The organism is Micromonospora sp. CNZ297, assembly GCF_007827625.1.
This window is the reverse complement of sequence record NZ_VISU01000014.1, coordinates 57,672-115,342: the sequence shown is the minus strand read 5'-3', so window position 1 is coordinate 115,342 and position 57,671 is coordinate 57,672. Positions and strand designations below refer to the sequence as shown.

Annotated in this window: 39 protein-coding genes (2 of these 39 cut by a window edge); 27 read left to right on the top strand and 12 right to left on the bottom strand. The window is 75.2% G+C overall.

Going from position 1 to position 57,671, the window contains the following annotated elements; translation table 11 throughout:
* A protein-coding gene (locus FB454_RS22995; protein WP_030268889.1) for a response regulator transcription factor crosses the window boundary here: on the top strand, positions 1-621 show its 3' portion. 78 nt of this gene lie to the left of the window's left edge; only the last 621 of its 699 coding nucleotides appear in the window; its start codon lies beyond the left edge, outside the window; the stop codon is at positions 619-621.
* An 8-nt stretch (positions 622-629) separates the two neighbouring features.
* Positions 630-1,646 carry a sensor histidine kinase gene (locus FB454_RS22990; protein WP_162881604.1) on the top strand — a complete coding sequence of 339 codons (1,017 nt, stop codon included), beginning with the start codon at positions 630-632 and terminating at the stop codon, positions 1,644-1,646.
* A 9-nt stretch (positions 1,647-1,655) separates the two neighbouring features.
* On the opposite strand, the gene FB454_RS22985 is transcribed toward FB454_RS22990, so the two are convergent.
* On the bottom strand, positions 1,656-3,293 hold the full coding sequence (locus FB454_RS22985) for an ABC-F family ATP-binding cassette domain-containing protein (RefSeq protein ID WP_030268892.1): 1,638 nt from the start codon (positions 3,291-3,293) through the stop codon (positions 1,656-1,658).
* Positions 3,294-3,411: 118 nt separating this feature from the next.
* A complete protein-coding gene (locus tag FB454_RS22980; protein ID WP_030268893.1) occupies positions 3,412-5,562 on the bottom strand; it encodes a hypothetical protein in 2,151 nt (716 codons plus the stop codon).
* A gap of 81 nt (positions 5,563-5,643) precedes the next feature.
* Between FB454_RS22980 and FB454_RS22975 the strand changes: the two genes are divergently transcribed.
* The 11 genes from FB454_RS22975 (at position 5,644) to FB454_RS22925 (ending at position 32,152) form a co-directional block, all read left to right on the top strand.
* Positions 5,644-6,408, top strand: a complete 765-nt coding sequence (locus tag FB454_RS22975) for a thioesterase II family protein (RefSeq protein WP_232236611.1) — start codon at positions 5,644-5,646, stop codon at positions 6,406-6,408.
* 161 nt (positions 6,409-6,569) lie between these two features.
* The gene (locus FB454_RS22970; RefSeq protein ID WP_013285799.1) at positions 6,570-7,583 is read left to right on the top strand and encodes a class I SAM-dependent methyltransferase; all 1,014 of its coding nucleotides are present in this window, start codon (positions 6,570-6,572) and stop codon (positions 7,581-7,583) included.
* Positions 7,580-10,207: an amino acid adenylation domain-containing protein gene (locus FB454_RS22965; RefSeq protein ID WP_013285800.1), complete on the top strand. Its 2,628-nt coding sequence runs from the start codon at positions 7,580-7,582 to the stop codon at positions 10,205-10,207. The genes FB454_RS22970 and FB454_RS22965 overlap by 4 nt, the downstream gene beginning before the upstream one ends.
* Positions 10,188-11,339, top strand: a complete 1,152-nt coding sequence (locus FB454_RS22960) for a hypothetical protein (protein WP_013285801.1) — start codon at positions 10,188-10,190, stop codon at positions 11,337-11,339. Before FB454_RS22965 ends, FB454_RS22960 begins: the two co-directional genes overlap by 20 nt.
* A complete protein-coding gene (locus FB454_RS22955; protein ID WP_145752322.1) occupies positions 11,336-12,691 on the top strand; it encodes a DUF6002 family protein in 1,356 nt (451 codons plus the stop codon). The genes FB454_RS22960 and FB454_RS22955 overlap by 4 nt, the downstream gene beginning before the upstream one ends.
* Positions 12,688-15,048 (top strand): non-ribosomal peptide synthetase, encoded by a 2,361-nt coding sequence (locus FB454_RS22950; protein ID WP_013285803.1) that lies wholly within the window; start codon positions 12,688-12,690, stop codon positions 15,046-15,048. Before FB454_RS22955 ends, FB454_RS22950 begins: the two co-directional genes overlap by 4 nt.
* Positions 15,045-16,694 (top strand): beta-ketoacyl synthase N-terminal-like domain-containing protein, encoded by a 1,650-nt coding sequence (locus FB454_RS22945; protein ID WP_013285804.1) that lies wholly within the window; start codon positions 15,045-15,047, stop codon positions 16,692-16,694. The genes FB454_RS22950 and FB454_RS22945 overlap by 4 nt, the downstream gene beginning before the upstream one ends.
* Positions 16,691-20,203 (top strand): non-ribosomal peptide synthetase, encoded by a 3,513-nt coding sequence (locus FB454_RS22940; protein ID WP_071095483.1) that lies wholly within the window; start codon positions 16,691-16,693, stop codon positions 20,201-20,203. The genes FB454_RS22945 and FB454_RS22940 overlap by 4 nt, the downstream gene beginning before the upstream one ends.
* On the top strand, positions 20,200-22,515 hold the full coding sequence (locus FB454_RS22935; RefSeq protein WP_145823454.1) for a lantibiotic dehydratase: 2,316 nt from the start codon (positions 20,200-20,202) through the stop codon (positions 22,513-22,515). The genes FB454_RS22940 and FB454_RS22935 overlap by 4 nt, the downstream gene beginning before the upstream one ends.
* Positions 22,512-26,849, top strand: coding sequence for a type I polyketide synthase (locus tag FB454_RS22930; protein ID WP_145823453.1), 4,338 nt, complete (start codon positions 22,512-22,514; stop codon positions 26,847-26,849). Before FB454_RS22935 ends, FB454_RS22930 begins: the two co-directional genes overlap by 4 nt.
* On the top strand, positions 26,846-32,152 hold the full coding sequence (locus tag FB454_RS22925; protein ID WP_145823452.1) for a non-ribosomal peptide synthetase/MFS transporter: 5,307 nt from the start codon (positions 26,846-26,848) through the stop codon (positions 32,150-32,152). The genes FB454_RS22930 and FB454_RS22925 overlap by 4 nt, the downstream gene beginning before the upstream one ends.
* Here the strand turns inward: FB454_RS22925 and FB454_RS22920 are convergent.
* Positions 32,120-34,435: a lantibiotic dehydratase gene (locus FB454_RS22920; protein WP_145823451.1), complete on the bottom strand. Its 2,316-nt coding sequence runs from the start codon at positions 34,433-34,435 to the stop codon at positions 32,120-32,122. The genes FB454_RS22925 and FB454_RS22920 overlap by 33 nt on opposite strands.
* 45 nt (positions 34,436-34,480) lie before the next feature.
* Between FB454_RS22920 and FB454_RS22915 the strand changes: the two genes are divergently transcribed.
* From FB454_RS22915 to FB454_RS22890, 6 genes are all read left to right on the top strand, one after another.
* On the top strand, positions 34,481-35,491 hold the full coding sequence (locus FB454_RS22915) for a 3-oxoacyl-[acyl-carrier-protein] synthase III C-terminal domain-containing protein (RefSeq protein ID WP_013285810.1): 1,011 nt from the start codon (positions 34,481-34,483) through the stop codon (positions 35,489-35,491).
* Positions 35,488-35,727 (top strand): acyl carrier protein, encoded by a 240-nt coding sequence (locus tag FB454_RS22910; RefSeq protein ID WP_018786864.1) that lies wholly within the window; start codon positions 35,488-35,490, stop codon positions 35,725-35,727. Before FB454_RS22915 ends, FB454_RS22910 begins: the two co-directional genes overlap by 4 nt.
* Positions 35,724-36,626 (top strand): thiamine pyrophosphate-dependent dehydrogenase E1 component subunit alpha, encoded by a 903-nt coding sequence (locus FB454_RS22905; protein WP_145823450.1) that lies wholly within the window; start codon positions 35,724-35,726, stop codon positions 36,624-36,626. The genes FB454_RS22910 and FB454_RS22905 overlap by 4 nt, the downstream gene beginning before the upstream one ends.
* A complete protein-coding gene (locus tag FB454_RS22900) occupies positions 36,623-38,659 on the top strand; it encodes a 2-oxo acid dehydrogenase subunit E2 (protein ID WP_145823449.1) in 2,037 nt (678 codons plus the stop codon). The genes FB454_RS22905 and FB454_RS22900 overlap by 4 nt, the downstream gene beginning before the upstream one ends.
* 176 nt (positions 38,660-38,835) lie before the next feature.
* A complete protein-coding gene (locus FB454_RS22895; protein ID WP_145823478.1) occupies positions 38,836-40,059 on the top strand; it encodes a multidrug effflux MFS transporter in 1,224 nt (407 codons plus the stop codon).
* Positions 40,060-40,108: 49 nt separating this feature from the next.
* The gene (locus FB454_RS22890) at positions 40,109-40,684 is read left to right on the top strand and encodes a P-loop NTPase family protein (protein ID WP_071095465.1); all 576 of its coding nucleotides are present in this window, start codon (positions 40,109-40,111) and stop codon (positions 40,682-40,684) included.
* On the opposite strand, the gene FB454_RS22885 is transcribed toward FB454_RS22890, so the two are convergent.
* The 3 genes from FB454_RS22885 to FB454_RS22875 are packed head-to-tail and all read right to left on the bottom strand — an operon-like array spanning position 40,685 to position 42,834.
* The gene (locus FB454_RS22885; RefSeq protein WP_123109794.1) at positions 40,685-41,632 is read right to left on the bottom strand and encodes an acyltransferase domain-containing protein; all 948 of its coding nucleotides are present in this window, start codon (positions 41,630-41,632) and stop codon (positions 40,685-40,687) included. It abuts the gene before it with no gap.
* A gap of 48 nt (positions 41,633-41,680) precedes the next feature.
* Positions 41,681-41,992, bottom strand: a complete 312-nt coding sequence (locus FB454_RS22880; RefSeq protein ID WP_013285817.1) for a TraR/DksA family transcriptional regulator — start codon at positions 41,990-41,992, stop codon at positions 41,681-41,683.
* Between the two features lie 2 nt (positions 41,993-41,994).
* Positions 41,995-42,834 (bottom strand): rod shape-determining protein, encoded by an 840-nt coding sequence (locus FB454_RS22875; protein WP_013285818.1) that lies wholly within the window; start codon positions 42,832-42,834, stop codon positions 41,995-41,997.
* A 451-nt stretch (positions 42,835-43,285) separates the two neighbouring features.
* Between FB454_RS22875 and FB454_RS22870 the strand changes: the two genes are divergently transcribed.
* A complete protein-coding gene (locus FB454_RS22870) occupies positions 43,286-43,516 on the top strand; it encodes a cation:proton antiporter regulatory subunit (protein WP_013285820.1) in 231 nt (76 codons plus the stop codon).
* Between the two features lie 42 nt (positions 43,517-43,558).
* Here the strand turns inward: FB454_RS22870 and FB454_RS22865 are convergent, their stop codons facing one another.
* Both FB454_RS22865 and FB454_RS22860 read right to left on the bottom strand, forming a co-directional pair.
* Complete coding sequence (locus tag FB454_RS22865) at positions 43,559-44,785, bottom strand: PucR family transcriptional regulator (protein WP_013285821.1); 1,227 nt, start codon at positions 44,783-44,785, stop codon at positions 43,559-43,561.
* Positions 44,786-44,865: 80 nt separating this feature from the next.
* Positions 44,866-45,816: a hypothetical protein gene (locus tag FB454_RS22860; protein ID WP_114921250.1), complete on the bottom strand. Its 951-nt coding sequence runs from the start codon at positions 45,814-45,816 to the stop codon at positions 44,866-44,868.
* Positions 45,817-46,007: 191 nt separating this feature from the next.
* Between FB454_RS22860 and FB454_RS22855 the strand changes: the two genes are divergently transcribed.
* The 7 genes from FB454_RS22855 to FB454_RS22825 are packed head-to-tail and all read left to right on the top strand — an operon-like array spanning position 46,008 to position 53,749.
* The gene (locus tag FB454_RS22855; RefSeq protein ID WP_013285823.1) at positions 46,008-48,842 is read left to right on the top strand and encodes a Na+/H+ antiporter subunit A; all 2,835 of its coding nucleotides are present in this window, start codon (positions 46,008-46,010) and stop codon (positions 48,840-48,842) included.
* A complete protein-coding gene (locus FB454_RS22850; protein WP_013285824.1) occupies positions 48,839-49,306 on the top strand; it encodes a Na(+)/H(+) antiporter subunit C in 468 nt (155 codons plus the stop codon). The genes FB454_RS22855 and FB454_RS22850 overlap by 4 nt, the downstream gene beginning before the upstream one ends.
* A complete protein-coding gene (locus tag FB454_RS22845) occupies positions 49,303-50,874 on the top strand; it encodes a Na+/H+ antiporter subunit D (protein ID WP_013477154.1) in 1,572 nt (523 codons plus the stop codon). The genes FB454_RS22850 and FB454_RS22845 overlap by 4 nt, the downstream gene beginning before the upstream one ends.
* On the top strand, positions 50,871-51,470 hold the full coding sequence (locus tag FB454_RS22840) for a Na+/H+ antiporter subunit E (protein ID WP_013285826.1): 600 nt from the start codon (positions 50,871-50,873) through the stop codon (positions 51,468-51,470). Before FB454_RS22845 ends, FB454_RS22840 begins: the two co-directional genes overlap by 4 nt.
* Positions 51,467-51,730, top strand: coding sequence for a monovalent cation/H+ antiporter complex subunit F (locus tag FB454_RS22835; RefSeq protein WP_013285827.1), 264 nt, complete (start codon positions 51,467-51,469; stop codon positions 51,728-51,730). The genes FB454_RS22840 and FB454_RS22835 overlap by 4 nt, the downstream gene beginning before the upstream one ends.
* Entirely contained in the window at positions 51,727-52,125 is a 399-nt protein-coding gene (mnhG, locus tag FB454_RS22830) for a monovalent cation/H(+) antiporter subunit G (protein WP_013477152.1), read from the top strand. The genes FB454_RS22835 and mnhG overlap by 4 nt, the downstream gene beginning before the upstream one ends.
* A gap of 31 nt (positions 52,126-52,156) precedes the next feature.
* Positions 52,157-53,749, top strand: coding sequence for an amidohydrolase (locus FB454_RS22825; protein WP_145823448.1), 1,593 nt, complete (start codon positions 52,157-52,159; stop codon positions 53,747-53,749).
* 43 nt (positions 53,750-53,792) lie between these two features.
* On the opposite strand, the gene FB454_RS22820 is transcribed toward FB454_RS22825, so the two are convergent.
* From FB454_RS22820 to FB454_RS22805, 4 genes are all read right to left on the bottom strand, one after another.
* A complete protein-coding gene (locus FB454_RS22820; RefSeq protein ID WP_186461638.1) occupies positions 53,793-55,547 on the bottom strand; it encodes an exo-alpha-sialidase in 1,755 nt (584 codons plus the stop codon).
* A gap of 139 nt (positions 55,548-55,686) precedes the next feature.
* Positions 55,687-56,685 (bottom strand): ArsR/SmtB family transcription factor, encoded by a 999-nt coding sequence (locus FB454_RS22815; protein ID WP_047891510.1) that lies wholly within the window; start codon positions 56,683-56,685, stop codon positions 55,687-55,689.
* A gap of 121 nt (positions 56,686-56,806) precedes the next feature.
* A complete protein-coding gene (locus FB454_RS22810) occupies positions 56,807-57,298 on the bottom strand; it encodes a hypothetical protein (protein WP_013285832.1) in 492 nt (163 codons plus the stop codon).
* Positions 57,299-57,357: 59 nt separating this feature from the next.
* A protein-coding gene (locus FB454_RS22805) for a hypothetical protein (protein ID WP_047891511.1) crosses the window boundary here: on the bottom strand, positions 57,358-57,671 show its 3' end. It continues 643 nt past the right edge of the window; only the last 314 of its 957 coding nucleotides appear in the window; its start codon lies beyond the right edge, outside the window; the stop codon is at positions 57,358-57,360.

Here is a 57,671-nt window from a genome sequence, read left to right as displayed (position 1 = left end):
TGCCGGGTCCGGTTGTCCTTCGACGGGCCGGACGCGCTCGCCGCGGCCGAGGAGGAGCCACCCGACCTGGTGGTCCTCGACCTGATGATGCCGGGTCTCGACGGCATCGAGGTGTGCCGGCGGCTGCGTCGCCGGCTGCCCGGCCTGCCCGTCGTCATGCTCACCGCGCTTGGGGACGAGGCCGACCGGGTCGCCGGGCTGGAGGTCGGCGCGGACGACTACGTGACCAAGCCGTTCTCGCCCCGTGAACTCGTGCTGCGCATCCGGTCGGTGCTGCGGCGCGCGGCCCCGCAGGACCGGGGACCGACAGGGGTGCTGCGCGACGGCGACCTCACCGCGGACACCGACCGGCGCGTCGCCGAGCGCGGCGGGCAGCCGCTGTCGCTGACCGTACGGGAGTTCGACCTGCTCGCGTTCCTGCTCGCGAACCCGGGACGCGCCTGGTCGCGGGCCGAGCTGCTGGACCGCGTGTGGGGCTGGCGGTTCGGCGACCAGTCCACAGTCACCGTCCACGTCCGGCGGCTGCGGGAGAAGATCGAGGACCACCCGGCGCAGCCGCGCCGCATCGTCACCGTGTGGGGCGTCGGTTACCGGTACGAGCCGTCGGAGGCGTCCCGGTGAACGAGCTGATGGTCATCGGGCTCTACGCCCTGCTCGCAGGCGCTGCGGTCGGCGCGCTCGGCGTCGGCGCGCTGCGGCTGGTGCGCCACCGGTCGATCCTCGCGCACATCGCGGTGCTGCTCGCGGTCACCATCGCCTCGGTGACGGCCGGCGTCACGGCCGTTGCCCAGGCCATGTTCCTGTCCGCGCACGACCTCCAGGTCGTCCTCGTCACGGTCGCCGCGTCCGCGGCGCTCAGCCTGGCCGTCGGGGTGGCGTTCGCCCGCCGCCTCGCCCAGGCGGCGGTCTGGGCCGACCAGGCCCGGCAGCGGGAACGGCAGCTGGAGGCGGGCCGCCGCGAGCTGGTCGCGTGGGTCTCCCACGACCTGCGTACGCCGCTGGCCGGGCTGCGGGCGATGGCGGAGGCGCTGGAGGACCGGGTGGTCGACGAGCCGGCGGCGGTGGCCGAGTACCACCGCCGGATCCGGGTCGAGACGGACCGGATGACGCGCCTGGTCGACGATCTGTTCGAGCTGTCCCGGATCACCGCCGGAGCGTTGCGGCCCGCGCTGTCCCCGGTGCCGCTCGGCGACGTGGTCTCCGACGCGATCGCCGCCACCGCGCCGCTGGCCGCCGACCGGCGGGTCCGGGTGCTCGCCCCGGAGACCGGCTGGCCGACCGTCCGGGCCGCCGAGGCCGAACTCGCCCGCGTCGTGACGAACCTGCTGGTCAACTCGGTGCGGTACACGCCACCGGACGGCACTGTCCGCATCGACGCCGGGCGGGACGACGCCGACGCGTGGCTCGCCGTCTCCGACACCTGCGGCGGCATTCCGGAGGCGGACCTGCCCCGGGTGTTCGACGTGGCGTTCCGGGGCACCCGGGCCCGTACTCCCGCACCGGCCGGCGCCGACGAGGCGGCACCGGCCGGCGGCGGGCTGGGTCTGGCGATCGTGCGCGGACTGGTCGAGGCGCACGGCGGGCGGGTGCACGCGCACAACGTGACCGGCGGGTGCCGGTTCGTGGTCCGCCTGCCGGCGGTCTGACCGGGCCGGTCAGCCGGCGTCCGGGGGACCGGTCTCCACCAGGCGTCCGTCCGCCAGGCGCAGCCAGCGGCCGACGTCGATCGCGGCGAGGAACCGCTCGTCGTGGCTGACCACCAGCAGCGCGCCCCGGTAGGCGTGCAGCGCGCTCTCCAACTGCCCGACGCTGACCAGGTCGAGGTTGTTCGTCGGCTCGTCGAGCAGCAGGAGCTGCGGGGCCGGTTCGGCGCCCAGCACGCACGCGAGCGTGGCGCGCAGCCGCTCCCCGCCGGAGAGCACCCCGACCGGAAGATGCGCGCGCGGGCCGCGGAACAGGAAGCGGGCGAGCAGGTTCATCCGCTGCGCATCAGGGGCCTGCGGCGCGAACGCGGCCAGGTTCTCCGCCACGGTACGGTCCAGGTCCAGCAGGTCCAGCCGCTGCGACAGGTACGCGATCCGGCCGTCCGCGCGGGTGATCCGGCCGCTCTCCGGCTCCAGATCGCCGTCGATCAGGCGCAGCAGCGTCGACTTGCCCGCGCCGTTGTCGCCGAGCAGGGCGATCCGCTCCGGACCGCGGATCGTCAGGTCGACACCGTCGGCGGCGAACAGCGACCGCTCACCGTGCCGGACCCGGACCCGTTCGGCGGTCAGCAGTGTGCGTCCGGCCGGGACGGTGGTGGCGGGCAGCTCCACCGTGATCGTCTTCTCGTTGCGCAGCGCCCGCTCGGCCTCGTCGAGCCGTGCCCGGGCGTCGTCGACCCGCCCGGAGTGCATCTCGTTCGCCTTGCCCGCTGCCACCTGCGCGTCCCGCTTCAAGCCGCCGGCGACGATCCTCGCCAGACCCGCGTTCTTCAGGTTCCGGGCGGCGTTGCCGGCTCGCCGGGCCGCCCGTTCGCGGGCCTCCTGCAACTCCCGCTTCTCCCGCTTGAGGTCCTGTTCGGCGCTGCGGACGTTCTTCTCCGCCACCTCCTGCGCGGCCCGCACGGCCGCCTCGTACGAGGTGAAGTCGCCGCCGTGGAAGCGCATCTCACCGCGGTCGAGTTCGGCGATGCGGTCCATCCGGTCCAGCAGAGCCCGGTCGTGACTGACCAGCAGCAGACAGCCGTGCCACTGTTCCAGCACGTCGTAGAGCCGGTGCCGGGCGCCCAGGTCGAGGTTGTTCGTCGGCTCGTCCAGCAGCAGCACGTCGGGCTGCTTGAGCAGTTGCGCCGCCAGGCCGAGGGAGACCACCTGCCCACCGCTGAGCGTGCCCAGGTGCCTGTCGAAGGCGAGGCCGCCGAGGCCGAGCCGGTCGAGTTGCGCGCGCGTGCGTTCCTCGATGTCCCAGTCGGCGCCGATGGTGGTGAAGTGCCTCTCGTCGGCGTCGCCGGCCTCGATGGCGTGCAGCGCCGCGATCAGCGGTGCGATCTCCAGGACCTCGGCCACGGTGAGGTCGGCGGCCAGCGGCAGGCTCTGCGGGAGGTAGCCCAGCACGCCGTCGACGGTCACCGACCCGGCGGCCGGGCGGTACTCGCCGGCGATCAGCTTGAGCAGCGTGCTCTTGCCGGCGCCGTTCGGCGCGACCAGTCCGGTCCGGCCGCCGCCGAGGGTGAAGGAGAGGTTCTGGAAGACCGGGGTGTCGTCCGGCCAGGAGAAGGTCAGGTTCGAGCAGACGACGAAGGAATCGGACATCAGGAAGACGACCTCGAAGATGAGGGCGGGCGGACCTCAGCCGCCCGGCGGGGGACACGGTCTCGGGGTACGACGGAACGACCACGGCGCTCGCCTGCGGTCGGTCACATGTCCGGTCTCACCCGGAGATGTCGTCGTCACCCGCCATGTCTGGTCTCCCTGCCTGCCTGATCGCCACTGGATCACTCCGGTCCACCGTAGCACCGGCGGTGGTCGCCAGGCGGTCCTGCAGACGGGCGTGCCGGAACTGGTAGACCGGCCCCACCGTGCGCAGCACCGACCGGCGGTGCGCGTCGTCGAGGAACCGGAGCAGCCGCAGCGGCGCCACCCCGGTACGGCGCAGCTCGACCATGACGAGCAGGGCGCGCCAGGTCTGCGAGGACGTCACGCCGAGCAGGAAGCCGCCGACGATGCCACAGGCGATGCCACCTTCCGCCGACCCGGCGAGCCGCCCCACCAGGCCACCCAGGACACCGAGCACGGACCCGAGCCAGAGGCCGCCGCCCACCGCGGACCACAGGTCCCGCCGCCAGGACAGCCGCGACGACACCGGGTCGTCCTCGTCCGCCGAGCCGGCCATCGCCAGGTACAGGCCCAGGGAGAGGCAACCGAGAAAACCGGTCGCGGTGAAGGCGAGGAAGACCGGGAAGGCCCGCCCGGACCCGATGCCTGTGACATCGGCGCACGCGGCGACGAGGAGCCCGAAGAAGCCCAGGAACAACGCACCGGTGAGCCCGGCGCCGAGCACGCTCTCCATCCGCTGACGGCTGACGACCCGGCTCCATCTGATCCGGCGGAGCCGCAGCGGACGCCGGCCGATCAGCACGTCCCGGGACAGCTTGGCGGTGAACGTGAGCACCAGCCCGAACGCCAGCCCGGCCAGGACGCCGAACGCCGGCCCGGCGAGCAACCCCGCGCTCAGTCCGGCGCCGAGACCGGTGACGAGCACCGTCGTGACCGCGTACAGGTCCCAGGAGGTGAACGACGCCAGGTGCCACCACACCAGATCGCGGCTGCCCGCCCGGTTCATCAGGTGGGCGAGGTGACCGAGCCAGCGCGCCGCCTGCGCAGCCGTGTAGCGCGGCTCCGGCACGCCGGGCTGGACGGCGTACGCCGCGGGAAGCACCCGGTCGAGCAGGGCGTCCTCCACCGCCTCCCGGCTGTGGTAGCTGTCGAGCAGCTCCGCGGCATCGTCGTCGGTGGTCACCGTGTCCCGGAACAGGCTCAGCATCAGCGGGCTGCGCAGCGCCTGCGCGACGGGACTCTCAGGCCGGTCGCGCACCTCGTCCACCAGCCGCTGCCACCCCGGCGGCAACGGCTGGGTCCGGCTCCGGGTGACGTACGAAGCGATGTCCGCGCCGGTCAGCGGTTCCAGCTCCAGGGCGGCGGCGCCGGAGAGGTGCCGGGCGACGGCCACCGCCTCCACCAGCTCGCGGCTGCGGGTCGTCACCACCAGCCGGAACGTGGTCTGGACGTCGAGCGCGCGCAGGGCGACCGGTCGCAGGTCCGGCGGCAGTTCGTCCAGCCCGTCCAGGAAGAGCGCCACGTGCCCGCCCGTGACGAGCCGGCGGGCCGGTTCGAGCCCGCCGAGGACATCGTGATCGGCGGCCAGCCGGGCGGCCAGCCAGTCGGCGACCGGTTGCCGGCGCGGATCCCAGCCGGACACGGTCAGCAGCACCGGCACGGGTACCCGTGCGCGTTCCTGCTCCGGCAGGCGCTGCCGGTGCTCCAGCGCGTCGATCAGCAGCAGGACGACCGCTGCCGACTTGCCCGCCCCGGGCCGGCCGAGCAGCAGCAGGCGGCCGGAGCCCAGGCCCGCGTACACCCGGAACAGGTCGTGCAGGTCGCCGTGGGCGAGGTCGGCCGCCCGCACCGGCGGGACGGCCGGCAGGGGCGGGAACCGGACCAGGTCGCCCTCGGTCGCGGCGGCGTCCACCGGCCCGGTGACCGGCCGGTCCGACCACCGCCAGTGGACCCGGATCGGAACCGGCGCCCACAGCCCGCGCTCGGTCGCCGCGCGGCTCCACTGCGCGAGGACGGCGGCGGCCAGCTCGTCGGCCGCCCGCTGCGCCTCGGGGCCGGGGCGGCGTGCGCCCCGGTGGTTGCGCCGCCACAGCCAGCCCAGGATCGGGCCGCCGGCCGCCAGGACGGCGAGGACCGACTGCAGCAGGGTGAGCTGCCGGTCGGTGGCGTTCGGCAGCCAGGCGACCGATGCGCCGAGCCCGGCCGCGACGAGCATCGCCAGCACCGACCAGACCCCCCGCCGCATCCCGGTAGTGTGCCAGGCGGCCGGCTGTCCACACAGGCCCGTCCGCCGAGCCGGGAGTGGTCCGGCCCTATGCTCCTGGCCATGCCCCAGGTGAGTGCGAGCCGCTGGTTCGGGCCGGCCGGTTCCCCGGCCGGCGACGCCCAGGTGTTCGTCTTCCCGTACGCCGGCGGCGTCGCCGGCTCCTTCGCGCAGTGGCAGGAACTGGCCGCGCCGGAGCTGTCGGTGCAGGTCGCGCTGATGCCGGGCCGGGGTGCCCGGCTGCACGAGCCACCCGTGGACGACCTCGCGGAGCTGGTGGACGCGCTGGCGACAGCCGTCGCCGAGCGGGCGTCCGGGCCGTTCCTGCTGTTCGGCCACAGCCTGGGGGCGCTGGTGGCGTTCGAGGTGACCCGGGAGCTGCGCCGCCGGGGCGCGCCCGCGCCGCTGGCGTTGCTGGTCGGCGGCGCGGAGGCGCCGCAGACCCGGCTGGTGCGGCGGCGCGTGCACGACCTCGACGACGCCGGTCTGATCGAGGCGTTGCGCGACTTCGGGGCCACGCCGGCCGCGCTGCTGGCCGACCGCGACCTGATGGAGCTGATCCTGCCCGGGGTACGCGCCGACTTCGCGCTGTCCGAGCGGTACGCCTACCGTCCGGAGCCGCCGCTGGAGGTGCCGGTGCACGTGCTGCTCGGCGACGGGGACGAGCACGTGGACCGGGACCGGGCCGCAGGGTGGGCCCGGGAATGTGTCACCGAGCCGCGATGGCACGTGTTTCCCGGCGGGCATTTCTTCCTTACCGACCATCTGCCGGAAATCATCGACCTAATGCGACACGTCGTCGCCAGTCACACCCCTGTGGCGGAATAGGCGACAAAGAACGGGTAAGGACTCGTACCCGTACCGAACCTTCCACAATGTCCGGTATTCGACCTGGTGAACGGCCGAGAAGCGGTGTTAAAGTTCGCCATCCGTTCGCCGAAGGGACGTCGCTGACGAGGCGGCATACTGTCGCGTGCGCCGAGGTGTTCATGAGCCGGCCGTACCTTCCGTCCCTGGTCCTGCGCGATTACCTGCACACCGTGGCGACCCTCCACCCGCAACTGCGCGAGCTGCTCGACTTTGGCCGCCCCGGCGCGGACGAGGCCCTCGCGGAACTGGCCGGCACGGTCAGCGAGTTCGACACCGACTCCACCGGCCGGGGCGATTCCTATCGCCGGGCGCAGCGGGACACGCTCGTCCGCTGGACCGGCATGCGGCGGCTGCTGGACCTCGCCACCCCGGACGCCGCCGCCCCGGTCACGCTCATCCTCGACGTGCTCGGCGGCGACGGCACAGTGGCCCGCGCCGCGAGCAGCCAGTCCGCCTGCTTCGAGTCCAAACTGGCGTTCATCACCGGCGACCTGTCCGGCCACATGGTCGACAAGGCGCTGGCCCACGGCCTGCCCGCCGTCCGCCAGGCCGCGCACTTCCTGTTCCTGCGCGACGCCGGCGTGGACGCGGTGCTGCTGGCGTACGGCACGCACCACATCCCGGCGGCCCGGCGGCCGCAGGCGGTCGCGGAGGCGGCCCGGGTGGTCCGCCCCGGCGGCCGGATCGTGCTGCACGACTTCGACGAGTCCAGCCCGATGGCCGGGTTCTTCGGCGAGGTGGTGCACCCGCACGCCGCCGGCGGCCACGACTACCGGCACTTCAGCCGCGCCGAGCTGACCGGCCTGTTCACCGGGGCCGGGCTGCCGGTACGCGTCGTCGACCTGTACGACCCGCTGATCGTGCGCGCCGACAGCGCCGAGTCCGCCTCCGCGGGCATGCGCGACTACGTCGGCGACATGTACGGCGTGCGCGACTACTTCGCGACGCTCACCGACGACGAGGTGTGGGGGCTGCTGACCCGCCACTTCGACCACACCGGCTACCTGGCCGGAATCGGCCGCGACGACGTGCCGGCCCGTCCGCTGGTCTACCGGGCCGACGGGCAGTTCGTGGCCGAGGTGCCCCGGATGGCGATCGTCGCGGTCGCGACGAGGACGCAGGTAGCGCCGTGACCGGCCCGCGCTACCTGACCGACCTGGTGCACCGGCCCGCCGGCGCCGGCGGCGACCGGCCCGCGATCGTCGGCCCGGACGGCGAGCTGAGCTACACCGCGTTGTGGGAGCGGGTCGGCGCGACGGCCGAGCTGCTGCGCCGCGCCCGCGTGCGGCCGGGTGACCTGGTGGGCCTGTACCTGCACCGGTCCGCCGACTACGTCACGTCGTTGCTGGCGACGCTCGCGGTGGGCGCGGTGGCGGTCCCGATCGACCCCGAGCTGCCCTCCGGCCGGGCCGAGCAGATGCTCGCGGCGGCCGCGCCCCGGCTCGTCCTGTACGCCGACCGTCCGCCCGCCGTCGCCGCGCCCGCGTCCACCGGGTGGCGGGACGTGCGTACCGCGCGGGCCGGGTCGCCGGCCGACCTGACCGATCGCACCGGCTGGCTGCCGCCGGGTGAGCACGCCGCGCTGGTGCTGTTCACCTCCGGCTCCACCGGCCGGCCGAAGGGTGTCGTGCTGCACCACGCCGGGCTGGTCAACCGGCTGGCCTGGGGCCACGACTGGTTCGGATTCACCGCCGACGACCGGGTGCTGCACAAGGCGTCGATCGGGTTCGACGCGTCGGTGCACGAGATCCTCTCGCCGCTGATCGCGGGCGGCGCCGTGGTCGTCGCCGGGCCGGGCCTGCAGTTCGACAGTCTCGGGCTGGTCCGGCTGATCCAGCGGGAGGCGGTCACCACCGCGCACTTCGTACCGACCATGTTGCGGCACGTGCTCGACGAGCCGGAGTTCGCCGGCTGCGTCACGCTGCGGCGGGTGCTGTGCGGCGGCGAGGCGCTGGACATGCGGCTGGTCCGGCGGCTGCGCGAGCTGCTGCCGTGCGGGCTGTTCAACGGGTACGGCCCGAGCGAGACCTCGATCAACGTGTCCTACTGGGACTGCGCCGAGCCGTACGCGGGCAGCATCGCCCCGATCGGCCGGATCATCGACGGCGTCACCGCCCACGTGCTCGACGACGACCTGCGCCCGGTGCCCGAGGGCGGGACCGGCGAGCTGTGGATCGGCGGGGTCGCGGTCGGGCTCGGCTACCTGCGCGACGACGAGCGGACGGCGGAGCGCTTCCGTCCCGATCCGGCGCGGCCGGGCGCGCGGCTCTACCGCACCGGTGACCTGGTGCGGGTCGCGCCGCAGGGCTTCCTGGAGTTCCGCGGCCGGGCCGACGACCAGGTCAAGATCCGGGGGGTCCGGGTGGAGCCGGGCGAGGTGGCAGCCGTACTGCGCGAGCATCCGGCCGTGCACGACGCGGTGGTGGTGACAGTCCCCGACGCCGAGGACGGCCCACGCCTGGTCGGCTACGTGGTGCCGCAGCCCCGGCAGGCCCCGGCGGCCGGCGGGTTGCCGCGGTTCCCGCTTCCGAACGGCATGGCGGTCACGGCGGCGTCGCCGGACGAGGCGGTCTTCCTCTACCGGCAGATCTTCGACCAGGCCGAGTACGCCCGTTTCGGCGTCCGCGTCGGCGACGGCGCCGTGGTCCTCGACGTCGGCGCCAACATCGGGCTGTTCTCGCTCTGGGCGTCCCGGCAGGCGCGCGACGTGCGGCTCGTAGCGGTCGAGCCGAACCCGGACACGCTGCCGTACCTGCGCGCCAACCTCGGCCTCTACGCCGGGTCCGCGTCGGTCGTCGAGGCCGCCGTGACCGACGCGGCGGGCACCGCCGAGCTGACCTCGTTCCCCGAGCTGAGCTACCTGTCCGGCCTCGGCGCCGACCGGGCCGGCGCCGCCTCCGACCTGGTCCGGTCGCACTACCGCCACGGCGGCGGCGACGCCGACGAGACCGAACAGGCAGCGCTCCTCGCGGACGCCCGCCGCCGCCTCGCCCCGGTGGCGCACGTGGTGCCGACTGTGACGCTGTCGGACCTGCTGGACCGCTTCGGGCTGGACCGCGTCGACTTGCTGAAGATCAACACCGAGGGCGCCGAGCTGAGCGTGCTGCGCGGGCTGCGCCCCGAGCACTGGCCCCGCATCCGCCAGGTCTGCCTGGAGGTCGAGCGCAGCAGCGTGACCACCCCGCGGGTGCGCGAGCTGCTGTGCGCTGCCGGGTTCGAGGTGCACGACATCGGCGACTGGAACGTCGGCGCGGACGCCGACGTCAGCTACGTCTACGCCGTACGGTCGCAGGACCCGCCGCCCGCGGCGACGCCCCGGGACGAGCCCGCCGACCACCTGCTGACCACCGGGCTGCTCCAGGGCTACCTGGCCTCGGCGCTGCCGCCCGCGATGCGCCCGGACCAGATCGTCCTGGTCGACCGGCTGCCCCGCCTGCCCAACGGCAAGGTCGCGCGGCTGGAGCTGCCACCGCCGCCGCCCCGGCCCACCGGGCCAGCGGCGGAACCCGGCGGCGGCGCCCTCACCGACCGGTTGCGCGAGGCGTGGCGGGCCACGCTCGGCGTCGACGCGGTGCACGACGACGACACGTTCGTCGCGCTCGGCGGGCACTCGCTGACCGCGCTGCGGATGGCGCTGCGGGTACGGGAGATGGCCGGGCTGGAGGTGTCCCCGGCGAGCTGCCTGCGCGCCGGGTCGTTCGCCGACTGGGTCGACCGGGTCACGGAGGCGGGACGCGATGTCAGCCCGGTCCGCTGACGCGCGGCACGTCGTCGTGGTGGGCGCCGGCCGGCTGGCCCGCTCGCTGTGCCACGCCCTGGCCGCGACGCCCACCCCGGCGCCGCTGCGCGTGACGGTCCTGGCCCGCGACCCGGACGCGGCCCACGCGCTCGCCCGCGCCGCGCGGGTGCGCGCCACAGTCGCCGGAACCCCCGTCGCCGTTACCGCCCGGCCGTTCACCGCCGAACCCGGCACCGACCCGGGGGAGGGGTACGCCGCCGACGCCGCCTCGATGGCCCGGCTCCGGCCCGACGTGCTGGTCTGCGCCGCGTCCGCGCAGTCGCCGTACGAGCGGGCGGCGGCGCCGTCGGCCTGGACGGACCTGATCGCCGCGGCCGGCTTCGGGGTGACGCTGGCGTTGCAGGCCGAACTGGTGTCCCGGCTGGCCGCCGCGCTGGCCGGCGGCGCGCCCGGCGCCACGCTCGTCAACGGCGCGTTCCCGGACGCGGTCAACCCGCTGCTCGCCGCGCTGGACCTGCCGGTGCGCTGCGGCATCGGCAACGTGGCGACGCTCGCCGCGTGCCTGGACGCCGCGCTCGGCCGTCCCGGCCAGCGCCGCCTGGCGGTGCTCGGCCACCACGCCCACCTCGCCGCGCCCGGCCCGGACGACGAGGACACCGCCGAGGTACGCGCCTGGCTGGACGGCCGGCCCGTCCCGGACGTCACCGGGCTGCTCGCCGGGTACCGCGCGCTTCCCCGGCCGGAGCTGAACGCGCTCGCCGGGCACGCCGGGGCCGCCCTGGTGGTTGCGCTCGCCGCCGGTGACGAGGTGACGGCGAGCCTGCCCGGCCCGCTGGGACTGCCGGGCGGCTATCCGGTCCGGCTCACCGGCGGCCGGACCGAGCTGCGGCTGCCGGCCGAGCTGCCGGTGGCGCAGGCGGTCGCCTGGAACACCGCCGCCGGGCGCCGCGACGGCGTCGAGGTCGGCGGCGGCCACGTCCGCTACCCGGAGCGCGCCCGGGCCGCGCTGGCGGCGTACCGGCCCGACCTGGCCGGCGGCTGGCACGCGAGCGAGCTGCCCGAGATCGCCTGCCGGTTCACCGCCCTGCGTGACCATCTGCGAACGGTGCCGCCGGCGCCGGCCCGGAGTGTGTTGGAGGAAGCCCGATGACCGTGACCACCCCGGCCACCCGCAACATGATCACCGACTACTACGACGTCATCGCGTCGGCGGTGCGCCGGTGCGGCGCGGTCCCCGGCGACGCGCCCGGCACGCCCGGCTTCGCGCCCGGCTTCGACCTGCCCGAGCTGACCCTCGCGGTACGCGAGTTCTACGCCGCCGCCACGGTCAACTGGTCCCCGCTGGGCCACTACGGCGGGCACGACCTGACGATGCTCGACCTGACCGCCAACCCGGGCACCCGGACCACGAAGACGTTCGCCTCGATGGTGATCGTCGCCCGCGCGGTGGAGCACATCCGGCGTACCGGCGAGCGGCTGTGCATCGTCACCCCGACCTCCGGCAACAAGGGCGTCGCGCTGCGCGACTCGGTGGCGCGCGCGTACGCGGCCGGGCTGGTGACCCCGGAGCAGCTGTCCATCGTGGTGCTGGCGCCGGCGGCGACCCGGCACAAGTTCCGCCACGACGCGCTCGCCGCCGATCCCGCGACCCGTGCGGTCAACCCGCTGCTGCGGTACACCGGCGCGGATCCGGAGGGCGTGAAGGCGCTCGGCCGCGCGTTCGTCGACGAGTACGCGGCCACCGCGTACGACAAGCACGGCGTCACCCTCTGGTACACCCTCGACCTGCGCAACTACCTGGTCGCCGACGCCGCCCGGGCCGCCTTCGAGGCCGACGTGTCGCCGGCCACCGGTTCCCGCTGGCACGCGCACGCAGTGTCCAGCGCGTTCGGCCTGCTCGGCTACAACCTGGGCCGCGACGTGCTGGAGGCGACCGGCGACGCCGACCCGGCCGACCGGCCCGGTTTCCTGCTCGTGCAGCATCTCGGCACGCCGGACATGGTGCTCAACCTGCGCCACGGCTCGTTCGAGCGGGACCACTGCCCGGCGTACACACTCGACGAGAACCGGGGCGTCTGGACGCAGGACGCCGACCTGCGCTTCCCGGCCGTCACCGACGACCCGGCCGAGGTGCTCGACCCGACGTTCTACACCCACCGCCCGGTGACCTCCCCGGCCATGAACGCGCTCGTGCGGCGGCACGGCGGCGACGGCATCGTGGTGTCGCGGCGCGAGTGCGTCCGGCGCTACCCGGTCGCCCGGCAGTGGCTCGCCGACGCCGGCCTGACGCTGCCCGAGGACCCGGCCCGGCTGCGGGAGTGGTCGATCCTGATGGCGCTGACCGGCGTCTGCAACGCCGTCGACCGGGGCCTGGTGCCGGCCGGGCACGAGATCGTGGTGCACGGCACCGGCAGCTACTGCGACGACTTCCGGATCGCCGAGCCCGACGCCGAGGTGTCCACGCTCGCCGACGTGGTCGCCGCCGTCCTGGACCAGCGGTGAGCCCGTCCCCGCAGCCGCTCGGCCCGCCGCCGCGGCTCGCCGCCCGGGCGCAGGCCGCGGGCGTCGACCCGGCCGCCGTCGTCCTCACCGCCACGGCCCTGGTGGTACGCCGGTACACCGGATCCCCTGTGGTGACGCTGCGGCACGGCGACGACCCGGTGACGCTCGACCTGACCGCCGACGCGCCGATCCGGGAGTTGTGCCGCTCGCTGTGCCCGGCGCCGCCGGACCAACCGGTCGACGCCACCGTCGAGGTGAGCGCCGACCTGGCCGGCGTCACCGTGTCCGGGCTGCCCGCCGCGTACGCCGACGACCTCCGCGCCGACCTGGCCGAGTTCCTGTCCACGCTGGACCCGGACGCCTCGTCGGCGGGGGTGCTGCCGTCGGCTCGGTACGAGCGGCGTCCGGCGCCGGACCTCTGGCGGCTGCACGGCGGTGACGGCACCGAGGCCGATCGGGTACGCGGCGACACCATCCCGGCCGCGTTCGCCGCGGCGGTGCGGGCGTACCCGGAACGGCCGGCGGTGCTCGCCGACGACGCGACTGTGACCTACCGGGAACTCGGCGCGGCAGTCGCCGCGACCGCCGAAGCGCTGGCCGGGCCGGGTGACGTCACGGCGCCGGTGGCGGTGCTGTGCCGCCACGGCGTCGCCACGATCACCGGCATCCTGGCGGCGCTGGCGTCGGGGTCGCCGTACGTGCCGCTGGACCCGGCGTACCCGGCGGCCCGCCTGGCCGCGATGCTGCGCGACGCAGGCGTCCGGGCGATCGTCGCGGACCCCGGCCACGAAGGGCGGGCCGCCGCGCTCGCGGCCGACGCCGGGCTGGAGCTGCCTGTCGTGTCGTTGCGCCGGGGCGAACCCGGCGTGCCGGTGCCGTCCGGGCCCGCGCGCCCGGACGACCCGGCGTACGTGCTCTACACCTCCGGGTCCACCGGGAAGCCGAAGGGCGTGGTGCAGAGCCACCGCAACGTGCTGTTCGGCGTCCGCAACCACGTGCGCAACTTCGCCGTCCGGCCGGACGACCGCACGAGCGTGCTCACCTCGTTCGGCTACGACATGGCCGTCACCGACACGTTCAGCGCGCTGCTGTCCGGCGCCGCCGCCGTCCCGGTCGACGTCCGCACGCACGGCCTCGGCCACCTCACCGGCGCGCTCGCCGACCGGGGCGTCACCGTCTACCACTCCACCCCGACCGTCTTCCGGTACGTGGTGGCGAGCCTCGGAGAGCACGGGCGGCTGCCGTCGGTCCGCGCGGTCGTCCTCGGCGGCGAGGAGGTCACCCGGCACGACGTGACGCTGGCCCGGCGGTCGTTCGCGCCGGGCGTGGTGTTCGTCAACGGGTACGGCACCACCGAGATCAGCTTCGCCGCGCAGCACCACCTGCCGCCGGACGCCGACCCGGGGCGCGCAGTCGTGCCGATCGGGCATCCGTTGCCGGGCGTCGAGGTGGTGCTGACCGACCCGGCCGGACGCCCGGCCTGCCTCACCGGCGAGGTGGTCGTGCGCACCCCGCACGTCGCGCTCGGATATCTGGGCCTGCCGGAGCTGACCGCGGCCCGGTTCACCGAGCAGGACGGGGTGCGCGCGTACCGGACCGGTGACATCGCGCGGCGGCTGCCCGACGGCATGCTCGTCTACCTGGGCCGCGGCGACCGGATGGTGAAGATCCGCGGCTACCGGGTGGAGCTGGGCGAGATCGAGGCCTGCCTGGCGGCGCTGCCGAGGGTGGCCCACGCGGCGGTGGTGGCGCGGCGGGGCGCGTCCGGCGCGGGCGAGCAGGAGATCGTCGCGTACGTGGTCGGCGCCGCCGGGACGGTCGTCGAGCCGGGAGCGCTGCGGGAACGGCTGGCCGCTGTGCTGCCGGACTTCATGGTGCCCCGGGCGGTGGTGGCGGTGCCGGAGTTGCCGATCGGCCCGACCGGCAAGCTCGACCAGGCCGCCCTGCCCGACCCGGACGCCGGCCGCCCGGACGTCGGAGGGCCGCACGCGGGGCAGCCGGCCGCCGGACGCCCGGCCGCCGGGGGACCGCCGGCCGGGCCGGTCGAGCAGACCATCGCCGCAGGCTGGTGCGCGGTGCTCGGACTGCCCGCAGTGGACCGCCTGGTGAACTTCTTCGAGGCGGGCGGGCACTCGCTCCAGCTCGCCCTGGTGCAGGGGTACCTGGAGGAACACCTCGGCCGCCGGGTGCCGCTGGCCCGGCTGGTGGAGTTCCCGACGGTGGCGGCGCTGGCCGCGTACCTGGAGAGGGCCGGGGACGCCGCGGGCGTACCGGAGGACGGCCGGCTGACCGCGGTCGGACGCCGGATGGCCCGCCGCGCCGCCGCGCGGGCCGCCGGCGGGGAGGGACGGGCGTGAGCGAGGACGACCGGATCGCGGTGGTGGGCCTGTCCTGCCGGGTACCCGGCGCGGACGACGCGCCGGCGCTGTGGCGCAACCTGCTGTCCGGGGTGGACTCGGTGCGCCGGACCCCGGCCGGCGAGGGCGTGCCGGGCGGACCGGACTGGGTACCGGCGTTCGGCCGGCTCGACGACCTGGAGGGTTTCGACGCGGACCTGTTCGGCTGTCCCGCCGCGGCGGCGGCGCTGCTCGACCCGCAGCACCGGCTGTTCCTGGAGGTCGCCTGGCACGCCCTGGAGGACGCCGGGATCGACCCGGACCGCGACCCGGCCCAGATCGGCGTGTTCGCCGGATGCGCACCCAACCGCTACCTGCACCACCACCTGCTGGGCAACCCCGCGCTGGCACCGGCGGCGGGCACGCTCGCCGAGGACTGGGACGACGCGCTGACCGGGTCCGGCTGCGACTACCTGCCGACGCGCACCGCGTTCGCGCTGGGGCTGTCCGGCCCGGCCGTGGCGGTCCAGACCGCCTGCTCGACCTCGCTCGTCGCGGTGTGCCAGGCCGGGCAGAGCCTGCTGGACTACCGCTGCGACGTGGCGATAGCGGGCGGCGCGGCGGTGGTGTCCACCCGGCAGGCCGGGTACCGGCTGCGGCCGGGCGGGCTGCTGGCCGCCGACGGGGTGTGCCGCCCGTACGACGCCGCCGCCACCGGGCAGGTGTTCGGCAACGGCGCCGGGGCGGTGGTGCTGAAGCGGCTCGCCGACGCCCGCGCCGACGGCGACCACGTGTACGCCGTGCTCGCCGGGTGGGCGGTGAACAACGACGGCGCCGACCGGCCCGGATTCACAGTGCCGGGCGTGTCCGGCCAGGCGGCGGTGATGGCGGAGGCGCTGGCGTCGGTCGGCTGGGACGCGGCCGACGTGGGCTACCTGGAGGGCCACGGCACCGGCACGCCGGTGGGCGACGCGATCGAGGTGGACGCGCTGGCCCGGGTACGCCGGAGCGCCCGCGCCCCGCTGCTGCTCGGCTCGGTGAAGGGCAACCTCGGCAACCTGGACGCCGCGGCGGGCGTGATCTCCCTGATCAAGGCCGTGTACGCGGTCCGCACCGGGCAGGTGCCGGGTACCGCGCACTTCACCGCCGCGCACGACGACATCGACCTGGCCGCCGCGGGCGCCGAGGTGGACGCGCAGACCCGGCCGTGGGCCGGGGAGCGGCGCGCAGGTGTCAGCTCGTTCGGTCTCGGCGGCACCAACGCGCACGTACTCGTCGAACCCGCGCCCGCGACGGACGAGCCGGACGCCGGGGCACCCGGCCCGGTGGTGCTGGGGCTGTCCGCAGGCAGCCCGGCGGCGCTGCGGGAACTGGCCCGTCGGCTGGCCGTCCGGCTGGCCGACGGCGACCTGGCGGTGGCCGACGTGGCGCACACGCTCGCGGTGGGACGGCGGCGGCTGGCGTACCGGGACGCGGTCGCCTGCGCCGACGCCGGGGAGGCGGTGGCCGGGCTGACCGCGCTCGCGGCCGGCGACCCGGTCGACGGCGACGAAGCAGTCCGCGCCTGGCGTGCCGGTGCCGACCTGCCCGTGCCGCCGGGGCGGCGGGTGCCGCTGCCCGGCTACCCGTTCCGGCGGACCCGGCACTGGATCGAGGCACGACGATGACCGGCCGCGACGATCAGCGCGACCAGCAGGTCGGCCCCGAGCTGCCCTACCCGCAGGTGTGCCTGCCCGACCTGGTCGCCGCGCACGCCCGGCGGCGTCCCGGCGCGCCGGCCGTGGTGCAGGGTGACCTGACGCTCAGCTACGCCGACCTGGCCGGCCGGGCCGCCGCGCTCGCCGCGTCGCTGCGGGACCACGGCATCGGCGCGGACGACCTCGTCGGCGTCTGCGTGGACCGCCGCCTGGACCTGGTGGTCGCGCTGCTCGGCGTGCAGGCCGCCGGCGCCGGGTACGTCCCGCTCGACCCGGCGCTGCCGCCCGGACGGTTGCGGGAGCTGGCCGCCGAGGCCCGGCTGCGCGTCGTCGTGGGTACGCCCGCCGCCGAGACGTTCACCGGCCGCACCGTGCTGGACGTCCCCGCCGCCACCGCGCCCTGGCAGCCGACCCCGGCGACGCTCGCCACCACGGCGTACGCGATGTTCACGTCCGGGTCGACCGGGCAGCCCAAGGGCGCGGTGATCGAGCACCGGGCGCTGACCGAGAAGGTCACCTCGATCGCCGAGTTCTCCGGGTTCGGCACGGCGACCCGGTGCCTGGCGTTCGCCTCGATCGGGTTCGACGCGTCGGTGGTCGACATGCTCGCCCCGCTCGCCGCCGGGGGCACAGTCGTGCTCGCCGGTGACGCCGAGCGGGCCGACCCGACCCGGCTCTACCGGATCTGCGCCGATCAGGCAGTCGACGTGGTGGTGCTGCCGCCGCCGATCCTGCCGCTGCTGGACCCGGACCGGCTTCCCGGCGTACGGCTGGTCATCACCGGCGGCGAGGCCACCGGCCCGGAACAGGTCGGCCGCTGGACCGCGGGTGGGCGCCGCTTCATCAGCGTGTACGGCCCGACCGAGGCGACGGTGCTGGTGACCTGGTTCGAGGGCAGCGGCGACTGGACGCGGCCCATCCCGATCGGCCGGCCCGCCGCCAACCACCGCATCCACCTGGTCGACGACGAGCTGCGCGAGGTCGGCCCGGGGGAGATCGGCGAGGTGCTCGCCGGTGGTCCGGGGCTCGGCCGCGGATACCTGTTCGACGCCGCCCGTACTGCGGAACGGTTCCTCCCGGACCCGTTCTCCGGCCGGCCGGGGGAGCGGCTCTACCGCACCGGTGACCTGGCCCGGTGGCTGCCGGACGGGAGCCTGGAGTTCCTCGGCCGGGCCGACCGGCAGGTGAAGATCCGCGGGCAGCGGATCGAACTGGGCGAGGTCGAGGCCGTGTTGCGCCGCCACCCGGACGTCGACCTGGCCAGCGTCCAGGTCCGCGCCGGCGTCGGCGGTCAGGAACTCGTCGCGTACGTGGCGACCGGCCTGGACGCTGCCGAGCTGCGCGACTACTGCGCCCGGCTGCTGCCGCCCGCCGCCGTACCGGCCCGGATGCACACGATGCCCGCGCTGCCCATCACCATCAACGGCAAGATCGACACCGAGCGGCTGGCCGAGCTCGACGTCGCCGGACCAGCTTCCGTGCCGTCCGGCGAGCCGCCCGCCACCGACACCGAACGCCTCGTCGCGCAGGCGTGGGCGGCGCTGCTGGACGTGTCCACTGTCGGCCGCGACGACGACTTCTTCCACCAGGGCGGGCACTCGATCACCGCGATGCGGCTGGTCGCGGACCTGCGCGAGCGGCTGGGCCGCGACCTCGCCATCGAGGACGTGCTGGTGGGGCGGACGCCACGCGGCATCGCCGCCCGCGCCGACGCCGCCGCCGGAACCGGCCCGGCCGACGCCGCCGTCAGGGGACGGCCACCGGCGCTGTCCCCGGCGCAGCAGCGGCTGTGGTTCCTCGACCGCTACTTCCCGGCCGCCGCGTCGGCGTACAACGTCGCGTTCGCCGAACGGATCACCGGCCCGCTCGACGTGGCGGCGCTCGCCACGGCACTCACCGCCGTCGCGGACCGTCAGCAGATCCTGCGCTGGCGCATCCCGGAGCGCGACGGCGTGCCGTACGCGGTCGCCGACCCGTCCACACCGGTGCCGCTGCCGGTACGTGACCTCGCCCCGGGCATGGACCTCGCCGGCCACCTCGCGGCGAGCGCCGCCACGCCGTTCGCGCTGGCGACCGACACGCTGTGGCGGGCCGAACTGATCCGCACCGGCGACGACGAGCACGTGCTGGCCGTCTACGCCCACCACGCCGTGTTCGACGGCTGGTCCCAGTCGCTGTTCTACGCCGACCTGGCCGCCGCCTACCGGGCCGCGCTCGGGGACGGGCCGCCGCTGCCGCCGCTGCCCGCCACGTACGGCGACTACGTGGCCTGGCGCGCCGACCGTGCCCGGCGCCGCGCCGCCGCCGACCTGGACTGGTGGCTGGACCACCTGACCGGGGCGCCTGTGGTGCTGCGACTCCCCGGGGGACGGGACCGGCCGGCCGAACAGACGTACACCAGCGCGACGGTGCGTACCCGGCTGGACCGGGCCGCCACCGCCGCGCTCACCGACCTCGCCGCCGGGCTCGGTGCGACCCCCGCCGCCGCCGTGCTCGCCGCGTTCGCGCTGGTGCTGGCCCGGCGCACCGGCCTACCCGACCTGGTGGTGGGCACCCCCACTGTGGACCGGCGCGCCGCCGACTTCGAGGCGATGGTCGGCTTCTTCATCGAGATCGCGCCGCTGCGGCTGCGGCAGACGCCCGGGGCCGGGTTCGCCGCGCACGTCCGCGCCGCCTGGGAGGAACTGCTCGCCGCGCTCGCCCACCCGGAGGCACCTGTCGAACGCATCGTCGGCGGCCTCGGGCTGGGCGGCCTGCTCGACCGCAGCCCACTGGTGCAGGTGCTGTTCAACATGTACACGTTCGACGAGCCCCGGCTGGACCTGGCCGGGCCGGCCGCCGAACCGGTGCCGGTGCCCGCGCCCGGCTCACCGTTCGACCTCACGCTCTACGGCATCACCCGGGACGGGCGGCTGCGCGTGGAGATCGTCTTCAACCCGGACGTCTACGGCGAGACGCTGATCAGCGACGTGCTCGCCGACGTCGAGCGGTTGCTGCGGGCCGGCGCCGCCGACCCGGAGCGGCCGGTGGCCGAGCTGCCCGCCTGGACGGCCGTCCCGGCCGGAACGGCCGACGGCGTGCCCCGGGCCGCCCGGGTGAACCGGACCGGAGGCCGCGCCGGGGTGCCCGCCGCCCGCCCGGCCACCGCCACCGAGCGGCGGATCGCCGCGGTCTGGTGCGACGTGCTCGGCGTACCGGAGGTGGCCGCGACTGACAGCTTCTTCGACGTCGGCGGCGGCTCGCTCGCGGTCGCGGTCGTGCAACGGCAGCTCAACCGGCTGCTCGGCACGAACCTGCGGGTCGTGGACCTGTTCCACCACCCGACCGTCCGCGCGCTCGCCGCGCACCTGGACAGCCTCGGTGCGGCGTCGTCCGGCGAGGACGCCGAGGACGAGGCGGTGGAACGGGCGGCACGCCGGGGCGCGCTGCGCCGCCAGCGGGTCCAGCGCCGCCCGGTGGTGGAGGAGGAGCCGCGGTGACGTACCTGGTCCCCCTCGGCGACACCGGCTGGTCGGTGTGGCGGGACGTGCTGCTGCGCAGCGCCGGGTTCCCCGCCGACGGACTGGACCGGTTCGCCGCGCCGGACTGCGCCGAGGCCGCCGACCGGCACCTGAACGGTGACCTGGATGAGACGGCGTTCACGGCCGCGTACGCCACCGCCGTCCGGGCGTCGTCGGCGGCGCTGTGCGGGATCGCCGCCGACCCGCTGTTCCGCGAGGCCGTCGCCTGGCAGAACCCGGAGGCGCTGGTGGCGCTGGACGGGCTGCTCCGCGACGGACCGGACGCACCCCGCAACGTCCGCCGCCGGGGCCGGGAGAACGTCGTCGCCGGGTACTGGCAGCGCTACGTCGCCAAGTGCGAGACCATCGGCTTCTTCGGGCCGGTGTGCTGGGGCGCCGTGGCACCGGGTGCGCCCGGTGTCACCGCCGTGCCCGGCCCCGGGCTGCTCCGTCACCGCGCCGTCCACCTCGAACACTGGGCGCTCGCCGCGTACGCGGACCGGCTGGCCGCCGACCCGCAGGTCCGGCAGTGGCTGGCACCGGTCCGGGCGCCGCACGTCCACCTGGAGGGCCGGGTCGTGCACCGGCCCGCCCAGCGCCCGGAACCGGTGTCGCTGAGCGAGTCGATCGCGCTGTGCCGGTGCGACGGCGCCCGCCCGGCCCGGGACGTCGTCGACGACCTCGTGCGTGACGGGCAGACCGGCGTACGCCGCGCCGAGGAGGGGTTCCTGCTGCTCGCGCAGCTCGTCGAGCGAGGGCTGCTGCGCTGGGACTTCGACCTGCCGCAGGGCTTCGCCGCGCAGGGCCACCTGCGGGAGCGGATCGCGGCGATCGGTGACCGGGAGTGCCGCACGCGGGCGCTGGACGGGCTGGACCGGCTGGCCGCCGCCCGGACCCGGGTCGCCGACGCCGCCGGTGACCCGGCCGCGCTCACCGGCGCGCTGTCCGCGCTGGACGCCGAGTTCACCGCGCTCACCGGGCTGCCGCCGCGCCGCCGGGCCGGGCAGAACTACGCCGGGCGGGCGCTGTGCCACGAGGAGACCGCACGCGACGTGGACCTCACGGTCGGCGGCGGCCTGCTCGACTCCCTGGCCCCGGCGCTGGACCTGCCGCTGCGGGCGGCACGCTGGCTCACCGCCGAACTGGCCACCGCGTACGGCGACGCGCTGCGCGACCTGTACGACGACCTCGGCGGCGACGGACCGGTCCGGCTCGGCGACCTGTGGTTCGTCGCGCAGGGGCCGCTGTTCGGGCCCGGCGACCGGCCCGTGGACCGGGTCGCGGCCGAGTTCGCCGCCCGCTGGGAACGGGTGCTCGGACTGGCCGGACTGCCCGAGGGAACGGCCCGGGTGGAGTTCGGCGCGGCCGAGCTGGCGCCCCTGGTGGCCGACCGCTTCCCGGCGACCCGCCCCGGCTGGAGCGCGGGCCGGGTACACAGCCCCGACCTGCAACTGTTCGCCGAGTCACCCGAGGCGCTGGCCGCCGGCGAGTTCGGGGCGGTGCTCGGCGAGCTGCACGCCGCGTACGCCACGTTCAACGCCGAGCTGTTCACCCACTGTCACCCCGACGTGGACCGGCTGCGGCGCGCGTACGCGGCCGACCTGGGCCCCGGACGGCTGCGTCCGCTCTACCCGGTCGACTTCCCCCGCGTGGGCGGACGGTTGTCCGCGTCCCTGCACGGGCCGGACGACCACCGGCTCGCGTTCGCCGACGCGCCCGGCGCGCCGCGCGACCGGCTCGTGCCGGCGAACGCGGCGATCGTGTCCGAGGTGGACGGGGTCCTGGTGGCGACCGGCCCGGACGGCACGCGCTGGCCGCTGGTCGAGGTGTTCTCCGACCTGATCGCGGTGCACGCCGGTGACGCGTTCAAGCTGATGACCGACCGCCCGCACAGCCCCCGGGTGACAGTCGACCGGCTGGTGCTGGCCCGGGAGACCTGGCGCACCACTGTCGGGGCGACCGGCCTGGCCGACGCCGTAGACCAGGCGCGGCGCTACCTCGCGGTACGCCGCTGGCGGGCCACGCTGGGCCTGCCGGAACGGGTCTTCGTCCGGGTGGCCACCGAACTCAAGCCCACCTACGTGGACCTGACCAGCCCGCTCTACGCCAACCGGCTCTGCCTGCTGCTGCGCGCCGCCCGGCGGGCCGGCGGCGACGACGTGGCGGTGACCGTGTCGGAGCTGCTGCCGGCGCTCGGGCAGGCGTGGCTGCCCGACCGCGCGGGCCGCCGCTACGTCAGCGAACTGCGCCTGCACATCAGCGATTCGGCCGAGCCGGAGGTCATGGCGTGAACGAGACAGTGGAGCCGATCGCGATCGTCGGGCTCAGCCTGCGCGTGCCGGGGGCGGCGTCGGCGGAGCAGTTCTGGCGCAACCTGGTCGTCGGCGCCGAGTCGCTCACCCGGTTCACCCACGCGGAGCTGCTGGCCCGGGGCGTCCCGGCGGAGCAGCTCGACGATCCGGCGTACGTGCCGGTGGCCGCCGTGCTCGACGGCGTGGACCGGTTCGACGCGGAGCTGTTCGGAATGAGCCCCCGCGACGCGGAGCTGACCGACCCGCAGCAGCGGCTGTTCCTGGAACACGCGCACGCCGCGCTCACCGACGCGGGCTGCGACCCGGCCCGCTACGACGGCGAGATCGGCGTGTACGCGGGCGGCAACGCAGACCTGTACCAGTGGCTGAACGTCCGGCGGAACCCGCGGGCGCTCGCGGACGCCGGTGAGCTGCGCGTGTCGCTCGGCAACAAGCCGGACTACCTGGCCAGCACCGTCGCGTTCCGGCTCGGCCTGCGCGGCCCGGCGATGACGGTGCAGACCGCCTGCTCGTCGTCGCTCGTCGCGGTGCACCTGGCCGCCGAGGCGCTGCGCAGCGGCGAGTGCGACACGGCGCTCGCCGGCGGCGTGTGCGTGGAACTGCCGCACGGCGTCGGGTACGTCGCCGACAAGGGCTACACCTCCGCCGACGGGCACTGCCGCCCGTTCGACGCGGACGCCGACGGCACCGTCTACGGCAGCGGCGTCGGCGTGGTCGTGCTCAAGCGGCTCTCCGACGCGCTCGCCGACGGCGACGACATCAGGGCGCTGGTCATCGGCAACGCGGTGAACAACGACGGCTCGGCCAAGGCGAGCTTCACCGCGCCGAGCGTCACCGGTCAGGTGGAGGTGGTCACGCAGGCGCTCGCGGTGGCCGGCGTCGCCCCGCGTTCGGTCGGGTACGTCGAGGCGCACGGCACCGGCACCGTCCTCGGCGACTCGATCGAGCTGGCGGCGCTGAGCACGGCGTACGGGCGGCGCACCGCCGAGCGGGGCTGGTGCGGGGTCGGTTCCACGAAGGCCAACATCGGTCACCTCAGCGCGGCCGGCGGCGTGATCGGCCTGATCAAGACCGTGCTGTCGATGCGGCACCGGCTCATCCCGCCCACAGGCAACCACGACCGGCCGCACCCCGACATCGACATCGAGGCGAGCCCGTTCTACGTGGTGTCCACGCTGACCAAGTGGGAGCCCGAGGACCAGCGACCGCTGCGTGCCGGCGTCAGCTCGCTCGGCCTCGGCGGCACCAACGCGCACCTGGTGCTCCAGGAGGCGCCGCCGCACGTACCCCCGGAGCCGGGTCACGGCGGCGGCGAGCTGCTCCAGGTGTCCGCCGCGACCCCCGACGCGCTGGCCGCTGCCTGTGCCCGGCTGGCCGAGCGGCTCACCGGCGCGCCCGATGTGGAGCTGCGCGACGTGGCGTACACGTTGCGGGAGGGCCGGCCGGAGTACCGGCACCGGGCCGCCGTCGTCGCTGTGGACCGGGGCCGGGCGGCAGCGGCGCTCACCGACCCGAAACGGCGCGCCACCGGGGACGCCGCCGCGCCGCCCCGGGTGGGCCTGCTCCTGCCCGGCCAGGGCGCGCAGCACCCCGGCATGGGCGCGCACCTGGCCGCTACCGAGCCGGTGTTCGCCGCCGCCGTGGACGAGTGCGCCGCGATCCTCGGCTGGGACGCGAACGAGATGATCTTCGACGCCGGACCCGGTGCGGACGAACGGCTGGCCGGACCGGCGGTGGCGCAGCCCGCGCTGTTCGCCGTCGAGTACGCGCTGGCGACGTTGTGGCGGCACTGGGGTGTCACGCCCGCCGCGATGATCGGCCACTCCGTCGGCGAACTGGTCGCCGCGACCGTCGCCGGGGTGTTCGACCTGCCGGACGCGCTGCGGCTCGCCGCCGCCCGGGGCCGCCTCGTGCAGGCCGCGCCGGAGGGCCGGATGCTCGCCGTGCAGCGCGGCGCCGACGAGATCGCGGCGCTGCTGCCCGACGGTGTCGCGGTGGCGATCAGCAACGGCCCGCACACCTGCGTGCTGGGCGGCGCGCCGGAACCGGTCGCCGCCGCCGAGGTCCTCCTGCGCGAACGCGGCATCGGCTGCACGCCGCTGCGGTCGCCGTACGCGATGCACGTGCCGCTGCTGGCGGCGGTGCGCGACGAGTTCGCGGCGCTCGTGGCGGCGGTGCCGCGCCGGGCGCCGGACCTGCCGGTGTTCTCGGCCGCGACCGCCGCGCCGTTCACCGACGAGCAGATCACCGACCCGGCGTACTGGGCCGACCAGCTGTGCCGGCCGGTGCGGTTCGGCGCCGCAGTGGCCGCGCTCGCCGCGACCGGCGCCGCCGACGACTGGCTGCTGCTGGAGTGCGGTCCCGGCCGGCAGCTCGCCGGTCTGGCCCGGCTCAGCCTGCCGGCGGGGGCCCGGGCACCGCTGCGCACGCTGCCCGCGCCGGGGGAGCGGCTGACCGACAGGCAGACCGCGTACGAGGCTGCCGGTCGCCTGTGGTCGGCCGGGGTGCCGGTGCGGCTGCCCGCCTCCGGCACGCCGCGCCGGGTGCCGCTGCCCGGCTACCCGTACCAGCGCGCCCGGTACTGGATCGACCCGGAACCGGTGGCCGCGCCCGCCGAACCGGCCACCGACGAGCGGTACGACGACGGCGTGGTCGAGGTGCCGGTCTGGCGCCAACTGCCCGACCTCGCGCCCGTCGAGGCGCCCGGGCCGCTGCTGCTGTTCGCCGCCGGGGAGCGCGGCACGGCGCTCGCGGACCGGCTGCGCGAGCGCGGCGCGGACGTCACAGTGGTACGTCCCGGACCGGCCTTCGCGGTCCGCCCGGACGGCTACCGGCTGCGCCCGGCCAGCGTCGCCGACCACCAGCGCCTGCTCGACGAGTGCGCCGACGACGGCCGGGCCGCCCGGATCGTGCACGCGTGGGCGCTCGACGGCGACCCGGCCGGCCCGGACGCCGACGCCGTGGCGGCGGCCCAGGAACACGGGTACCTCGCGCTGCTGACCCTGCTGGAGGCGCTGCCTGCCGTTGACGTGACGCTGGACGTGGTGACCGCCGGGACGGCCGACGTGACCGGTGCCGACCTGCTCCGCCCCGAACACGCCACAGTCGCCGGGGTGGTGCGCTCGGTGCCGCTGGAACGTCAGGGACTGCGCTGCCACTGGGTGGACGCCGACCCGGCCGAGCCGGGCGCGGACGCGCTGGCGGACGAGCTGCTCGGCGCCGAGCGGGCCGAGGCGGTCGCGCTGCGGCTGGGCGGGCGCCGCTGGACGCGCGGGTTCGCGGCGGCACCGGCGCGCCGCCGTACCGGGCCGGCAGTGCGCGACGGCGGGCGCTACCTGATCACCGGCGGACTGGGCCGGATCGGCGGGGCGTTCGCCGCCGAACTGGCCCGCCGGGGCGCCCGGCTGGTGCTGGTCGGCCGTACCGCCCAGCCGGACCTGGTCGAGGTGCTGGAACGGGCCGGGGCGCAGGTCCGCCACGTGCGCGCCGACGTGACAGACGTGGACGCGCTGCGGGCGGTACGCGCCGACATCGAGGACGACCTCGGCGGACTCGACGGCATCGTGCACGCCGCGCGGCTGCCCGACACCGGGCTGTCCACCGGGTCGCGGCCGGCCGAGGCGACAGCCGAACTGCTGCCGAAGGTCACCGGCGCGCTGGCGCTGCGCGCGGTCTTCGGCGATATGCCGCTCGACTTCGTGCTGCTCAGCTCCTCGGTGACCGCGCTCGCCGGCGGCCTGGGCCGCGCCGACGACACGGCCGCCAACGCGTTCCTCGACGCGTACGCGCGCAGCCCGCACGGCTGGCGGTCGCCGGTGCTGTCGGTGGCCTGGGGCGCGTGGCGGGAGGAGGGCGTACCCGACCACGACGGGCTGGCCCCGGACGCGGCGGTGCGCGCGGCCTGCCGGGTCCTCGCCGAGGGACGGACCGGCTCGGTGGCGATCGGCGCCTACACGGTGGAGGCGGTCGCCGGGCACGAGCGGCGGCTCGCCGCGACCACGGCGGCCACCGCCTCGACGGTGACCGCCGCCGACGGCGACCTGCAGGACACCGTCGCCCGGATCTGGCGTGACGTGCTGGGCGTGACCGAGGTCGGCCCGCACGACGACTTCTTCCGGCTCGGCGGCACCTCGCTCGTGGCCGCGCAGCTGGTGCTGCGCATCCGGCAGGCGGTGGGCGCCCGGCTGTCCATGCGGGTGCTGTTCGACGCGCCCACCGTCGCGGCGATGGCCGCCCGGATCGAGTCGCTGCGCGCCGCCCCACCGGCCGAGGCGCCCATCCCGCGCCTGCGCCGACCGGTACGGCCGGGATGACCGAGTCACGCCACGACGTCACGCCGGTGGACGACGTCTACACCGTTCCCGCCTCGTACGCCCAGGAGCGGGTCTGGTTCACCGCCCAGCTCAGCCCCGGGCAACCGCTGTTCACGATGACCGACGCGGTCACCCTGCCGACGGGCACCGGGCCGGAGCAGGCGCTCGCCGCGCTGCGGACGGTCACCGACCGGCACGAGGCCATGCGCACCACGCTGCGCCTGCACGACGGACGGCTCTACCAGGACATCCACCCCACGGTCCCGGTGGAGTTGCCGGTCACCGACCTGTCCGCGCTGCCCGGGCCGGAGCGGGACGCCGCCCGCGCCCGGATCGTCGCCGAGTACGCCCGCCTCGACCTGCCGATGGACGCGGCCCCGCTGTGGCGGGCCCGGCTGCTGCGGCTCGACCCGGACACCTGGTGGCTGCTGTTCGCCGGGCACCACGTCATCCTCGACGGCACGTCCCTGCTGCACCTGCGCGCCGAGCTGACCGAGCTGTGCGCCGCCGCCGTCGCGGGCCGCGCGCCGGACCTGCCCGAGCTGCCGATCCAGTACGCCGACTACGCGGCCTGGGAACGCGACCGCCTCGACGGCCCCCGGTGGGACGAGCTGCGCGACCACTGGCGGGAGGCGCTGACCGGCCTGCCCGCCGTGCACGCGCTGACCACCGACCGGCCGCGCCCGGCGACGCTCACGTTCGACGGCGCCGACGTCCGCCGGACGCTGCCCGGGCCCGTGACGGCGGCGCTGCCGGAGCTGTCCCAGCAGGCCGCCGCGACCCCGTTCATGGTGCAGCTGGCCGCCTACGTGGCGCTGCTGCACCGGCTGTCCGGAAGCGACGACGTGGTGGTCGGCATGCCGGTGGCCGGCCGCGACCGGGCCGAGCTGGAACCGCTGCTCGGCATGTTCATGAACATGCTGGTGCTGCGCGTCGACGTGTCGGGCGACCCACCGTTCCTGACGCTCGTGCGCCGGGTCCGCCGGGTCGTGCTCGACGCCTGGGACCACCAGGACATGCCGTTCCAGAAGCTCGTCGAGGAGCTGGCGGTACGACGCGACCCGGGCGTGCCGCCGCTCTACCAGCTCACGTTCCACCACCTGCCTACCGGCCGGGGTGAGGCGTTCGGCGGCGCCATGGACGACCTGTCGCTGGAGATCGCCGGGGACGAGCTGCGGCTGGAGTACCGCACCGCGCTGTTCGAGCGCGCCGCGATGGAGGCGTTCGCGGACCGCTACCTGCTGCTGTTCGCCGCCGCCGTGGCCGCGCCCCGGACCCGGGTCAGCGCGCTGCCGGTCATGCCGGACGCCGAGCACGCGGCGGTCGTGACCGGCTGGAACGCCACCGCCGCCCCGGTGCGCCGGACCACGCTGGCGGAGCTGTTCGACGCCCAGGCCCGCCGTACGCCGGACGCGGTCGCGCTGGTCGACGGCGACACCCGGATGACGTACGCGCAACTGTCCGACGCCGCCGAGCAGGTGGCGCGACGGCTGGTCGCGCACGGCGTGGGACCGGAGTCGGTGGTCGCGATCCACGAGCCCCGCTCCCGCCGCCTGATCGCCGGGCTGCTCGGCATCCACCGGGCCGGTGCGGCGTACCTGCCGCTGGACCCGGACCACCCGCCGCAGCGGCTGGCCTTCATGCTCGCCGACGCCGGCGCCGGGGTGCTGCTGGCCGACGAGCTGCCCGACGGGTTGACCGTCCCGGGCACAGTGCTGCCGCTGACCGCGCCGGACCGGCCGCGCACCGCCGGGGGCACTGCCGCCGGACCGGGGAACGCGGCGTACGTGATCTACACGTCGGGCTCCACCGGGCGGCCGAAGGGCGTGGTCAACGAGCACGCCGCGATCGTCAACCGGCTCGACTGGATGCAGGACGCCTTCGGGCTCGGACCGGACGACGCGGTACTGCACAAGACGCCGATCGGGTTCGACGTGTCGGTGTGGGAGGTGTTCTGGCCGCTGCTCGTGGGCGCGCGGCTGGTGCTGGCCGCGCCGGGCGGGCACCGCGACCCGGCGTACCTGCGGGAGCTGATCGAACGGGAGCGGATCACCACGGTCCACTTCGTGCCGTCGATGCTCGACGCGTTCCTGTCCACCGCCGGCCCGGGCGACCCGGCCCGCTGCGGGTCGCTGCGGCGGATCGTGTGCAGCGGCGAGGAACTGCCCGCCGACCTGGCCCGCCGCGCCGTGGCCGCGATCCCGTCGGCGGCGCTGCACAACCTGTACGGACCCACCGAGGCGGCGATCGACGTCACCGCCTGGGCGGCCACGCCCGAAGCGCTGACCGGCGTGACCCGGGTGCCGATCGGCGGGCCGATCCGCAACGTCCGCACCTACGTGCTCGACGAGGCGATGCGGCCGGTGCCGGCCGGCGTGGCCGGGCAGCTGCACCTCGGCGGCGTGCAGGTGGCCCGCGGCTACCTGAACCGCCCCGGACTCACCGCCGCCTCGTTCGTCCCCGACCCGTTCGGTGAGCCCGGCGGCCGGCTGTACGCCACCGGCGACCTGGCACGCTGGCGTACCGACGGGACGCTGGAGTTCCTCGGCCGCATCGACGACCAGGTGAAACTGCGGGGCCTGCGGATCGAGCTGGGGGAGATCGCCGCGGTGCTGCGCGAACAGCCGGGCGTCGGCTCCGCCGCCATCGTCGTCCGCGGCGCCACGCCCGCCGAGCAGCGTCTCGTGGCGTACCTGACGGGGGAGGCCCCGGACCCGGCGGAGCTGCGGGCGGCGCTGAAGCGGCGGTTGCCCGAGTACATGGTGCCGTCGGCGTTCGTCACGCTCGACGCGCTGCCGCTGTCCGCGAACGGCAAACTCGACACCGCCGCGCTGCCCGCACCCTCGTCCGGCGTCGCCCCCGCGCAGCGCCGTCCCCCGGTGACCCCGGTCGAGCAGACCGTCGCCGCCACCTGGCGCGACGTACTGGGCGTGCCCGAGGTCGGCCTGGACGACGACTTCTTCGAGCTGGGCGGTCACTCGCTGCTGGCGATCCGGATGCTGGCGCTGCTGCGCGAGGCGTACGGGCAGGTCGACGTCGGCGTGATGGACGTGTTCGCGCACCCGACGGTGCAGGGGCTGGCCGCGCTGATCGACGCCCCGGCGGACCAGGAACGGCAGCGTCCGCTGCTGTACGAGCTGACCCGGCCGGTCCCGGCGGCCCAGCGGGTGCGCTCGTACGTGTGCGTGCCGTACGGCGGCGGGCTCGCCAGCATCTACCAGCCGCTCGCGGACGCGCTGCCGGCCGGGCACACGCTGTTCTCCGTGGCGATCCCCGGCCACGACGTCGGCGTCCGCGACACCGAGCTGCCCTTCGACGAGCTGGTCGAGCGGTGCGTGACCGAGATCCAGGAGCGGGTGGACGGCCCGCTGGTCCTGTACGGCCACTGCGTCGGCGGCGCGCTGCTGACCGGCATCGCCCGGCGGCTGCACGAGCGGGGACGCCCGATCGAGGCGATCTACGCCGGTGGCGTGTTCCCGACCGCCCGGCCGGACAACATGCTCGGCCGGCTCGTCGACTGGGCCGACTCCCGGGGCGCGGACCGGCGGTACGAGACGTTCCTGCGCTCGATCGGCGCGGAACTGGCCGACCTGGACCAGGCGCAGGTCGACCGGTTCGTGCACCACGTACGCCGGGAGGCCGCCGAGGCGCAGGAGCGGTTCACCGAGTGGCTGGACGGCGAGCCGGTCCGGGTGCCCGCACCGGTGATCTCCGTCGTCGGTACCCACGACGTGCTCACCGAGTACTACGAGGAGCGGTACCGCGAGTGGAGCTTCCTCGGCGAGTCCACAGCGCTGGTGGTCCTGGACGAGGCCGGGCACTACTTCGTCAAGCAGCGGGCCGAGGCGCTCGCCGAGGTGCTCACCCGTACCCATCCCCGGCTCGCCGAGCCGTCCGCCGCGCCGCGACAGCTCGCCGGTAACGGCTGGGCACTGGCGGCCACCAGCACCGATCCGGTCACCGCCGAGACCGGCGTGCAACCGGGCGTACGCCGGTTCCTGGCCATCACCGCCAGCCAGCTCATCTCGTCGACCGGCTCGGCGCTGACCCAGTGGGCGGTGCCGGTCTGGGTCTACCTGGAGACCGGGTCGATGCTGTGGTTCGGCCTGTCCGGGGTGATCGCCTACCTGCCGGCGCTGCTGGCGCTGCCGGTCGCCGGCGCGGTCGCGGACCGGTTCGACAGGCGCCGCGTGCTGCTGGCCGCGTGCGCGACGGCGGTGACAGCGGAGGCGCTGCTGGCGCTGCTGCTCTGGACCGACCGGCTGGGACTGGCGGCCGTCTACACGCTCGTGTGCGTGCTCGGCGCGGCGTCGGTGTTCCAACGCATCACCTACCTGGCCGCGATCCCGCAGGTGGTGCCGAAGCGCTACCTGGGGCACGCCAACGGCATCGCGCAGCTCGCGGTCGGGCTCAGCTCGCTCGCGGTGCCGCTGCTGGCTGCGGGCCTGCTCGCCGCGATCGGCCTGGCCGGCGTCCTGGTCATCGACATCGTCAGCTACGTGGTGGCGATCGGTGTGCTGGCCGCGGTGCGGTTCCCCGACCTGCTCGGCCGGCGTCGCAAGGAGCCGTTCCTGGCCGAGCTGATCGGCGGGGCGCGGATGACGTGGGCCGAGCCGGGCTTCCGGGCCATGCTGGGCTTCTTCTCGCTCTACAACCTGTGCCTGGCGAGCCTGCTGCTGGTGCCGCCGATGGTGCTCGCGTTCGGCACGATGGGCCAGGTCGGCACCGTGGCGTTCGCCGAGGCGCTCGGTGCCGTCCTCGGTGGACTCGCCATCGCCGTGTGGGGCGGCCCGACCCGGCGCCGGATGCCCGCGCTGATCGCCATCGCGTTCGGCGTGGCGGTCAGCCTGGTGCTCAGCGGCGTCCGCCCGAGCCTGCTGCTGGTGGCGCTCGGCAGCTTCGGCGTGGGCCTGGGCCTGGGCCTGCACAACGGCATCTACCTGTCGATCATCCACGTGAAGGTGCCGCAGCGGTTCCACGGCCGGGTGCTGGCGATCATCCAGACGCTGACCTGGGCGACGCTGCCGCTGGGCTTCGCCGTGCTGGTGCCGCTGAGCGGGTCGCTGCTGGAACCGATGTTCGCCCCCGGCGGCGCGCTGGCCGGCAGCGTCGGCGCGTTGATCGGAACCGGCCCCGGCCGGGGACTCGGGTTCGCGTTCGTGGTGTCCGGGCTGGCCCTTGCCGTGGTGGCGCTCGGCGCCTACGGCGTACGCCGGCTGCGCCTGTTCGACACCGAGACCCCCGACGCGCCGGCGGACGCCACCGAGTGGCTACCGCGCCTGCGCCGGGTCGACGATCTGTAGCCGCAGTTCCGAGGCGTACGCCCGGCCGGCCCCGTCGGTCAGCCAGGCGTCGTCCGGGCCGGGCAGCAGCTCGGTGACGGTGAGCCCGACGCCGTCGCCGCCCTTGGTGTGCGCGCCGCGCAGCAGCGTGCACAGCAGCCGGGTGTAGACGCCGCTGGTCAGGTCCACGTAGCTGGGTTTGAGTTCGGTGTCGACCCGCACGAAGATCCGCTCGGGCAGGCCGAGCGCGAGCCGCCAGCGCCGTACCGCGAGGTAGCGTTCCCGCTCGCCCTTGACCGTGTGCAGGCCGGTCTCGCCCACAGTGGTGCGCCACGTCTCGCGGACCAGCACCAGGTCGTCGACTGTGACGCGCGGCGTGCGCCCGGCGTTGCCGGCCAGCTTCCACGTGTCGAACACCTGGTAGTCGAACAGCGGCGCGAACACCTCCAGCAGCGGCCACCGCCGCCCGTCGTCGGCGTGCGCGGTCAGCGTGCCGTCGTCGTCCGGCCGCACGGTCAGGGTGGTGATCGGCACGAGGCGGTCCGGGTCGGCGCCGGGAGCGCTGACGAACCCGAGCTGGGCGTCGCCGGGCCCGTGCAGCCACTCCGCGATCCGGGCGGTGTGCCGGGGCCAGTCCACCGGCGGCAGCAGCCGGACCCGGCCGCCGGGCAGGTCGGCGCGCATCCCGTCGCGCAGCCGCTGCGGGTCCGGGTGCCCGTACGCGAAGAAGTGCGTGTCGAACGCCGCCAGGGCCACGTGCAGCTCGCCGAGCACGACTGTGAAGTCCCCGCGCAGCAGCGCCGCCTCGTCCGGGGCGCACACGTGCACGTCCGGGCTGTGGATGCGGGCGGCGGCCCAGCCGGGCGCGTCGGCGGGGAACGCGGCGGCGACCCGCTCGGTCAGCGCGGCGGCGTCGAACCGCAGCTCCCGGGCGTCGGAGTCGGCGTCGGCCAGGCCGAGCACCGTCGCCCACCGGTCCAGGAACCCGGCGGTGACGGCGGCGGCGGGCGGATCCGCCCCGAACACCACCGCCTGCGCCAGGAACCACAGGTCGGCCACCGGCACGTCGTCGGTGGCCGACTCCGCCGCGAGGTCGCGGTACAGGGCGGCCAGCGCGTCGGCGTACGCCTGCCCGATCGCCGCGGTCAGCCACCGCGCCGACAGCAGCAGCGGTTCCAGCGGCGCGAGCCGTTCCAGCAGCGCGTCACCGAAGCGGACGTCCAGGTCGCGGACCGTCTCCAGGTGGCACAGCGTGCGCCCGGCGTACACCTCGCCGGGCTGCTGCCGCGCGGCCCGGCCGGTCAGTTCCACGAACCGCCGGTCCAACGCGGACATCGCCGCGGCCAGCGCGTCCGGGCCGTCGGCGGCGGCCACCGCGTCGCGCAGGTCGCTCACCGTCGCGAGGTCGCCGAGCACCCGCTCGCGGACCGTGTCGTCGCCGATCGCGGCGAGCTGATCGCGCAACGCGTCCTCGGCGGTGAGGTCGACCGGCAGGTCGAAGCCGATCCGCAGCACGCCGCGCCCGGCCAGGTCGTCGAGCTGCGCGTGCACGTCAGCGGCCCGGCGGAAGCCGCTCGCCGGGTCCGCGAGCAGCGCGGCGACCAGGTCGGCCACGCGCGGTCCGCGCCGCGCCAGCGCGAGCAGCGCGGCGGTCGCCGCCGGAAGCGTCTGCGGTGGATGGTGCGGATGCCGCAGCACACGGTCGCGCAGGCTCAGGTGCGGGGCGAGCCGCACCGGCAGCCAGTCCCGCACGCCGGGCACCCGGGCGAAGGCCTCCGCGAGCGCGTCCAGGCCCCACCGCTCCAGGAACACCTTCCGGGTACGCGTCAGCGCCGCGCCGGGACGCACCGTCGCGACCGGACCGCTGCCGCCCAGCTCGGTCCAGCAGATCGGGCCGAAGAAGCCCACCGTGTCGTTCTTCAGGCAGTACCGCTGCCAGTACTTCGCGACGACCTCCTCCCGGTGCCGCCGGCGCAGATTGCGCGGGGCGTGCGGGCCGTCGCGCCGGATCGCGTCGACGGCGAGCAGGACCGCCGGGTTCTGCCAGGTCAGCGCCGTACGGAAGGCGTCGTCGCAGGCGATGTCGTAGACCGCCTGCCCGAGGTCGGCCGCGGCGGCGTCGAACGCCGCAGCGAACTCCGCGGCGTCGCCGTCCCCGCGCAGGTGCCGGTCGGCCGCCTCCGCGAGCGCCGGAGCGGCGAACCGGCTCATCCCGTCGGCCGGAAAACCGGCCGACCGGAGCAACGCGGAACGCCATACGTGCCAACGGGTTCCGGGCAGGGACGTGAGATGCTCTCGGGGCATGGGGGAATGGTAAGCAGCGGCGGATCTGCGGCGGGACGGTCGAGCATGAGCTTCGGGCTGGTGTCCTTCGGTGAGGCGCTCGGCGACCCGGCGCCCGTCGCCGACGTGGTGGCGCAGTACACCGACGACGTCAACCGCGTCCTCGGGTACGGCTACCGGCGGGTGCACCGCGCCGCGCCGGACGTCGGCCTGACCGACCTCGCCGAGCGGGCCGCCCGCCGGGCCCTGGACGCCGCCACGCTGCCCGCCGCGCAGGTGGACCTGCTGGTGCTCGCCGTCACCGACCTCACCGAACACCTCTACTGGGACGCCGCCGCCGACCTGGCGTACCGGCTCGGCGCGGCCGGCGCCGAAGCGGTGCTGCTCACCCAGGCGTGCACCACCGGTGTGCTCAGCCTCGACACCGTCGCCGGCAAGTTCGCCACCCACCCGGAGTACGCCACCGCGCTCGTGGTGGCCGCGAACCGGACCTGCGAGGCGTACTGGAACCGGATGGACACCCAGCCGATGGTGTTCTCCGACGGCGCGGTGGCCACAGTGGCCCGGCGCGGGCATCCCCGGCTGCGCTGGCAGGTCACCGAGGCGGCCACCGACGGCCGCTACGCCGGGTTCTACCGGCTCGACGGCGGTGGCGCGGCGGCGCCGTTCGCACCCGGCGCTGAGCCGCCCGCCGCCCGCGACGTGTGGCACGTGATGGAGTTCTTCGACTACGACCCCGAGCAGTTCGCGCAGTACGCCCGCCACCTCGACGAGCGGATGGTGCGGGTCACCGAACGCGCCTGCGAGCGGGCCGGCGTCACAGTCGCCGACCTGGCGCGGCTGATCCTGGTCGCCGACAACGAACGCGCCATGACGTCGCTCGCCGAGGCCCACAAGGTGCCGCCGGAGCGGACCAACCGGGAGCTGGCGGCCGAGTACGGGCATCTCGGCGCGGCGGACCAGCTGTTCGGACTGAGCCGCCTGTTCGACGCCGGTGAGCTGCACGACGGCGACCGGGTCGCGTTGATCTCGTTGGGCCGGGGCACCCACTGGGCCTGTACGATCATCGAGGTATGAGCATGTCCAGCCGGCTGGTGCGGCTCGTCGCCGACGTGCTGGAACTGCCCGTCGACCAGGTCGACGCGCAGACCGGCCCCGCGACCACCGCGGCGTGGGTGAGCCTGCGTCACCTCCAGATCGTCGCGGCCGTCGAGGACGCGTACCGGATCTCGCTGACGCCCCGGGAGATCCGGACCGTGCGGTCGGTGGCCGACCTGCGCGCGCTGCTCGCCCAGCGGGGTGTGCCGGAGTGACAGCCGCGCCGGCCCCGCTCGACGACGCCGACCTCGACGCGGGGCTGCTCATCCGCCGCTTCGAGGAGCACCTGCTGCGCCTGTACGCCGACGGTCACCTCGCCGGCACCACGCACACCTGCCTCGGCCAGGAGTACGTCCCGGTCGCGCTGGCCCCGCTGCTGACCGGCGACTTCGTGTTCAGCAATCACCGCGGCCACGGGCACTACCTGGCGCACTGCGGCGACCCGGAGGGCCTGCTGGCGGAACTGCTCGGCCGCGAGGGCGGGGTGTGCCACGGGTACGGCGGCAGCCAGCACCTGCGCCGGGACCGGTTCCTGTCCACCGGCGTGCAGGGGGAGAGCCTGCCCGCCGCTGTCGGCGTGGGACTGCACCTCAACCGCACCGGGCAGGACGCGATGGTGGTGGCGTACATCGGCGACGGGACCTGGGGCGAGGGCGCTGTCTACGAGGCGCTGAACATGGCCGCGCTGTGGCGGGTGCCGCTGCTCGTGGTGGTCGAGCACAACCGGATCGCCCAGTCCACCCCGACCACCGCGCAGCTCGCCGGCACCATCGCCGGCCGGGTCACCGGGTTCGGCATCACCGTCAGCGAGTCCGAATCGCTCGACCTCACCGAGGTACGCGCCGCCGCCGCGCCGCACGTCGAGCGGGTCCGCGCCACCCGGACGCCGCACGTGCTCGTGCAGCACACGGTCCGGCTCGGCCCGCACAGCAAGGGCGACGACACCCGGCCCACCGGCGAACTCGACCGGCTGCGCCGCCTCGACTGGCTCCAGCGGTACGCCGAGGCGTACCCGGAGCGGTTCGCGGCCGCCGACGCGCGGGCCCGGCAGCGGGTCGCGGAGGTCTCGGCCGAGGTGCTGGCCCGGCCGCTTGCGCGCGGAGCGGCGGCGTGACGCGCGCCGAACGGGTCAGCCGCAACCTCAACCGGGCCCTGCACGCGCTGTTCGCCGCCGACGAGCGGGCCTGGCTGCTGGGGGAGGACGTCGCCGACCCGTACGGCGGGGCGTTCAAGGTGACCCAGGGGCTCTCCACCGCATACCCGGACCGGGTGCTGTCGACGCCGCTGAGCGAGAACGGCATCACCGGCGTCGCGGGCGGCCTGGCGTTGTGCGGCGACACGGTGATCGTCGAGATCATGTTCGGGGACTTCGCCGGTCTCGCCTTCGACCCGATCCTCAACCTGATCACCAAGTCCGTCGCCATGTACGGCGAGCGCACCCCGATGCGGGTGGTGATCCGCTGCCCGGTCGGCGGCGGGCGGGGCTACGGCGCGACGCACAGCCAGAGCCCGCAGAAGCACTTCATCGGCATCCCGCACCTCGCGCTCTACGAGCTGTCCCCGCTGCACGACGCGGCCGACGTGCTGGCCGCCGCGCTGCGCCGCGACGAACCGGCGATGCTGTTCGAGGACAAGGTCCTCTACACCCGGCGGCGGTACGTGGACGGCCGCGTCGACGACCGCCTCGCCTTCGAACTGCGCGGCGCGGACGGCAACTGGGCCCGCGTCCACGACCCGGACGCCACCGGCGCGCCCACGCTCGTCATCGCGCCGGGCGGGGTCGCCGACCGGGCGATAGCCGCCGCCACCCGGGCCGCCGAGCGGGGACGTACGGTCGAGGTGCTGGTCCCGGCGCGGCTCTACCCGGTGGACGTGGACGGCCTGCGCGACCTGCTCGACGGCGCGCACGGCGTGATCGTCGCCGAGGAGAGCACCGCGGGCGGTACGTGGGGGAGCGAGGTCGCCGCCCGCCTGCACGCCGAGGCCTGGCCGCTGCTGCGCGGCCCGGTCGAGCTGGTCAGCTCCGCCGACCGGGTCATCCCGTCCGCGCCGCACCTGGAACGGACGGTGCTGCTCGGCACGGAGGCGATCCTGGACCGGATCATGCGCCTGCCCGCCGCGGTTCCGGTGCCGCGCACCGATCACTCACCTGCCGGTCCGCCGCCGCCGGATCCGACCTCGGCGGCGCCGTCGGGCGTCCCGGTGGACGTACCCCGGCTCAACCCCAACGACGACAGCTACGTGCTGCTGGAATGGCTGGTCTCAGACGGCGCCACGGTCGAGGCCGGTGAGCCGGTCGCGGCGGTCGAGACGTCCAAGGCGATCGAGGAGCTGGCCGCGACACAGGCCGGCGTGCTGCGCCAGGACGTGGCCGCCGGCGCCGACTGTGCGCCGGGCGCACCCATCGGCCGGATCCTGCCCGCCCCGGTGCCGCTGCCGGCTGTGTTCGCCCCCGTGCCGCAACCGGCTGTGCCCGCCCCGGTGCCGCCGGGACGGCCGCTGCCACCCGCACAGCGCCGCATCGCCGACGTGGTGGCCACCTCGCACCGGGAGATCCCGGTGGCCTTCACCGCCGTGCGCGTCGACGTGACGGCCGCGCTCGCGTACGCCCGCCGCGCCGCCGACGAGACCGGCGCCGCGGTCGGCCTGACCGAGGTCGTCATCGCCGCCGTGGCCGCGCTGCACGAGCGGTTCCCCGCTCTCTACGCCCGGCTCACCGACGACGGCCTGATCCTCGACGCGGAAGCGCCGTCGATCGGGCTCACCGTCGACGTCGGCACCGGACTGTTCCTGCCGGTGATCCGGGACGCGGCCGGGCTGGACCTCGGCGACCTCGCCGACGCCGTGGTCGCGCTGCGGATGAAGGCGCTGCGCGGCCGGCTCCGCGAGGAGGACATGGCCGGCATGAACCTCCTGGTCGCGCTCAACGACACACCCGGCGTCACGGTGGCCCGGCCGATCATCCCGCCCGGCGTCACCTGCGCCCTGTCGGTGCCGGACGTGCACCGCGAGGTCGTGCTCGACGGCGACGGCGGGGTACGCGAGCGCACGGTGGCGGACCTGGGCCTGGCCTACGACCACCGGCTGGTCAACGGGGCGCAGGCCGGGGCGTACCTGGCCGCGCTCGGCGACGCGCTGCAACGGTGAGGAGGCCCGCCCGGGGCGCGTGACCTGCGTTACCTCTCGCCGGGACGGGAATGTGATCACCGGGGGCGCATTTGACTCACTGTGTGAGTGCCGCACCCTCCCGCGCCCGGTCGCACGACCGGGCCGGGACGCCCCAGACGACCGATGCCGCCCCGACGCCCACCCCGGGCGACCTGATGAGCCGGAGCCGGCGGCTCAAGCTCGTGCTGGTCCTCGGCTCGCTGATCGCCGTGGGTCCGCTGACGATCGACATGTACCTGCCCGCGCTGCCCGCGATCGTCACCGACTTCGCGACCACGTCGGCGGCGGTCCAGTTGACGCTCACCGGCACGCTCGCCGGGCTCGCCGTCGGGCAGTTGCTGATCGGGCCGTTGTCGGACGCGGTCGGGCGGCGCCGCCCGCTGATCGCCGGTCTGCTGCTGCACATCGTGGCGTCGGCGCTGTGCGTGGTCGCCCCGAACATCGCCGTCCTGGGCGTCCTGCGCGTCGTGCAGGGCCTCGGTGTCGCCGCGACCGCTGTGGTGGCGATGGCTGTGGTGCGTGACCTGTTCACCGGGTCGGCGTTCGCCACGATGCTGTCCCGGCTGCTGCTGGTGATGGGCGCGGCACCGGTCCTCGCCCCGACGCTGGGCGGCGGCGTGCTGCGGTGGACCGACTGGCGCGGTGTCTTCGTGGTCCTGGCCGTCTTCGGGGTGCTGCTCGTCGCGCTGGCCACACTCGCGCTGCCGGAGACGCTGCCGCCCGCGCGCCGCCGGCGCGGCGGAGTCGTCGCGACCGTGATGACGTACGGCGGGCTGCTGCGGGACCGGGTCTTCGTCGGCCTCGTCCTGGTCGCCGGGCTCGCGATGGCCGCGCTGTTCGCGTACGTCGCGGGCTCGTCGTTCGTCCTCCAGGACGGGTACGGGCTCGACGAGCAGCAGTTCGGCCTGGCGTTCGGCGCGGGCGCGATCGGCCTGATCGGCGCCACCCAGTACAACGTGCGGCTGCTGCGGCGCTACCCGTCGCAGTGGATCCTGGTGACCTCGCTGGTGGCGGGCACGGTGGCCGGGCTGGCCCTGGTGGTGTTCGCCGCGACCGGCTTCGGTGGGCTGCCCGCCCTGCTGGTGTCGCTGTGGCTGGTGCTGGCGGCGGCGGGCCTGGCCATGCCGAACGCCCCGGCGCTGGCGCTGTCCCGTCACGGCGAGGCGGCCGGCACCGCGTCCGCGCTGCTCGGTGCGGTGCAGTTCGGCGTGGGCGCGGTGGCCGCGCCGCTGGTGGGCGTGCTCGGCACCGGCGCGGTGGCGATGGCGCTGGTGGTGGCCGGCGGCATGGTGGCGGCGCTGGTGGTGCTGCTGGTGGTCGTGCGGCCGTCCCAGCTGGCCGGACTGGAGGCGGCGCCGGCGGTCGCCGTCGCGCACTGACCGGGCCGCCCGGATCGCACCGGGTGCGCGCGGTGCCTACGCTGCTGCCATGACCGCCCCGGCCCGCATCCTGGTCGAGGGGATCCACGGCTCCGGCAAGTCGACGCTCGCCGCGCATCTGGCGCAGCGGTTCGGCCTGCCCTGGCATCCGGTCGACGACCTGCTGTGGGAGCCCGGCTGGGTCGAGGTGCCGGTGGCGGAGCAGCGTCGCCGGATCGAGGCGATCTGCCGGCGCGACAGCTGGATCCTCGACGGCGCGTACCACGGCTGGCGGGACGTGGTCCTCGGCCGCGCCGACCTGGTGATCGGCCTGGACCTTCCGCGCGGGGTCTCGTTCCGGCGGCTGCTGCGGCGCACGCTGCAGCGGCTGGCCGGCGGGGAGCTGATCTGCAACGGCAACCGGGAGACGCTGCGCAGCGTGCTGTCCCGGGACTCGATCCTGGTGTGGCACCTGACCGGGTTCGGCCGGACACGCCGACGCCTGCGGGCCTGGGCGGCCGACCCGGCCGGACCGCCGGTGCTGCTGTTCGGCGACCAGGCCGCGCTCGACGCCTGGCTGGCCCGCGGAGCGCCGCTGCCGCCGCATCCCGGTCCGGACCGGGGCGGCCTGCGGCCGCTGACGTGACTACATGGGGAAGCGGCCCCGGCGCCACTGCCAGTGGCGACCGGCCCGGAGGTGGTCGATGACCGCGCGCTGGAGCACGGTACGGCGCGGCAGCCGGTCCAGCGGCGTGTCCAGGGTGCGGAACACGAACCGCAGCACCTCGACGTCGCCGTCCAGCCCGGGTTGTTCCTGGTAGGGCTCCAGCGTGAACCGCCGCTGGAACCGGACGATGTTGGAGTCCTCCGGCAGGTATTCGCGCAACTGCGGGTCGAGCAGCCAGGAGCCGCAGGAGAACGCGGTGTAGCGCTCGCCGGGGAAGTGGCGCGGGAAGAACGCGCGGGCCCGGTCCAGCGACGCGTCGACCGCCTCCGGGGTCAGCGGTCCGGCGTCCGGGATGTGCAGGTCGATCGCCTCGGCGTCGCCGCGCTGGTGCTGGAGCCGGCCCAGCTCGTAGAGGCCGCCGCGCGCGTGCAGCGTCAGCCAGCACTGCATGACCGGCCAGCCCTCGCCGTTCATCCGCCTGTCGACGGCGAGGTTGTTGCCCAGGTCGGCGAGCGTCGCCCAGGACACGTCGTCGGGGACGCCGTGGTCGCTGTGGTAGGCCCGGACGACGTCGACCAGCGCGAGGTACGCGTACGTGTAGAGGTGCCGCCAGGCCGGGCCCCGTTCGCGGGGCAGCGCCGGGCCGGGCGGTAGCCAGGCGTGGCCGCCGAGGTCGGCGCGGACCAGGGCGATCGAGCGGTCGAGCAGCCAGCGCAGCTCCGGGGTCCACAGTGGCGAGCCGGGCTCCGGCCAGCCCGCCAGGATCTCGGCGGCGTCGTCGGGGCGGACCGCGAGCCGGGCCAGCAGGGCGGGCGCGTCCGCCCGGTCGGGCAGCGGCGCGGAGGGCCGGTCACCGGCGAGCCGGTGAACCCGGTCGACCTCCTCGGCGGGCACGCCGAGCCGGCCGGCGACGTCATCGACATCCATGGCGGTGACGCTACCGGCCGGCGCCTGCCCCGACAGCCCCGTGCGTGCTCAGCGGCGTTGCTGGCACGGCACGCAGAAGCGGGCCGAGGGCAGGATCTCCAGGCGGGCGGTCGGGATGTCCTGCCCGCACCGCTCGCAGACGCCGTACGTGCCCTCGGACATCCGCTTCAGCGCCTGGGCGGTGTCCGCGACGCCCTGCCGGGCGGTCTCGATCAGCCGGCGCAGCGTGTCCGGGTCGTGGCCGCCGTAGTCGGGCTGCCGCGTGTGCAGCGTCAGCTCGGTGAGCTGGTCGGTGTACTCGCCGAACTGCCGGTCCAGCAGTTCGCGCAACGTGTCGGTGCGGTCGAGGGCGTGCGTCATGATCAGGCGCTCCTTTCCGGGCGGCGCTGGGTGTCGTGCGGGTGTCGCAGGGCCGAGATGGCGGCCATACCGGCGCCGGTCAGCGCGGCGGTACGGGGTGACGCGGCGCGGTGCACCGTCGCGCCGAGCGTGGCGACCAGGCGGGCGGTCACGTCGGGCCGGGTGGCGCCGTCACCGATGACGATCGGGCCACGGGCCAGCGCGTCGCGGACCAGAGGCCGCAGTGTCGCGTCCTGACGCAGCTCGCGTACCAGCCGGGAGGTGGTGTCGGCGAGCATGGCGGCGGTCGTCGCGTGGTTGAGGTCCCGGGTGCCGACCTCGGCCCGGCGGGCGGCGACCACCCGGCCGTCCTCCAGCAGCGCCACCTCGGTGAGCTGGGCGCCGATGTCGGCGACCAGCAGGGTGCCGGCGGCGGCGCCGGCGCCGATGGCGCCCGCCCGGACGCTGTCGAGGAACAGCAGCCGGGACGGCGCGAGCACGGCGGTGAGCACGCGGCGCGTCGCCTCCTGCTCGGCCGGCGCGGCGAGCACCGGACGGCAGGCCACGACGAGCGCCCCGACCGGGACCGGGGTGCGGTGGTCGCGCAGGATCCGGCGCAGCTCGGAGACGCAGGCCGGACCGTCGACGATCCGGCCGCGCCGGACGACCGGGCTGCGCAGGCCGTGACCGAGCGGGACGCTCAGCGTCCGGCCCGGTCCCAGCCAGATCCGCAGCAGGCTGCTGCCGAGGTCCACGGCGATCGGCGCCGCGTCGACTGTGACCGGCGGGCGGCTGCCGTGGGAGCGGCCGATCAGCATGCCGGTACGGGCCGGAGGGCGAATGGCTGTGACAAGGTGCGGCATACCGACCTCTCTCGGATCAGGGTGCCCAACCGGGCGGTGGACGGTGCGGGGAAGGGGCGTGGCCGGGGCCGCGGGCGTCGGATTCACTCGACGACGCCGGCGGCCGGGGGCTCAGACGCGCTTCTGGTCGCCGCTCGCAGATCGGGACGCGAGGAGTCCGGCGGACACCGGTGGCGGAGCCATCGACGTGCGGGTCATGCTCACCACCTCCTCGCTGCTCGGGTACCGCCTCGGACCTCCAGCGTCGCCTGGAACACCACGCGCGGCAGTGCACGCCACCGGCCAACAAAGGGCGCAATGATTGCCGGTGGCCGGAACCCGGATCCGCCCGTCCCCCGTGGCTATGGTTGACACATGGAGAACGCGAGCTCAGCTCGAACGTCCACCGCGTCGCCCTAGCGCCGGCCGGCTCCGGCGGGCCCCACGGCGGCCGCGTCCGAAGGAGGTCCCCGTGATCATCGAACGTACGACCCTCCCCGGCATCGGGGTCCGGCACACGCTGACCACGGAGGAGGGCCGCCGCATCGGCGTGATCGACTACCAGGTCGGCGGCCGGCGCGACGTCGTCCACGACGACCCGGACGACCCGGACCGCATGGTCACGCTCACCCTCACCCGCGACGAGGCGTCGGCCCTGGCCAACCTGCTCGGCTTCCCGGAGCTGGTCGCCGTACCGGCCTGAGCCGCCTGTCACACCGGCGGCGGACCCGGACCGGCGGCGGCGCTATGCCGGCAGCGGCCGGCGCGGCCAGTCCAGCGCCCGCGCGCCGAGCACGGCGGCGTGCAGCGTGAACCGGTCCCGCGCGTCGGCGGGGTCGTAGCCGCTCAACGCCCGGATCCGGGCCAGCCGGTAGGTGACCGTGCGCACCGACACGTGCAGCCGGCGGGCGGCCTCGGTCGACACCTCGCCGCAGGCGAAGTACTCGTTCAGCGTGTCCAGCAGCGGCTCGGCGCCGCCGCGCGCCTGGGCCAGCGGCGTCAGCACCGCCCGTACCAGGTCGACCATGGCGGGCTGGTCGCGCAGCAGCACCCGGTAGATCAGCAGGTCGTGCGCATCGATCACGGATGCCTCGCTGTGCAGGCGCCGCGCCGTGGTGAGCGCCTCCCGGGCCTCCTCGTACGAGCGGGCGATGCCGTAGACGCCCGGGTGCGGGCGGCCCACCGCCACCTGCCACGGCCGGCCCCGCACCAGCCGGTCCAGCTCGCCGTGCATCAGCGTGCCCAGGTTGCCGGTCGCTCCGGCGCCGCGGCCCCGGTCGGCGGTGACCGGGTCCGCCGGGGCGACCACCACGAGCAGCCCTTCCTTCGTGGCCACCAGCACGTCCCGGTCACCGAGCCGGTCGAAGATGACCCGCTCCAGCGCGCTGATCGCCGCCTCCGTGTCCGGCAGCCGCCGGCCGGGCGCGGCGAGAGCGACCTGGTGCACCCGGGCCAGGTCCAGGCCGAACGGCTCGGCCCGTTCCACCAGCCCGCCCAGGTCGGAGTCGCCGCGCAGCAGGTCGTCGACGAGTTCCCTTCGCAGCGACTCCTCGCGCCGGACGAGTTCCCGGCGGGCCACCGCGTACCCCTCGGCGAGCGTGGCCACGGCGGTGTCGACCACGTGCAGGACGGCGTCGGCGGCGGCGCGGACCGCCTCGCTGTCGTCGGACCGGTCCAGGTGGGGAAGCTGCCGCCAGACACGCCGCGCCGCGGACAGGTAGAGGCGTACCGCGCGGCCGGCGGAGATCCCCTGCTCGGCCGCGCGCCGGCCCAGCGCGCCGACCGCGTCGAGTTCGGCTCGGCGGGGACGGCGGCCGGTCACCGCCGCGTCGGTCAGCAGCCGCAGGTAGTCGCCGAGCAGCTCCACCGGCACGCCGCCCGCGTCGGCACCCGCCTCGCGGGCCACCTCGGCCAGCCACTGCTCGTCCTCGCCGCCCGCCACCGGTGCCGGCCGGCGGACGTTGTCGGTCATCGCGGTCTCCCCGGACGGGGCCGGCACCGGACGCCGGCCCACCGCACCAGCCTAGGCGGCGGGTCCGGCCGGTCCGCCGGTCATCCCCGCGACTGTGGTTCCGGGTCGATCACCAGCGCCGGGCCGGTCCGCCGCCCGCCGCGAGGGCCGCGGGTCAGCAGCTGCGCCGTCCGCGCCGGGTCGTCGCCTGCGGCCACCTGATCGAGTACGCGCAACCAGCGCTCTCCGTGCGCGTCGGTGAAGCCGGTGCCGACGACGGCGATCCGGCGGCCGGTGACCGGGCCGGGCGTGGCGCGTCCGGCCGGTTCCGTCGACCCGATCGCCGGCCCGTCCGGCACCCCGGCGGGTTCGGCGCGGTTCCCGGCTGCGACCACGAGATCCGGCGATCCGCACCGCACCGCCCGGACCGCCCCGGCGCGGTCCACGTCCACGATCGTGGCACGCAGGTGACCCGCCGGGGCGAGATCGCGTACCACCCGGTCGAGCGCGTCGACCAGGTGCGGCACTGTGCGCCGCGGTCCGGCGGCGGCCCGGCGGAACGCCTGCTCGATCGCCCGGCGTCCGGCGGGGGTGTCCAGCGCGGCGCCGCTGACCGTGCCGAGCAGGACACGCAGTCCACCGCCGCGGACCGGGACGGCGGCGCCGATCTCGCCGGCCGTGCCGCAGATCGCCAGCGCGGCGCTCCCGGCCCCGGCCGGCACGGTGAACACGGCGACGTCCGGCGGCGCGGCGGCGCGCGCCACGGTCGCGGTACGCGTCCGGCGGCGGGCCCAGGCCAGGACCGGCACCGCGGCCAGGCCGGCCGCCGAGGCGAGCAGCGCCTGCGGGTCGCTGCGGTGGCCGGGGATCACCGGTACGACGACTGATAGCGCGACCAGCACGCCCGCCCACGCCGACACCAGCGCCGCCACCCGGGGCCGGGCCGAGACGCCGAGCAGGCCGGGCAGCAGCACCCAGCCGACCGGCGTGCTGACCTCGGCGAGGCCCATCAGCATCGCGTTCCCGGTGGTGCCCGCCAGGGCGGCTCGCATCGGCAGCACGCCGACCACCCTATCGGGGCGACCGCCGGACGCCGACCGGTGTACCGGGCGGAGTGAACCTCACTCCTTACCCGAAACAGAGCGGAGCCGACACGACACGTTCGCGTGATTCTCTCGACATACCGCCTCGCCGGATCGCCGGTTAGGGTTGACGTACCGCAGGTCGATCTTGAGGAGTGTGTGTGCTGGTTCTGGTGGCGGTCCATGCGTTCGCAGCCGTGACCGCCCCCGTGCTGGTACGCCTCCTCGGTCGGCGGGCTCTCTACCTGCTGGCGGCCGTCCCGGCGGCGGCCCTGATCTGGGCGGTGACCCGCACCGAACCGGTCCGTGCGGGCCGGCCCGTCGTCGAGACCGTCACCTGGGTGCCGCAGCTCGGCCTGGAACTCGCGCTGCGCATGGGCACGCTGTCCTGGCTGCTGGTGCTGCTCGTCGGTGGGGTCGGCGCCCTCGTGCTGGCCTACAGCGCGCGCTACTTCCGCTCCGACGACCCCGGCCTCGGCCGGTTCGCCGCGGTGTTCGTCGCGTTCGCCGGCGCGATGCTCGGCCTGGTCGTCTCCGACGACCTGCTGCTGCTGTACGTGTTCTGGGAACTCACCACCGTCTTCTCGTACCTGCTGATCGGCAGCGACCCGACCAAACGGGCCAGCCGCCGCGCGGCGATGCAGGCGCTGCTGGTGACCACACTGGGCGGCCTGGCGATGCTCGCCGGGTTCGTGATGCTCGGCCAGCACGCCGGCTCGTACCGGTGGTCGGAGATCGCCGGGAACCTGCCCGAGGGCGGCTACCTCACCGTCGCGCTGGTGCTCGTCCTGCTCGGCGTGACCAGCAAGTCGGCGATCTTCCCGTTCAGCTTCTGGCTGCCGCGCGCGATGGCCGCGCCCACCCCGGTCAGCGCGTACCTGCACGCCGCCGCCATGGTCAAAGCGGGCGTCTTCCTGGCCGCGCTCATGGGCCCGGCGGTGGGCCAGACCACCGTGTGGCGCGGCGTCCTGCTGGCCGGCGGCCTGATCACCCTGTTCCTCGGCGGGTGGACGGCGCTGCGGCAGGTCGACCTGAAGCTGCTGCTGGCGTACGGCACTGTGAGCCAGCTCGGCCTGCTCATGGTGATCCTCGGCGCGGGCACCCGCGACACCGCACTGGCCGGCGCCGCGATGCTGCTGGCACACGCCCTGTTCAAAGCCACACTGTTCCTCGTCGTCGGCGTCGTCGACCACGTCACCGGCACCCGCGACCTGCGCGAACTCAGCGGCCTGGGCCGGCGCGCCCCGGTGCTCGCGGCGGTCGCCGGACTCGCGGCCGCCTCGATGGCGGGCCTGCCGCCGCTGATCGGCTTCGTGGCCAAGGAGGCCGCGCTCGAGGCGTTCCTGCACGGCGGCACCACCGAACTGGTCGTGCTCGCCGGAGTGGTGACCGGCTCGGCGCTGACCGTCGCGTACACCGCGCGGTTCCTCTGGGGCGCGTTCGCCGCCAAGCCCGGCGTCGCGGAGACCCGGCCGCACCGGATCGAGCCGGCGTTCATCGGCCCGGCGGCGGTGCTCGCCCTCGCCGGCCTCGCCGTCGGCGTCCTCGCCCCCGCGGTGGACCGGGTGCTGGCCCCGTACGCCGATCAGTTCCCGACCGCCGACCCCGGCTACCACCTCGCGCTCTGGCACGGGCTGACCCCGGCGCTCGGCCTGTCGGCGCTGGCGGTGACCGCCGGTCTCGGGCTGTTCCTGCTGCTGCACCGGCGCCGGCCCTACCTGCCGCGGCTGCCGTTCGACGGCGCCACCGGCTACGACCGGCTGGCCGGCGCGGTCGACCGCGCGGCGGTGGAGCTGACCGGCGCCACCCAGCGCGGCTCGCTGCCCTTCTACCTCGGCGTCATCCTGCTGGTCCTGGTCGTGCTGCCCGGCGGCGCGGTGCTCGCCGGCGCGCCGTGGGCCCGGCGGTTCCAGCTCTGGGACACCCCGTTGCAGGCCGTCGCCGGCGCGGTCATCGTGGTCGCGGCGGTAGTGGCCGCGCGGGCCCGCCGCCGGCTGACCGCGATGATCCTGGTCGGCGTGACCGGCTACGGCACGGCGCTGATGTTCATCCTGCACGGCGCGCCCGACCTCGCGCTCACCCAGTTCCTGGTGGAGACCGTCACGATCGTGATGTTCGTGCTGGTGCTGCGCCGCCTGCCGCGCCGGTTCTCGGCCCGCCCGATCCGCGCCACCCGGCGGTTCCGGGTCGCGCTCGGCGTCGCCGTCGGCGTGGTCACCGCCGGGATGGCGTACGTGGCGGCGGGCAGCCGGACCGCCACGCCGATCTCGGTCGGCTTCCCGGAGGAGGCCGTCTCCTACGGCGGCGGCAAGAACGTCGTCAACGTGACGCTCGTCGACATCCGCGCCTGGGACACGATGGGCGAGATCGCCGTGCTGGTCGTGGCCGCCACCGGCGTGGCCAGCCTGATCTTCCGCCGCTCCCGCGCGCTGGACCTGCGCAGCGGCATCCCCGGCGCGGGCCGGCAGCAGTCGTCGCGCCCGCGCTGGCTCACCACCGGCGCGACCTCCCGGCAGCAGTCGGTGATCCTCCAGGTGGTCACCCGCCTGCTGTTCCACGCCATCCTGCTGTTCTCGATCTACCTGCTCTTCTCCGGCCACAACGCCCCCGGTGGCGGGTTCGCCGCCGGGCTGGTCGCCGGGCTGGGGCTCGCCGTGCGATACCTGGCCGGTGGGCGTACCGAACTCAACGGCGCCGCGCCGGTCGACGCCGGCCTGGTGCTCGGCGCGGGCCTGTTCGTGGCGGTCGGCACCGGCGTGGCCGCGATGCTGCTGGGCGGCGAGTTCCTCCAGAGCGCGACGCTCGACTTCCACCTGCCGCTGCTCGGCCACGTGCACTTCGTGACGTCGGTCTTCTTCGACGTGGGCGTCTACCTCATCGTGGTCGGCCTCGTCCTGGACATCCTGCGCAGCCTGGGCGCCGAGATGGACCGCCAGGAGGAGGTCGACGAACAGGAGACCGAACCGGCCGGCGTACGGGAAGAGGAGCTGGTGTGAGCCCGAACATCCCCAACCTGGTCTACGTCGTGGTCATCGGCGTCCTGTTCGCCACCGGCGTCACCCTGCTGCTGGAACGCAGCCTCACCCGCGTCCTGATGGGGGTCATCCTGCTCGGCAACGGCGCCAACCTGCTGCTGCTCACCGGCGGCCGGGCCGGCGGCCCGCCGATCGTCGGCACCACCGCCGAGGAGGACATGTCCGACCCGCTGCCGCAGGCGATGGTGCTGACCGCGATCGTGATCACGCTCGGCATGACCGCTTTCCTGCTCGCGCTGGCCTACCGGAGCTGGCACCTCAACGGGCACGACGAGGTGCAGGACGACGTCGAGGACCGCCGGATCATGGAGCTGGCCGACCGGGACGAGGGCCCGGGCACCTCGGACACCGACGGCGTCGACACCGCCGACGGCAGCCCCGAGGCGCGGGTGCTCGCCGCCGGTGAGGCGGAGGCCGTCCGATGACCTGGCTCGTACCGCTGCCGGTGGTGATGCCGCTGCTCGGCGCCGCCCTCACCCTGCTGCTCGCCCGCCGGGCCCGCGCCCAGCGGTGGGTCAGCATCATCGTGCTCACCGCCACCGTCGCGGTGGCCGCGATGCTCCTGGTCCGCTCGTCGCTGGACGGCCCGCTCGTGGTGGAGGTGGGCGGCTGGGTGGCGCCGATGGGCATCGTGCTCGTCGCCGACCAGCTCGCCGCGCTGATGCTCGTCGTGTCCGCCTCGGTCACCCTGTGCGTGCTCGTCTACTCCATCGGGCAGGGCATGGCCGACGGCAACGAGGAGACGCCGCTGTCGGTCTACCACCCGACCTATCTGGTGCTGACCGCGGGCGTCTGCAACGCCTTCCTCTCCGGCGACCTGTTCAACCTCTACGTCGGCTTCGAGATCCTGCTCGTGGCGAGCTACGTGCTGCTGACGCTGGGCAGCACCGAGACGCGGATCCGGGCCGGCACCACGTACGTCGTGGTCAGCCTGCTCTCGTCGCTGATCTTCCTGGTGGCGATCGGCCTGGTCTACTCCGCCACCGGCACGCTGAACCTGGCGCAGCTCGCCGACCGCCTGGACGCGCTGCCCGACGACATCCGCCTGGTGCTCCAGGGCATGCTGCTGCTCGCGTTCGGCATCAAGGCGGCGGTGTTCCCGCTGTCCGCGTGGCTGCCGGACAGCTACCCGACCGCGCCCGCCCCGGTGACGGCGGTCTTCGCCGGCCTGCTCACCAAGGTCGGCGTGTACGCGATCATCCGCACCGAGACGCTGCTGTTCCCCGGCGGCCGCACCGCCGACCTGCTCATGGTGATAGCGGCGCTGACCATGGTGGTGGGCATCCTCGGCGCGGTGGCGCAGTCGGACATCAAACGGCTGTTGTCGTTCACGCTCGTCAGCCACATCGGGTACATGCTGTTCGGGGTCGGGCTGACCACCCCGCTCGGCCTGTCCGCGGCGATCTTCTACGTTGTCCACCACATCACCATCCAGACCACCCTGTTCCTCGCCGCCGGCCTGGTCGAACGACGCGGCGGCAGCACCGCGCTGGACCGCCTCGGCGGGCTGGCCCGGCTGTCACCACTGCTGGCGGTGCTGTTCTTCGTGCCCGCGCTGAACCTGGCCGGCATACCACCGTTCTCCGGGTTCCTCGGCAAGCTCGGCCTGGTGCAGGCCGGCGTCGACGACGGCGGGTTCCTGGCCTGGTCGCTCGTCGCCGGGGGACTGCTCACCAGCCTGCTCACGCTCTACGCCATCGCCCGGGTGTGGAACCTCGCCTTCTGGCGGGCCCCGCACGCGGACATGCCGGAGCCCGGTGACGCCGACCAGGCGGCCCGCACCGACGGCGCCGAGCAGCCGCACGACGGCCCGGCGCCGGCCGGGGCGGTGCTGCCCCGGCTGATGACGGTGTCCACCGCCGCCCTCGTAGTGCTCGGCCTGGCGCTGACGGTGGTGGCCGGACCGCTGTTCGACATCAGCACCGACGCCGCCGACGACCTGTTGCGCCGTGCCCCGTACGTCGAGGCCGTGTTCCCGGAGGGACCGCCGTGACCAGTCAGCCGAAAGCGCCACTGACCCGCCGTGACCGCTGGCGCAACCGGGCCGTAGCGGTGACCGGCCTCGTCACCGTCTGGGTGCTGCTGTGGGGCACCTTCAGCTGGGCCAACGTGATCAGCGGACTCGTGGTCGCTGCCGTGCTGCTCGTCGTCTTCCCGCTGCCCCCTGTCACGTTCGCCGGCCGGATCCGGCCGGTGCCGCTGCTGCGGTTCCTGGTCCGCTTCCTGTACGACCTGGTGGTCGCGTCCGCCCAGGTGGCCTGGCTGGCCGTCCGGCCCGGGCACCCGCACTCGGCGATCATCGCGGTGCGCCTGCGGGTGAACACCGACCTCAACCTGACCCTCAACGCCGAGGCGCTGTCGCTGGTGCCGGGCAGTCTCATCCTGGAGGCCGACCGGAGTACCGGGACGCTCTACGTGCACGTCATCGGCATCCGGAGCCCCGACGAGGTGGAACGGTTCCGGCGCAGCGTGCTGGAGCTGGAGGCGCGCATCGTCGCCGCCGTCGGCTCGGCCGAGGAGCGCGACCGGATCCGCCACGACGAGGCCGAACCCGCCGGTTCGGTCGAACTGGAAGGAGCACCGACGTGACCGTCGTCGCCGTGATCGTCACCGCGCTGCTCGTCGCGGCCGGTGGACTCACCCTCGTCCGCATCATCCGCGGGCCGTCCATCCTCGACCGGGCCGTCGCCACCGACGTGCTGCTCGCCGTCGCGGTCGCGGCCATCGCCACCGAGGCGGCCTACAGCCGGGACGCCACAGCGCTGCCGGTCCTCGTCGTCCTCGCGCTCGTCGGCTTCGTCGGCTCGGTGAGCGTCGCCCGGTTCGCGTCCCGGAGAAGCCCGAAGTGACCGCCGACGCGATCCTGGACATCGTCGCCAGCGTCTGCCTGATCGCCGGCGCCCTGCTCTGCCTCGCCGCGGGCATCGCGCTGGTCCGCTTCCCGGACGTGCTGTCACGCATGCACGCGGCCGCCAAGCCGCAGGTGCTCGGGCTGCTGCTGGTGCTGCTCGGCTGCGCGCTGCGGCTGCGTACCGGGGTGGACATCACCACGCTGGTCCTCGTCGGCCTGTTCCAGCTCGCCACCGCCCCGGTCGCGGCGCACATGGTCGGGCGGACCGCGTACCCGCACGACGACATCCGGCGGGACCTGCTGATCACCGACGAGCTGGCCGACCACATCGACCGGATCCGCGCGGACCGGGCCGGTGAGCCGGAGGAGACGGCGCCGGTCCGCACGTCCTGACACTCCGTACGAGCGCCGAGGCAGGGAGCCCATGAGCGGCACGGTCTACGAGAACGCCCGCATCCACACGCTCGACCCGGACCGCCCGTACGCCGAGGCGATGCTGGTCCGCGGCGAGCGGATCGTCGCCGTCGGTGACCTCGCCGAGTGCCGGGACCGGGCCGGCGGCGGCGCGCGCCGGGTCGACCTCGGCGGAGCGGTCGTGCTGCCCGGGCTGATCGACAGTCACATCCACGCGGCGTCCTACGTGCGCGGGCTGAACCAGGTGGACCTGCGCGGCACGGCGAGCCTCGACGAGGCGCTGACCCGGATCGCCCGGCACGCCGCCACGCTGCCGCCGGACGCCTGGCTGCTCGGCGGCGGGTGGGACAGCAACAAGTGGACCCGGCCGGTGCAGCCGACCCGCACCGACCTGGACCGGGTCTGCCCGGACCGGCCGGCGGCGCTGCCCAGCATCGACGGCCACACCATCTGGGTGAACACCGCCGCCCTGGCCCGCCTCGGCATCGACGCCACCACCCCCGACCCGGCCGGCGGGCAGATCGCGCGGGACGAGCACGGCGAACCGACCGGCATCCTGCGCGAGGCGGCGGCGGACGCGGCGTACGCGGTGGTGCGCTCCCCGCACGCCGGTGACCTGGTCGCGCAGTTGCGCACCCACCTGCCCCGGCTGCTCGCCGCCGGGCTGACCGGCATCCACGACCTCGACGGGCAGGACGCCCGCGCCGCCTACGAGACGCTGTACGCGCGCGGCGAGCTGCCGCTGCGGGTGCACAAGACGATCCCCGCCACGGCCCTGGACGAGGCGATCGACGCCGGCTGGGCCACCGGGGACGGCGACCGCTGGCTGAGCACCGGCCCGGTGAAGATCTTCACCGACGGCGCGCTCGGCTCACACACCTGCCTGATGACCGAGCCGTACGACGGGGAGCCCGGCAACCACGGCATCGCCGTCACCCCGGCCGAGGAGTTCGAGCGGCTGGTGGCGACCGCCGCCGGGGCGGGGATCGCGGTGGCCGCGCACGCCATCGGCGACGCGGCGAACCGGATGGTGCTGCGGGCGTACGCGCGCTGGCGCGAGTCGGCCGATCCCGGCGCGGTGGCGCGGCTGCGGCACCGGATCGAGCACACCCAGCACCTGCTGCCGGACGACGTGCCGCTGCTCGCCCGCCACGGCGTGATCGCCTCGATGCAGCCCACCCACTGCACCAGCGACATCCCGCTCACCACCCGGATGCTCGCCGGCCGGGGCCTGGCCTCGTACGCCTGGCGCAGCCTGCTCGACGCCGGGGCCACAGTGGCGTTCGGGTCGGACGCCCCGGTGGAGGACCCCGACCCGTTCTTCGGCATCCACGCCGCGGTGACCCGCCAGCAGCCCGACGGCACCCCGCCCGGCGGCGTCGACCCGCACGAGCGGCTCGACCTGGACACGGCGCTGCGGTGCTTCACCGAGGCCGGCGCGTACGCCTCCTACGAGGAGCACCTGAAGGGCCGGTTGCGCCCCGGCATGCTCGCCGACTTCATCGTGCTGCCCACCGACCCGTACCGGGTCGAACCGGCGCGGCTGCGGGACCTGACAGTGGCACTGACGGTGGTCGGTGGCGTGGTCCGCTGGCAGCGCTGACCGTGCCCCGCCCGGACGACGCCGTCCGGGCGGGACACGGCGGTCAGGCGCCCTTCACCCAGTCGAGGCTGAACCGGGCGAAGTAGATGCCGCCGGTGTTGCCCACCTCGTACAGGTTGCCGACCGTGCCGTCGGCCAGGACCGCCATCGTCGAGTAGCCGGCGCCGCCGGGCTTGACCAGCGCCCGCGCCGGCCAGGTCGCGCCGTCGTCGGTGGACAGCCGTACGGTGAGGTCGTTGCGCGCGGTCGGGTGCGCGTTGTTGCTGAACAGCGCCGTGCGGGTGCGTACCGGCGCCCGGTTCGCGCCGACCTCGGCGGGGCGCAGGTAGGACATCTCGTCGGCGTTGCACAGCGGGTCGGGCAGCAGGGCGCTCGCCGTCGCCGTACCGAACGTCGCGCCCCCGTCGGCGGAGGTGGCGTAGAACCGGCTGCGGGTCGAGTTGTGCCGCATGTTCTGCACCACCGCGCCGGTGCCGCGCTCGATCGCCTTGCTCTCGTTGATGTTCCCGCCGGCGGATCCGCCGCGGCGCCAGGTCACGCCGTGGTCGTCGCTGTAGATGTTCGCGGCGTGGCTGGTGCCGGCGGAGTCCCGGTAGGCGATCGGCTGGATCAGGCGGCCGGTGCTGGTCTGGATGCCGTGGCCGGAGGAGAAGAACACCTGCCGCCAGGTGGGGTCCTTGACCGCGGGGTTCAGCTCCACCAGCGCGCTCCAGGTGGCGCCGTTGTCCCGGCTGGTGATGTAACGCAGATGCATGCTGTTCGGGTCGTCGGCGGTGTTCAGGCCGGAGCCGCCGGACCAGAAGCTGATGCCGGGCCGGGGGGAGTAGGTGAAGAAGCAGTAGACGACGCCGGTGGCGCGGTCCACGAGCAGGCTGGGGTCGCCGACGCCCTCGCTGGTGGTGGGCGGGGCGTGGATGACGCGGGGCTGCTCGAAGGTACGGCCGCCGTCGGTGCTGCGGATCATCACGATCTGGATGTTGTTGGTGCCGCCGCCGAGGTCGTACGAGCCGTTCACGCGCGCGTCGGCCACGGCGACGACGGTGCCGTTGTTGGTGACGGCCAGGCCGGGGATGCGGACCGAGGCGACGGTGCCGTCGTACCGGCCACCGGCTCCGTTGAGGTCGCGGATCACCGTCTGCGTGGTCAGCAGCGTGGTGGTGGCGAGCTGCGGGTTACCGGCGGCGAGGTCGCAGGAGGTGGTGCCGCGCAGCGTGGTGTCGAAACCCGGCGCGGTGACCCGCAGCGTGTACGGGGTGCCGGCGCCGACGGTCCAGTAGTGCAGGTAGTTGCCGCCGGCGGCGACGGTGCGGGTCCACGGCGAGCCGGTGCGTCCGGGCCAGGTGACTGTGAAGTCCCGGGCCGTCGTGGTGCGGTTCTCCAGGGCGAGCTGGAGGCGGCCGTTCGTGCAGTCGAAGCCGGCCAGCGCGGACATGCCGGTGCCGCAGTGGAAGATGCCGCTGGTGGTGTCGTCCAGACCGGTCGGGGTCGTGGTGCGCAGCGTGTACGGCGTGCCGGGGGACAGCGTCCAGTACAGCTCGGCGCTGCCACCGGCGGCGACCGTGCGGGTCCACGGCGAGCCGGTGCGACCCGGCCAGGTGACGGTGTAGGTCTGCGTCGTGGCGCTGCGGTTGTCGAGGTCGAGCAGCAGCCGGCCGGCGGTGCAGTCGGCGCCGACGGTGGCGGTCACACCGGCGGGGGCGGCGGCCTGGGCGGCGGTGGCGGGCAGTACGGAGAGCAGGGTGAGGGCGGCCGCCGCGAGGACGGTTGCGCGGCGCGGTATGGCGCGGCGAGGGGACACGTGGTTCCTTCCGGGGACGGGGGAGGGGGAATCGGGCATCAATCTGACGTCAGATGTCCGATGTCTGCACGCTAGGCGGCTTCACCCCGGCCCGTCAAGGATCGGTTCCGGTCGACGTCCCCGTACGGTTCGCGAGCCTTCAGCCGTCCTGCCCGGGCGTCTCGCCCAGGAGCGCCTCGCCCATCGCGGTGAGCCGGTGCAGCATGAGGTTGCCGTGCCGCTGGCTGGTGATCAGCCCGGCCTCGCGCAGGATGGTGGTGTGATGGCTGGTCGTGGCCGGCGAGATGCGGGCGCGCCGGGCCAGCTCGCCGGTGGTGGCGCCGCTCGCGGCGGCGCGCAGGACCGCCACCCGGGTGTGGCCGAGCAGCGGCCCGAGCCGGCGTTGCGAGCCCGCCGGCGGCGTCGGTTCCGGTCGCTGCCGGCGTGCCGGATAGACGAGCGTCGGTGGCAGCTCGGGATCGGCCAGTGTGATCGGCGCGTGCCAGCAGAAGTACGACGGGACCAGCGTGATGCCCCGGCCGTCGAGATGCATGTCCCGGTCCTCCGGGTAGCCGTGCACGGACAGCACCGGCGGATCCCAGGAGGTCTCCGGGCTCAGGTCGTCGAGTATCTGCCCGGCGCCGCTGTCGAGGACCCAGGCCCCGCGCAGCGCCCGGTCGCCGGAGACGGCGGCGGTGATCTGCGTCCAGTACGGAGCGAGCGCGACCCGGAAGTAGGCGCGCAGCGCGTCGCCGAGGCCGTGTCGCGCGGCGGACCGGCCGGCGGCCAGGTCGACCAGCCAGGCGCTGTCGACGGGCGTCACCATCCGCCCCAGTTCGGTGCGGATCCGCCGGGCCGGGGTGCCGAGCACCCGGTCGATCCCCTCGTCGAGGTCGGTGACCGGGCCGGGGGTGAGGAAGTCGGGGAAGTACCGCTTGAGCGGCGCGACGGGCAGCAGCCGTTCGCGGACGACCGGGACGAGACCGGCCCGCTCCAGGTCCGGGCGGATCTGCCGGTGCCACCGGGCGTAACCCGCGTAACCGGCCCGGGTCTGGAGGCGGTGCAGGCTGCAGATGATCTCCCACAGTGGATCGGGCCGGGCCGCCAGCCGGGTGCGGCTGAGGTCCCCGGCCGTGAAGTGGATGCGCAGCGTCCCCATGACGCACAGTGTTCCGACGTGTGCCGCCGCACTCAGTCTCGTCTGCGACATTGACATCTATAACTGAATAGGGATGGGGCGGGGCGGCAGCCGCACGGCTGCCGCCCCGCCGTGTGTCGGCTCAGCCCGCGCTGCAGCTCGTGCGCCACCGGTGGGAGGCGATGTTGTCGTTGGCGTTCGCCATGTAGCCGTCCCGGTTGGAGCCCCAGCTGAACCAGACGCCGGTGAGGTTGTCCCACGCGTCGCCGGCGCCCAGGCAGGCGTACGCGCCGGTGTAGTCGGGGTGGATGTAGAGGGCGACCGGCCGGCCGCCGTTCGAGTCGTTCCACGCCGAGGACGCCAGGTTGCGCATGCTGGCCCGGTTGTTGTTGTCGCAGTTGGCGTTCTCCGCCGTGTTGATCGTGTCCCAGTTGTTGTCGGCGTTGTACCACCAGCACCACCGGCCGGCCCAGTTGGCGTCCTGGCTGACGTACAGGTAGCCGCTGCCCGCGGCGGCACGCTGCGCGTCGGCGTGCGGGGTCGGCCGCGGCGCGGCCTGGGCGGCGGTGGCGGTGAAGGCCAGCGCGGCTGCCGCCGCGGCCACTGTGGCCAGCACGGACCGTACTGCTCTCATGGTGCTTCCCTCCGGTCGGGTTCTGCCGTGGCGGGCCGCCACGGAAGTCTTGGGGTGGGTCAGCCGGCGGCCAGCACGGCGCGGGCCCGCGGCAGCGCGGCGGCCTCCAGGCGGAGCCGTTCGGCGACCTCGGTGTGGAACTGCCGGTCGAGGGCGCGGCGGTGCTCGGCGTCGAGCCGCCGGGCGAGCCGGCCGAGCCCGGTTCGCGTCGCGCAGGTCGCCTCGGACACCGCGAGCCGGATCTCGCCGGGCGTGACGGAGCCGGACGTCGGCTCGGGTGCCGACGCGCGAGCCGATGCCGGGTCGGCGGAGTCGTGCCCGGCGGCGCGCATGCACCGCCGCCACGCCCTCACACCGTCGGCGTAGCGGGGGT

Coding starts and splice junctions, on each gene's coding strand:
- FB454_RS22985 (WP_030268892.1), bottom strand. CDS start 3,293: ATGTCCGATTCCTTCGTCGTCTGCTCGAACCTGACCTTCTCCTGGCCG.
- FB454_RS22895 (WP_145823478.1), top strand. CDS start 38,836: ATGAGCCGGAGCCGGCGGCTCAAGCTCGTGCTGGTCCTCGGCTCGCTG.
- FB454_RS22885 (WP_123109794.1), bottom strand. CDS start 41,632: ATGGATGTCGATGACGTCGCCGGCCGGCTCGGCGTGCCCGCCGAGGAG.
- FB454_RS22990 (WP_162881604.1), top strand. CDS start 630: ATGGTCATCGGGCTCTACGCCCTGCTCGCAGGCGCTGCGGTCGGCGCG.
- FB454_RS22940 (WP_071095483.1), top strand. CDS start 16,691: ATGACCGGCCGCGACGATCAGCGCGACCAGCAGGTCGGCCCCGAGCTG.
- FB454_RS22980 (WP_030268893.1), bottom strand. CDS start 5,562: ATGCGGCGGGGGGTCTGGTCGGTGCTGGCGATGCTCGTCGCGGCCGGG.
- FB454_RS22975 (WP_232236611.1), top strand. CDS start 5,644: ATGCCCCAGGTGAGTGCGAGCCGCTGGTTCGGGCCGGCCGGTTCCCCG.
- FB454_RS22845 (WP_013477154.1), top strand. CDS start 49,303: ATGACCTGGCTCGTACCGCTGCCGGTGGTGATGCCGCTGCTCGGCGCC.
- FB454_RS22810 (WP_013285832.1), bottom strand. CDS start 57,298: ATGAGAGCAGTACGGTCCGTGCTGGCCACAGTGGCCGCGGCGGCAGCC.
- FB454_RS22920 (WP_145823451.1), bottom strand. CDS start 34,435: ATGCCCCGAGAGCATCTCACGTCCCTGCCCGGAACCCGTTGGCACGTA.
- FB454_RS22925 (WP_145823452.1), top strand. CDS start 26,846: ATGACCGAGTCACGCCACGACGTCACGCCGGTGGACGACGTCTACACC.
- FB454_RS22860 (WP_114921250.1), bottom strand. CDS start 45,816: ATGCGAGCCGCCCTGGCGGGCACCACCGGGAACGCGATGCTGATGGGC.
- FB454_RS22970 (WP_013285799.1), top strand. CDS start 6,570: ATGAGCCGGCCGTACCTTCCGTCCCTGGTCCTGCGCGATTACCTGCAC.
- FB454_RS22955 (WP_145752322.1), top strand. CDS start 11,336: ATGACCGTGACCACCCCGGCCACCCGCAACATGATCACCGACTACTAC.
- FB454_RS22880 (WP_013285817.1), bottom strand. CDS start 41,992: ATGACGCACGCCCTCGACCGCACCGACACGTTGCGCGAACTGCTGGAC.
- FB454_RS22865 (WP_013285821.1), bottom strand. CDS start 44,785: ATGACCGACAACGTCCGCCGGCCGGCACCGGTGGCGGGCGGCGAGGAC.
- FB454_RS22910 (WP_018786864.1), top strand. CDS start 35,488: ATGAGCATGTCCAGCCGGCTGGTGCGGCTCGTCGCCGACGTGCTGGAA.
- FB454_RS22915 (WP_013285810.1), top strand. CDS start 34,481: ATGAGCTTCGGGCTGGTGTCCTTCGGTGAGGCGCTCGGCGACCCGGCG.
- FB454_RS22815 (WP_047891510.1), bottom strand. CDS start 56,685: ATGGGGACGCTGCGCATCCACTTCACGGCCGGGGACCTCAGCCGCACC.
- FB454_RS22875 (WP_013285818.1), bottom strand. CDS start 42,834: ATGCCGCACCTTGTCACAGCCATTCGCCCTCCGGCCCGTACCGGCATG.
- FB454_RS22890 (WP_071095465.1), top strand. CDS start 40,109: ATGACCGCCCCGGCCCGCATCCTGGTCGAGGGGATCCACGGCTCCGGC.
- FB454_RS22825 (WP_145823448.1), top strand. CDS start 52,157: ATGAGCGGCACGGTCTACGAGAACGCCCGCATCCACACGCTCGACCCG.
- FB454_RS22960 (WP_013285801.1), top strand. CDS start 10,188: ATGTCAGCCCGGTCCGCTGACGCGCGGCACGTCGTCGTGGTGGGCGCC.